The organism is Microbacterium gawkjiense (genome assembly GCF_031932225.1).
Lineage (GTDB): Bacteria > Actinomycetota > Actinomycetes > Actinomycetales > Microbacteriaceae > Microbacterium > Microbacterium gawkjiense.
The window spans coordinates 1-55,666 of the sequence record NZ_JAUZVV010000003.1 but is presented as its reverse complement, the minus strand read 5'-3'; the positions used below and the strand labels follow the sequence as shown (position 1 = coordinate 55,666).

The following is a 55,666-nucleotide window of genomic DNA, read 5'->3' as shown; positions in this document are numbered from 1 at the left end:
CCGCCTTCGCCGCGGCGGGAGTTGAACATGAAGAGGACGGCCACGAAGATCAGCGCGAGAACTGCGGCGATCAGACCCACCCACTTTGCCCACCCGAGGATCGTGCTCACGGCCTCGAATCCGGGAGGGGCGACAGGTTCAGGGTCAGGGAGCGCGAGCGCGTAGTAGACGACGTCGTGTCCGAGCTGCGAGAGCGACATGGGGTCCTTTCAGGTGTGAGCAGGGCTGCTCGAGGTCACGTGCAGTTCCGCGAACAGCTCGCGGAATGCCTTGGGCAGAGGCGTTGAGGGGTCTGCGGGGCCGAGCCGCCAGGCGTCGACCCACGGCAGCGTCCATACGTGGGGAAGGCCGCCGCTGACGACCTGCTGCAGGTCGCGCAAAGGCTTTGGGAGCCGGCCGGGAGCGTCCGCGATGAGCACCAGGCCGGCGAGGGTCACCGAGTTGCCGAGAGCGCCAGATGCCCATTCTGTCGCGGCACGCTGCGCAGCCGTCAGGCCCTGATAATTCGACCGCGCGACGAGGACGACGTTCGCGGCGATGTTGGGCGGGTCTGCGATCGGCCACCCGTGCTGAGCAGCGCGAGTGCCCTGCGCGAGCGCGGCCAGAGTCGACTCGCCAGCCCCGCCGTGCACACCTAGCCACCACACCTTCGCGGGCCACGGCTGAGACCACCGTGGAAGCCTGTCAGCCGTGTCGGGAACGGGGATGCCGGCCTGCGGTGTCTGAGGTCCCTTTGGGCGACGAGATAGCGGGGTATCGGGCACACCCGGCTGTTCGGATGCCGCGTGGTCAGGCCGCGTGATCCATGGATTGACGTTCGACATTCCCTCTCCCCCGTTGCGTCTCTTTCATCCTGAATCGCAGGTCGATCGCTGACCGGTTCAATCCAGCAGATGGGAAAACTCTAACGACGTAAACCTACCTAGAGCATCTTGAAATAGTCCATTTGACGTCATTACAGCCTTCTCATGAGTACGTTAGACAGGGTGACGGACAGACCGAGACGTTGGAATTCGCTCGTAGCGGGAACGGCGAGTCTGCTTCTCGCAGCGTTGCTTGCGGGCTGCAGCGGGAGCTCCACGCCCACTGAAGGCATGGCGTCGGGGACGCGGAACCCCACCAGCACAAGTCCCGTCAACCCCACTCCCCCGGCCGACACGGGCGCTACTGTCGCGCCCGTCCCGGAGGCTGAGAGCGACAGCCGGGCAGCTGCAATCGGCGCGGCCACGGCCGCTCTGACTGCCTACGCGCAACCCGAGCTCCCCTATCAGGAGTGGATTAACGGCCTGTACCCGTACCTCACCCAGACCGGTGCAGCCGCATATGAGGACACCGACCCCGCTCGCATTCCCGTCCGGAAAGTCACGGGGCCGGGCGTCATCCTCCCTGCCTCCACGGAGGTCTCGCTGATCGTTCAGCTTCCAACCGACGCGGGCGACTACAACGTGAGCCTCAGCCGCCCGAACGCCGACGCGGCGTGGCTGGCAGACCGGATCCGACCAGCAGACGACTGACATGGCACAAGGGACGAAGAACCTCACCGGCGCGCTGATCATCGGCACGCCGATCATCGTCGTGGTGAGCATCTTCGCTCTCGTCCTGCTGTTCATGACCGGCGGTAACGCGTCCGCCGCCTGCAGCGGCGTTGTCGGCACCGTCGACCCCGACAACGTGCCCGAGGAACCTGTCGCCGGCTACTCGGGCGAACAGCTGCAGAACGCCGCGCTCATCATGAACGCCGCCGTTCCGCTCGGCCTGGATCGTCAGGCTCAGGTGATCGCCGTGATGACGGCAATGGGCGAGAGCTCGCTGCGCAACATCGACTTCGGTGACGACGTCAACGGTGTCACCAACCCAGACGGTACCCCCACCTGCTCCCTCGGGCTGTTCCAGCAGCAGTGGTGCATCGGCAGCTGGGGAACCAAAGAGCAGGTGATGGACCCCACCTACGCCGCCACCCAGTTCCTCACCCGCCTCGCCGCCGTCGACGACTGGACGTCGCTCGAGCCGAGCATCGCCGCGCACAAAGTGCAGCGCAACGCAGACCCCTTCCACTACGAGAAGTTCTTCGACGCGGCCAACCAGGTCGTCACCGCCCTCGCCGGAGGCGGCGGATGCACAGGCACCGGAGCCATTCAGTTTCCCCTCTCCGAGGGCTACAACATGACGTCCGGCTTCGGCCCTCGCAGCATCAGTGTCCCCGGCGCACCTTCCTGGCACGCCGCCGTCGACCTGCAGCACTGGCCCAACCCCTGCGGCGACCAGATCTACTCCATCAGCGCCGGCACCGTCACCTACAAAGCCGGATACCAACTCACCGTCAAAGCGCCCGAAGGATGGAGCGTGTCCTACCTCCACATGAGGATGGATCAGGTCTCCGTCGACGTCGGGGACACCGTCACCGCAGGGCAGCCGATCGCCCTCGTCGGCAACGAGGGACCATCCAGCGGATGCCACCTCGACTTCCGCATCAACCAGATCGGCAGCACCGACCAAGCAGTGCTCTCCCTGCCCGACGCCGTTTCGCTCGGGTCGCCTGCCCGCTACGCCGGCTTCGTCCACCCTGAAGAGTTCTACGAGCTGTTCGGCATGGAGCTTTGCCCGCCCTCATCGTGTGAGAGGCAGTGATGACCGCAGTCCCGCCCTACCCCGTCATCCACGTCACCGTCGCCGCTGACGGAAGCGCCCACGCAAACGTCGCCGGTCGTCACGACGACTTCCCCTCCGCGGAGCTCACCGACACCCGCCAGGCGGTCATCAGCTACGCGACGACAATCGCCGCCGAGCTACGCCGGCCCGTCCGCATGAAGATCGTCGACCCCGACGGCGAGTGGAACGTCGCCGTCGAACCGACCGGCAACGTCATCGAGGATCCACACGCCGCCGCCGCCCGCCGCGCGCGCCCCAGGAAGGCGCCCACCACCGCGGCGACACCGACGCAGCAAATGCCGCGAGGACCGGTGCCACCAAACCCGCCTGCGGAGCCGGTGGCATCCGCGTGGGCGGCGCCGAAGGCACCGGACGAATACGACGAGCCGGACCCCTACACGCGACTGTCGGAGCGCAAGCGCCCCGCCGTGCCCACCGCGCGCATCCACGCCAGCACAGGCGAGTCCGGGGCCTTTACGACCACGGCGCTCATCGGCCGGCGGCCTTCCCCTGAGCCCGGCGAGGCAGTCGAGCTCCTACTCACCACCGACGACGGCACCCGCCAGGTCTCCCGCACCCATCTGCGCCTCGAATGGGACGAGCGCGAACTATGGGCGACAGACCAGGCAGCCGCGAACGGCACACTCATCGAACGCACCGGCGCCGTGACCGTGGAGCTCACACCGTGGAAGCCGTACCGGCTGCAAAACGGCGACGTCGCCGTTCTCGGTGACGTCCGGCTGACGATCACGCTCTCGTCCGCGAGCACATAGGGAAATCGCGTGAGACCTCTCGCTTGGATACTGTTCCCTGAACAGCACCACCTTCCGAACCCGATCGGAACAACTATGAGGACCACTCCCCGTTGAGCGAAGAGGATTACTGGGCGCAGTTCCCCGACACCCTCACCACTGCGGACGTCGCGAAGATCATCCGCACTGGCGCTCCTGCCGTGCGCTCGCGATTGCGCGACGGCATCATCCCCGGTCACCGCATCGCGGACTCGTGGATCATGTTCAAAGCAGAGATTCGTGCTTGGCTAGCCTCCACCAGCAACAGACCCAGCCGGCCAACGGAACCTGTCGACGTCCTCACCGACTACCCCGACGAACTCAGCTACCGCGACCTCATGCGGCTGTTCCGAGTCAAGTACAAGGGCACCATCTACATCTGGCTTGAGCAGGGACACATCCCGGGCTCGCTCGTAGGCAACCGCTGGGTCGTGCACAAATGGCAGCTGCGCGATCTCCTCGAAGAGACAAGCAACCAACGGCTCACGCCTCCGCCATTTACCCCAGCCGACCGACCTACGGCCTAGTTCGGTGCCTGCAGCGCGGCAAGGAAATTCGCGAATGCTTCCTGCACCTCACTTGCGTCCGTGAGCTCACCTAACGGGATGCGTTGCAGAGGCATCCCGTCTACCTTCACCTCCGCGGCCAGCACGATCCCTGTCTGCCCACGGTGCGTGATCGGCTGCACGCTCACGAGATGATCTGCGTTAATCCAGATCATCGGGTTCCCGTTGGCGTCAGGGATAGGCAGCAGGCGCATGCTCGCCACCATACTGGTGAGGCAAATCCGCACCGCGGACCCCGAAATTGGATTCCGGATTCGTCGACACGCCGATTCGTTTCGTAAACGAAAACGCAGTTTCCCGGATGCTTGGACCCATGGGACGACCAAGCAAGGGTGAGCGGGTAGCGGTAAACGCGAAGCCGGACACTGTCCTGGCCGGGATCATCAAACGTAATGCGGTGATGCTCGACATGAGCGCCGGCGACTACATGGTGGCGCTGGCCGCCTACGCTCTCGGCCTGCCGGACCACGCGCCTCAGCCGGGTCGGTCTACAGAAGCCCTTGAGGCTCTCGAACTAATCGGCGAACGGCCGATGCTCCCTTCCGTCGTCGGGCCGTTGTCTGCGGCACCGCGCATCATGACGAACTCAGAGGAGCTCACTGATCAGCTAGCGAGTTAACCCAGAAGGGCCCCGTCCGAAGACGGGGCCCCCACCAGGATTCAAGTCGGACCTCAGTCGGCAAACTCTCGGTCCGATCCACCACCCATACATCAGTTAGGGAGGTGTCTTCATAGTATCCGAAGACACGCGCAGGGAGACCGTTCTTCCGCGTATCGCGACCGTGTCGCCATCTCGTCCAGGGATGTCGATGGCACAAGAGACCCTCAGCACCCGGCGCGCGTGGCTCAGCCCCACCGGGTGGTCGAGAACATCCCGACGTCCGCCCACAGGACCGGCGACCTCGGTGCACGCTCCCGAACGCTCATCCCGTACCAGCCCCGTGCTCCAGACGCAGTCGAACGGAGGCGGCATGGTGCCGTAAACGAGAGCGGGCCCCTGCACTTTGGCGAGTGCGGGGCCCGACGAGCTCAACGCTCGAGCTGACCGAAGAGTTTGGCGACACGAGGTCAGGTCGAGAGGTACTTCCACCGAAGTCCGGTTGGCGCCGGAACTTCATCATCACCTCGGGAAGGAGGTAGTTAAGTCATGTCTACACGCGCAGATGCGAACCAGCAGGGATTGCTCGCGGACGGAACCTTCGGCGTGTCGCCCTACACACACGAGGAAGCGTGGGCAATTGCCAGCCGCCTCTCCCCCAGAGACACAATCCGTGTTGCCGCTCGAGACTCATCCGGGGAAATCCTCAACCAGTACGACCGCCTTTGGGACCTGGACGGCCCGGCGCCCACAACGACATGGGCGATGCTGCTGGCGGACGACGACCTGCGCTTCCGCTACCTCTGCTTCGACTTCGACAACTCGAACGGGCCGGCTGCGCGCGACGCCGACCGGCTGTCGTACTGGCTGGACGAGCTCAACGTCCCCCACCTCGTCTGCATCTCGGGGCCTTCCGGTGGACGACACATCTGGGTGCGCCTGGAAGCACCCGCGGACGCTGCGGCTGTCAAGGAGCTGGCCCACTACGCCCGCAGCATCCTCACCTCCCTCGATGTGCAACCACTGACCAATCCCGCATCAGGATGCGTTCGTCCCCCCTTCGCACCTCACCGCGCGGGGGGATACTCCAATCCCCTCGGCAACATCGGACTCCTCATCGACCGCGAAGCTGGCGAACACACCATCGAACAGCTCACCGCCCTGCTCGTCGACCTCGGCGCTGAACTGCCCCCCACCGAAACCACGCTCCCCCACGGAGCCATCCTCGACGGTGCAGGGAACCCCCGCATCCGCGGACCGAAACGCCCACTCAGCGCCGCCATGGACGCAGCGCTTCACGGTCCGGCCGGCGCCGACGCGTCCCACACCCTCGCACGCATCCTCATCGCCGCCGCCAACTCCCGATGGTCATACGACGACATCGTTGGCGCAGCCGCCACCGCGACAGGCCTCGAACACGCCCGCACCCGTCGCGTAGGCAACGACAGGGTCCGCCGCTCGCCGGCAAGCACCGAAAAAGTCCTGCGTTCGGCATGGCACTACGCCGTCCGATTCGTCGCTTCACACCCCCTTAACGCCACCGGTGATGACCCCGACTACCGCACACGAGTGATGAGCGTCACGACGACCGTGCAACGAGCACTCGAGCGCGCAGACTCCTTGCCCGGGCTCTGGGCCACCCGCAACGGCCGCGTCGAAGGGACCCGCAGCCAACGCGCCGTCCTGGACGCCCTCTGCCTCTACATGCTCCAAAGCGGCCGGCCGGTCGTCGAAGCCGACGTCAGGCGCCTCTCCGCCGACACCGGCTACGGACGCACGACAGTCAGCGTCGCACTCACCGCCCTCGCACGCCACTGGATCGAGAAGGTTGCTGAAGCCGAAGGCGTCCACGCCAACAAATACCGACTCCACAGTCGGTTCTCCACAGAGATTTCGGATCCAAACCGGACACAAGCGCGTATGCGCGCCGAACCCGCGGCCAGCCTCCCGCTGCAACAGACCCTCGCCCAAGAAATCGGGATCCGGCTGGGACTCCTCAACCACGATGTCTTCACCGCACCCCGCAGCTTGGGTCGCGCCCGCGGCCTGCTCTACATGCACATCCCGGAGTCCGGGTCCGTGGGCGTCTCTGATCTGAGCATGCAGCTCGGAGTGAGCACGTCAAGCGTCAGGCGTCGGCTTGCGCGGCTTGTGAGCAGCGGGCTCATCGAGCGCGCCGGGGGCGGTTGGCGGCGAATCGCGCTGAGTGCGCGAGACTTCGTCGCCCGTAGCCTGAATGTTGATGGGCATCTCGCGAGGCGAGCCCGACTTTACGAGCTCGAACGGGCGCGGTGGGCATGGTGGCAAGCGGAAGTCACGTGGATGGAACGTAGGTCCAAGCGTCGCCGCGGCCGGCGACCGAGCCACTTCACTGAATCAGATCGACCCGGATATGTTGCCTATCCGCGCGGACCCTCGCGCCGGTGCGACCACAGGGCTGCCATGGAGCTCGTGCGAGCTGGAATCCTTGACGGCGGTTTCGCACAGGTCGCCTGAGTTCAACGACGCGCGTGCGTCCACTTTCCGGAGGAATGAGGGATTAGGTCACTACGCAGTCTGGCGAGCGAGCTGGCTCAGTGGTCACGGATGTGAGCGGAAAGCGTGTCTGAGTGAGTCTGTAAGTCTGGTAGTTACAGACCCATGGATTTGCGGAGCTCCGCTTCGGTGGAACCCTGCAGCTCGGGCATGCGAGCAATGAGCATGTCGAGGGCAACACGGATCAGTGTGTTCTCGGTAATTCGTACACCCCCGGTCCCCTTGATCTTGTTCAGCCGGCGTGCGTTGATCGTCAAGGTCTCGTACTGATCTGGACGAAGACGTGCTTCTTTCCGCTCGAAGTCCTCATAGGTGCGGGGCGCCGGCGGCAAGGTGGGCTTCGACGTGGAGGCTGATTCGATTCGGGTAGGGGGTCTGGTTTTCGACGCAGTCAGGGCAGTACTGTCCTGACTGCTGGAGGACGGTTGTTCTACGGAGGTCGGATGCGTCACAGTTGCGATCGCGGCGACCTCGCTTGAGTTGGGGGCGGTGTCTTCGCGATCTATCGCTCCGAGCAGGTTGCTGAGATCTGCGCGAGCCATCAGGTATTCTCCTTCGTCGAACCCACCGTGATGCGCCTTGACTTGAACCCGGCATTTGGCGCTTGATCGCCGTTCAGAATGGATCGCAGTTCGTTCGCGACCATCATGTAGTCGAAGATTGCGTTAGCGTTGGCGCGGGTATCGGCGTATTGAGTGACCACGCGGCCGTCCAATGGCGCATCACTGTGCGCCGCGTAAAGGCGGATGCTGTCCTGGAATCGGGGAAGCTTCAGCCCTTGGTCGACGACGACTTGCCAATCCTCGAGCTGTCCCGAGCGGCGTCGATCGATCTTGCTCAGTAGAACGCGATGCGCGATCCCGCGGGGCTCGATATAGCGCTCGTACGTTCGCTTCAAGGCCGGTGTGTTCAAGGGCTCCGGGTTCAGGGGCAGGACCGCGAAGTCGGTTACATCAAGCACCGCATTCAAGATCGAGTCCGTCTCCAGATTGCCCGGTGTGTCCACGAAGATGAAGTCGTAAGGCAGCTCACGAAGGCGACGCAGGTTCGACGGGTTGATGTCCGGGGCAAAGTCGAACGGCAACCGGTCCCCCGCGTTCTCAGCCCACCAGGTTGTCGACCGTTGCGGGTCGACATCAACCACAAGGACCCTTGAATGCTTCGCGGTCACCGCGGCGAGATTCATGGTGGTCGTGGTTTTACCGACCCCACCTTTCTGGTTCACGATGGCGACGATGTGCATACCGCCATCTAACTGAAGGACAGCTCGTTTGGGTGGCTGCCGTCGCGGCGTGTCTGTAACTTACGAACTAGCGGAGTACGCGAGTTACAGAGGAACAGAGTGACTACGTCTGTAACTGACGTTATCTGTAAGACGCGAACAACCGAACTCTGTAAGTAACTAGAGATCGGAGGCTGAGTCGTTTGAACTCACAAACTGCCGGAGTTACGGACTCACGGACCTACAGACTTACAGGCCTCCATACATACCGACTCAGGAGCGCCCTGATGAAGCAGGTACACCGGTATGCTGGCCACCGTCGCGCGAACTCACGAGGAACCGTTGAGACCGCTGGTAGGTGAGTTTCTTAAGCGCCAGCAGTGGCGGCGCGAGCGCCGGGCCGGCTCGCGGCGATCGCGCCGCAGCTGACGGATCGGATGACACCCTGTAAGTTGCGGACACACAGAGTCTGTAACTCTGTCTATTTTTACACTGTCTCGCTACTGCGGGGGTGACGAGCCGTGGGTACCGCCCGAAGAGTCTGTAAGTTGGTAACTTACAGACTCACCCGGTCTGCGAGGCGGCAGTCTCCCTGCCCGGCGCAGGGGAGCGGCCGGAATATGCCCGGCCCCGAAGGGTAAGATTTTCGAGGGTCGCGCTTGCTCGCAGAAGTCGCAGAGCTCGAGGACCGCACCCAGCGGAAGACCGCGCTCCGCGCGCTGCAGCGCGGCCTCGAGGTCATGCGGGCAGAGCACAAAGGCTGACGCTCGCCGTGGCTCGCTTTCAGAGTGATATCACCGTGAAAGCACGCCGCCCTACGGGCTGTTCCCGCCGGCACGGAGACCGGCGCTCAAGAGGCGCCGCTACGCGGCCCGCACCATATCCCGCAGTCTTTGACCTGTCCGGCTGTCGAGGATACGTCGGCTCCGCGTCGGGCCAACGGCTTTCGCGGCATATCCTCCCTCGCTGCGCTCACTCCGGTATTCCACGTCCGTTGCTCCCTCCCGCTCCGCTCGCCGTGAATCCCTCGATTGCCGGCAGGCAAAGAAAAACGGTTGGTTGAGGGAAGGGGCAGAGCGATGGCTGAGCGGATCACGGTCTACACCACAGGCCCCAGCTGCGCGCGCTGCACGCTGACCAAGAACGTGCTCACCAGCAAGGGCATCGAGTACGACGAGGTGAACATCCGAGACAACGAGGATGCCCGCGCCTACGTCGTCGATGACCTCGGCTACACCGAAGCACCCGTGGTCGTCGTCACCGACGAGGATCACTGGTCCGGGTTCCGTCCCGACCACATCAACCGCATCGCAACCCACTGAGAAGGAGAACGACCATGTCCATCCGCACCATCACCGGAAACCTGGCAGCCGATCCCGAAGTTGTGCAGGCGGGAACCATCCAGATCACCAAGCTCCGCGTCATCGAGAACACGGGGGAGTACCGGCAGGGCAAGTACCAGCCCCACGACACCCCCACCACCCACTTCGTCGAAGCCCGGTTCGAGCTCGGCCAGAACGCCGCCGCCTCACTCCACCGAGGGGATGCCGTCATCGTCATCGGACGCGAGCACACCACCAGCTGGGGCGACGAGGGCAACAAGCAATACGGCCGCGTCATCGACGCCGACAGCATCGGCGCCGACCTCACCCGCGCCACCGCCGCGATCACCCGCAACGCGCGCAACGACCAGCAGCCCTAACCCGCTGCGCAGCACGCCCCCGGCCGACCTCTCTCCCCGGCCGGGGGCATCGCTGTGCCGGGAGAATGGACACACGCTCTGGGAACTCGCACACCGCCCCCGCGACGTCGACGAGGCCACGCGCGTCGAGCTCGAGGCGCCGTCCTCCGGCGTCGCGATCGAGCAGCTGCGGTCGAGAATCCCCGCAGAAGAAGTCATCCTCTTCGTGCGCCAGATCGGCTAGAACACGCGCACCAAGCCGCAATCCGGGCACCGCCACACCGGGGGAGTTGGCGGGTTCCACGACGGCTGCAGCTGCACCAGGCAGCGCTCACAGGTAGGGGAGAAGCCCGGCCACTTGTCGTCATCCACCAAGCTAGGCAACCAGGATGCCGGCGGCGCCGCAGAAACCGTCCACAGGGGCGCTCAGCGCCCGCCAGGAGAGGCCGGCGTGACCGCCGAGGCCCACACCCACGCCTTCATCTCCGTCTCGCCCACGCGAAACCTGATCGCGCAGGCGTCCGCTGTCCACCGGCAGACCTCCGCGTCGACGAGCGCCGGCGTCGCGCCGAAGCGCACCCACGCCTTCGCCGGCTTCGGCCGCGGGTCGATCGTCACCGGTTCCACGTCCAATCGCAGCTCAGCGCTCGAGAGCGACTGCAGGGGGCCGGCCTCCGCAGCGATCCGCTCGAGGATCCGCGTATCCATCCGGTGATCGACCGCCGCGGCGTACCTTTTGTTCGTCCCCACGGCGACCTCCTCCCGAAGGAGATAGGCTACCCAATATCGAACTTATGTTCTATTCTCGGATGCCATGACCCACACCGCCACAGCCACGGAAGTCACGCTCTGGCTCGTCGACGAGACGCCGGCGCGCATGTACTACGCGGGGCAGAGGTGGACGATCACAGACACCCCAACGCGGCTCCGGGGCTCAGTGTGGTCCATCGACCCCGACGACGTCGGCGGTCGCCGCGGGCTGTTCGGTTGGCGGTTCCAAGCCACGAACGAGACGCGCGAGTCCATCGTGTTCGACGTCTACGGCGGCGCGGGGGAGTGGCACGTTCACCGATCCTGGAACTGAGTGCCCGTCCCATCGGAACCTTCGCGCAGATGAGCCGGAACTGAGCTCTGGCGGACGTTTCCGGTGCGCCGTCGACGAGGGGAGAGCCCGACCCCGAAAGCTATCTGGTTAGCGGCGCCGATGGAGCGGTGTCGCCCTCAGCTGTCGTCGGTGACTGCGCAATCGTGGTCGCTGATCAGAGTTGGGACCGGTCTCGACGGGAGTCGCGACTGCCCGGATACGGCGCCAGACATCGTCGCTGGTGACCATCCAGACACCTCCGAGAACATCAGCGAAGTCCCGACGTGCGTGAGCGATCGCCTCGATTCGTTCGATTACAAGTTCTCCATGGCAGCGGATGATGTCCTCGGTCAGTCCCGCGGCGAGGATGCCGGTGTGCTGGCCAAGATTTCCACTCGGGTCGTCGCGGATCAGGTCGAGGATCCGGACCACGACGTCGAGCGCGCGCTGCGGATCGGAGCTTGCGAGCTGGCCGGCGAGAATCGCGTCCAGCGGTTCGTCCATCTCGTCATCAAAGTCGACTGAGCCGGACTGGAAGTCGAGCCAGTGGCGCGCATAGGCGTCAACCGACTCAGGCGGCAGTGAAAACCACGACGTCCCTGACACGTCCCCCATTCTGTGCCACCCGTTGCCTCCGCGCCTCCTCAAATCTCCTCAGTGGGATTGATCGCAACGGCTACTGGCCTAGCCGAAAACGATCGTTTTCGGCGCAGCAGGACTAGGCGCGCGCGATCGTTCAGCGCTGAGCACGGGCGCATATCGTAGCTGGCATGGCTACATGGTTCGCCTACGAGTACTGCACCGACATTTCCGCCACTCGGCATTTTTACGGAGAACTGGTGGGGTTGACCCAGATCTGGGACCAACCTGATGACATCGCGTTCCGGCACGGTTGCGTGCAGGTGTCGTTCCGCCGTGTCGACTCGCTGTGCCGACCAAAAGGCTGGGCCTTCCAGCCTGGTTGGAGCCACGGCCAGCTGTCTGAGGCGCCCACCACCGAACAGGTCAGGTCCATCTCCATCGCACTTGCACCCGCCGCTTTCCAGTCGGCCGTAGTAAGGCTCAAGACCGCCGGCGTGCACGCACTCAGAGCCGAGCCCTTCTGGGTCGGCTACTGGTCCTTCGTTGTCCGGGACCCGGACGGGCAGACGGTAGAGCTCACCGACCCAGAGTCTTCTGCAGCTGACCGCGACGCTGTGACTACGTGACCGCGCCCGAAAACGATCGTTTTCGGCGGCCGGCAGAAACTAGGTTTCATGTATGGCCCTGATCAAACGACCGCACCCCGACCGGTCACTCGACCGGTTTGATCGGGGGGCCGGCGTGCTCTCTTCGGAGCACGGTTTTGAGGGGCATGTCTTCACTGCTAGGTCGTCGTTCTGGAGCCCGTTCTCTCCGCTGCGACTTCAGTGGTGGATCTTCTACGTCGTCGTTTGGTCCGACAGTGTCTGGGAGCCGGTTACCGAGGACTATCCGCCATTCACCGCGGTCAACGAGATGAAGGACGGTTATCTGATCGTCGACAGCGAGGATCCGTCACGAGCCGGACGATACGAGGTTCGTTGGCTCACTACGGAGGAGGCCATAGCCGCGCGGACGGTGTGGTCGGTCGGCGACAACCTCATGTGAGTTCTACCCCGCCGCTGCAGGCTGCAACTGCGTCAGTGATCAGCCGCCTCATGAAGGGCGGCTAATCACCCACGGGGCGGTCGAGTCGGACCGTTCTGCTTCTTCACCGCGCTCCAAGGCTTCTATACCTCCGACTGCGGGATCCCATTTGAGTACGTGGTCCCAGCCAACGACAAACCAGGACTCAGTCGACTGTTCGTGGTCTTCACCGCCGCACGCGGCGATCCAGTCGCCGTCGCACTCCCGGATGACGAGAAGAACTGGTCGAGACCGATCCAGAACGTGCGAGCAGACGTAGGAGGCCGAGTCAGCCGCGTGTGCGCTAGAAGCTTCAGCACTCATTCCTGAATCCTCCTATAGCGATCGGGTCACGGGATGGATCGACTGGGCTCAGGCGTGGGAGAGTTCACCGCATGAGAGCCACTTACCTTGTCCTGTTCGTCGGCTCGCTCGTTACGTTCCTTGGAGGCACCGCTCTCGCCATATTCGCAATCGCCTCAGATCTCCCGGGGCCACCCGTGGGAATAGGAATGGCTGTGCTCGGCGCCCTCGGCACCATCGTGGGCGGGCAAGAGCTCAGAAAGCAGCGGCGGAAGAACGCTCCTTCAGATGACAGCTGAAGATGCCTCCCAGCGCGACCACGCCAGACTCCAACAGATTCGCGAGGAACTCATCGACCTCGCGTGGGTCGCTGGCTCACCCGACTACGGCCATATCGACCGCCGCGAAGCACTGGAGAAGGAAGCCGCGGAGATCAGGACACGGTTGGGGATCGACGACGATCGACCTCCCCTCAGCACCGGGTCGACCAGGAGAGGCTGGCTGAAATTGATCGCCACCGCGCTCGGCGTCGTCGGGACACTCGCGATCCTGTCACTACCGCGGTAACCGATCCACCAGAAACGTCTGCCAGAACCCAGTAGTGGGTGCCGTTTTTGGAGCGCCACATTCAACACCCGACGAGGTGCTGCCGAAAACGATCGTTTTTGGTGCGCTCGGCAGGGGGGTGCCCGACGACTGTGGACTTCGTCAGTCCGTGGCGGCGTTCTGTGATCGTTGTGCGACGTTCGATGGCCTACATCGCCGTCATCGGCGTCGGCCGAAACAACTTCACCTTGGGGGCGGCTCGACCTCGACGCAAACGTTTTGGTCTACAGTGGCACCACGATTTGTGGAGCGGAGACGGCCGATGTCACGAGGTGCTGCTGCGTCGAAGCCGGTGGGTATTGAGGACGTGGCGCGTGCGGCGGCTGTGTCGATTACGACGGTTTCGCATTCTCTGAGTGGGCGGGGTCAGGTTGCCCAGTCGACTCGGGAGCGTGTTCGGCGGGTTGCCGAAGACCTCGGCTACGTTCCGAACAGGTTCGCGAGCGCGTTGCGGGGGCAGCGTTCTCAGATTCTGGGTTTCGTGTCGGATGACATTGCGACGACGCCGTTCGCGACCCGGGTGGTGTTGGGTGCGCAGGACGCTGCGTCCGAGCGGGGTCAGTTGCTGGTGGTGGTCAATAGCAATAGCGACCGGGCGACCGAGTCCAAGCAGATCTCAGGGTTGCTGACTGCGCAGATTGATGCGGTCGTCTACGCGCGCATGTTTCACCAGGGAGCTTCGGTGTTGCCCCGGGAACTTGCCGGGATTCCGACGGCGCTGGTTGACACCACCGATGAGTTCGGTGTGATTCCGTCCGTCGCCCCGGATGAGGAGCAGATCGGCCGTCTGGCCACGGAGACCCTCTTGGCCGCGGGGCACACCCGCATCGCACATCTCACCGTGTCCGCGGCTGGCCGTGGCAGCGTGGGGCGGCTGGCCGGTTACACCGCGACGATGAGGGCAGCGGGTCTGGAACCGCGCGTGTTCACCGGTGGCGACCCGGGAACGTCAGCGGCCGGGCGGGAAGCGTTCGCGGCGATGCTGGCGGCCGGCGCGGACGACGTGACAGCGGTCTTTTCATTCAATGATCCGATGTCGATGGGCATCTATCAGGGTGCAATCCGGGCCGGGGTCTCGATCCCGGACGACCTTTCAGTGATCAGCGTTGATGACTTCGAGCCGGTCGCAGCGGCGCTACTCCCTGGATTGACCACAGTGTCCCTGCCGCATTACGAGATGGGTCGCTGGGGTGTGCGGACAGCGCTGGCGCTGCTCGAGTCGACCGAGCCCCCCGATCTTCCGGTCGAAACGCGCATGCCGGGGACGCTCGTTACCCGGCAGTCGGTGTCCCGACCACGTTCACGCGCCAGCATGCTGCCGTAGACGCCGAAGTCTGAGGCCGGATCCCACGAGTTCCCAGTTCTCTGCGAGTGGCGTGATCGGGCACGCGAAGACGCCGGCGAAAGACGATATCTCGAGGATCGGGCCATCCAGAACAACGCGAACCTCGCCTACCCACGGCACCTCGTGGGAGTGCCCGCCGACGCTAACGCGCAGCTGCTGCCCCTCGCGTGCGATCTCCAGCACCGAGGCGGCGCGGTGCACGATCTTCAGGGTGGTATCCGCGTGTTCGGGCCAGAGAATGTCTGCCGCACTTCCGATGGTGGCGGCGTCATCGTGGTAAAGGTCAAGGTCCGGGTGCGGGCTGAGGGACAGGCGGTTGCTGCTGGCGGCGATTCGGTAGGGGAGGGAGTGCGCACCCGCCCAGCCGTCGCCTTCGATGCCGCGAAGCCAGAACATCACGCACGGGTGGCCGTCTGAATCGCGGAAGGTTGTCGCAGCGTATGGGGAGGGGCCGTAGCTGAGGTGACCCCACGTGTCGGCGGTGAAGGTGCCGTTCACGTAGCTGCCGAGCGCGTAGAGCACGTCGTACAGCTCGTCCTGGTCCCATACCGAAACGATGAGGGCGTGTTGCCCGTCGATCTCGATGATCTGCGGGCACTCCCACATCGATCCGCTCCACGCCGGTTCCCGGTCCCCGCCGGGTCTCGATGCGACCAGTCCGCTGGCCCGCCAGGTCACCCCGTCCGTCGAGGTGAACCCGACGACGGCTGCCACCTTGTCCGTGAGCCCGGCGCCGACCAGCATGCGCCAGCCGTCCTCATCGGCGATGATCACCGGATCCCGGAACACCTCCGCGCCCCACTCCGGCGACGCCTCTGCGACCACCGGGCCCTTCTCCCAGGTGACCCAGTCCGGGTCCGTTGTCGTTGCGGTGCGAACGCGGCCGACAGCCGGGTTGTGCGCGGAGACTGAGGTGTAGAAGATGCGCGGGGATCCATCGGCGGTGACCAGCACCGACCCCGACCAGATGCCGGCATCCCCGTCGCCGGGCGCCAGGGCTGGCGGCAATTCGGTGAGAGAGAACAGATCGTTCCCGCTGGCATGCCCCCATGAGCATCCCAAGCTCCAGGATGTGGAGTCTGGCACGTACTGGAAGAAGGCGTGGTACCGGCCGCCCGTGTAGGTGATCCCGTGCGGATCGTTGATCCAGCCGCGTGCGGTGAAGTGGAACTGGGGTCTCATCTGCTTCTCCATCATGCTGTGCGGCTCTGAGAGCATCGTTACTGCGGCGTTACCAAAAACGTTTTGTGATCGCCAATGCACTCACTATAGTCACAATCACGAAAACGTTTTGGGGAAGTCTATCCCCCGACGAAAGGATGAAGTGAAGATGCTTCGATACCGAATGATCAGTGTGACGGCCGCGGCTGCTGCCGTGATCACACTGGCCGGGTGCACCGGGGGCGGCGGCGGGGAGAACGGCGGCGGGGGTGACGGGGAGGCCGTGACCATCATGGGCGCGTTCACCGACGCTCAGGCTGAGGCGTTCCAGGCCGACCTGGACGCGTGGTCGGAGGAGAGCGGGATCACCGTCACCTACGACGGCAATACCGACTTCCAGACCGCGGTGGTCGCCCGTGCGACGGCCGGCAACCCGCCCGACATCGCGATCTACCCCCAGCCCGGCGTCCTGAAGAGCCAGACTCAGTCCCTCTTCCCGCTCGAGGACCTCGGCATCGACGTCGATGCCATCACGGCCGACGAGGCGAACGGTCTCGGCGACATCGCCGTGGTCGACGGCCAGACGTTCGGTCTGCCGTACTCGATCAACGTCAAGTCGCTGGTCTGGTACAACCCGGCCGCGTTCGAAGCCGCAGGGCTCACGGTTCCCACCACGGATGCCGAGCTCACTGCTCTGCAGCAGCAGATCATCGACGAGGGCCTCGGTTACCCCTGGTGCGTCGGACTCGAATCCGGTGCGGGCACAGGGTGGCCGGCGACGGACTGGCTTGAGGAGTACGTGCTGCGCTATGGCGGGCTGGAGGAGTACAACGCCTGGATTGCCGGGGACGTGTTGTTCGACAGCCCGCTGGTGACCGAGGCGGGCGACAAGGTCGCCGAGGAGCTGCTGGCACCGGGCAAGGTTAACGGCGGCGGCGCGGGCGCTGCGACGACGGCGTTCCAGACGGCCGGTAACCAGCTATTCGTCGAGGGAGTCGACAATGGTCAGTGCTTCATGATGCGTCAGGGGTCGTTCATCGCGGACTTCTTCCCGGACGACATCAAGGCGCAGATCGCCGACGGTGACCTGGCGAACATCGACTTCTTCCAGCTGCCTTCGCCCGAGGGCACGGACACGGCGATGCTCGGTGGTGGCGACCTGGTGGGCGCCTTCACCGACTCCGACGCGACCAAGCAGGTCGTGGAGTACATCACCGGACCCGAGTTCGGTACGAACGGGTACGCCAGCCAGGCGATCTTCCTCTCTCCGCACAACGACTTCGACACGTCGTTCTACACGACGGAGTTCCAGCGCAAGGCGCAGGAGCTGCTCGCGGCATCGACGCTGTTCGGCTTCGATGCATCCGACCAGATGCCGGGTGAGGTCGGCGCCGGTACCGAGTGGACCGAGCTGACCAACTGGTTCACGGGTCAGAAGACGATGCAGCAGGCGTTCCAGGACATCGACGCCTCCTGGCCCCGGTAGTCCACCACACAGCTTGTCGGGCGGCCTCACCGGCCGCCCGACAGGTGAACCACTCACCCTCACAATGACGTCAGGCGGTTTCGATGGCCATCCTCAGTGCAGTCATCTCCGTGGTCTTAGGACTTGGAGTGTCCTTCTTGATCTTCTTGAGCCTGAACTGGCTCGTCGAGAAGACCAATGACAAGACGAAGGCGCGGCTGCTGCCGTATGTCTTCCTTCTTCCCGTGATTCTTCTGGTCGCGCTGTTCCTGCTGTATCCGGCGATCCGCACCTTTGTGGAAAGCTTCATGGAGCAGAGCCAGCGTCGCGGTGAAGCGGCGACCTTCGTCGGGCTCGACAACTACATCTCCCTGTTCACCGACCCGAACTTCCTCGGCGTCCTGTTGAACAACCTGCTGTGGGTGCTGGTCGTGCCGGCCGCGACCGTACTCATCGGCCTGCTCGTCGCGATCCTCACCGACCGGCTCGGCAAGAAGCGCGAAACCACGTTCAAATCGATGATCTTCCTGCCGATGGCCATCAGCGGCATCGCCGCCGCGGTCACCTGGCGCTTCATCTACTTCTACGCCCCGCCGGGCAACCCCCAGATCTATCTGCTCAACGCCATCTGGACGGGCGTGACCGGAAACGATCCGATCCCGTGGCTCACGCTCGATGCCGGGCGCCTGAACAGCTTCCTGCTGATGTTCATCGTCATCTGGCTGCAGGTCGGCTTCGCTATGGTGCTGCTGTCGGCGGCGATCAAGGGCGTTCCGGAAGAGACGATCGAAGCGGCGCGCCTGGACGGTGCGAGCGAGCGGAAGACGTTCTTCCTCGTGATCGTGCCGCAGATCCGCGGCACCGTGCTCGCCGTGTTCGTGACGGTCACGATCTTCGTGATGAAGAGCTTCGACATCATCTACGCGATGACCGGCGGGCAGTACAACACGAGCGTTCTCGTGGTCGATTTCTACGCGCAGCTGTTCAGCTTCCAGAACCCGGGCAAGGCCGCCGCGGTCGTCATCGTGCTGATGATCGCCGTCGTACCGCTGATCGTCTACCAAATCCGCAGCTACAAGTTGCAGGAGGAACTCCGATGACTATCATTCCGACCCCGATCGTCGATGAAGACTCGGGCAAGCGCGAGATCGTCGATGTCGACAAGAAGTCGAAACGGCGCAACAAGGACGGCACCGAGAAGCAGAAGCCGCGCGTCCTGATCACGATCCTCATGGGGATCATCGCCGTCGCCTGGCTGTTCCCCCTTCTCGGCCTGCTGATCACGAGCCTCCGCCCCCGTGCGGACGTGGAGGCGACGGGCTGGTGGACGGCGATCCTCAACCCGTTCCAGCAGGCCTGGACTCTCGAGCCGTTCGCCCAGGCATGGACCGCCCTCGATGCGGGGGCGACGTTCTGGAACTCGGTCGCGGTCACCGTCCCGGCGACGGTGCTGCCGGTGATGTTCGCGGCGATGGCCGCGTACGCGTTCACGTTCTTCCAGTTCCGCGGCAAGGAGATCTACTTCGCGGTGATCCTCGGGCTCATGGTCGTGCCCGTCCAGATCGCGGTGATCCCGATCCTCCAGCTGTTCGTCTGGTTCGGCAACACCACCGGCATCCAGATCATCGGGCAGTACCCGGCGGCGTGGATCGTGCACGCGACGTTCGCGATGCCGCTGGCGATCTACATCCTCCGCAACTACATGCAGACGCTGCCGAACTCGCTCATCGAGGCGGCACGCGTCGACGGGGCGAGCCACTTCCAGATCTTCTGGCGGCTGATCGTTCCGATGTCGGTGCCCGCGCTGGCGTCGTTCGCGATCTTCCAGTTCCTGTGGGTGTGGAACGACTTCTTCGTCGCGTACCTGTTCATCCAGAGCGGGCCCAACCAGGTGCTCACGCAGGGGCTGTACACCCTGCTGGGTCAGTACGGACAGGGCTGGCAGCGGGTGGCGGCCGGATCGTTCATCACGCTCGTCGTTCCGCTCGTCATCTTCTTCGGACTCCAGCGGTTCTTCGTGCGTGGACTCACGGCGGGTTCGGTGAAGTAGGCCGTCGAGGAGGAGGGTGGGTGTTGATGAGCCGGGTGAGCAAGCCGACGATCATGGACGTGGCGCGGCTTGCCGATGTGTCCAAGACAACCGTCAGTTATGTGATCACCGGTAATGGATACGTGTCGGAGGAAAGACGCGCCCGCATCGAGCTCGCGATTGCCCGGCTCGGCTACCGACCCAACGCGTTCGCGCGAGGCCTCAGCTCCAGCCGGGTCTCCACCATAGGGGTGGTCAGCGCCGATGCTGCCGATCCATTCGTTGCACGGGTGACCAGCGGAATCCTCACGGAGGCGGCCGCTCGCGACATAGTGGTGACAGTCTCCGTCTACGGCGCGTTGTCTCGTGCGACGGATGTCCGTCGCACCGCCGCACGGCAAGCTGGGGAGGCGTTGATCTACGTCGCCGGCAGCGATTTTTCCCGGGACGTGTACGCCACCCTGGCTGAGCAGCATCTTGTCGTGCTCGCCGGTGAGGCTGACCCGGGAGTGGGTGTCGCCGCCGTGATGGTCGACCCGCGCCCCGCGGCACGAGAACTGGCCGCCCTCGTGGCATCGTGCGGGCACCAGCGTGTGGCCGTGCTGGCCCCGGCGCGGCGGCGTTGGAGTTTGTACGAGCGGGTCGCCGGACTGCGGGAGGGGCTCGCAGGGGCCGGGATCGCATCGGACAACATCACGACGGTCGCGGTGGAGGTCTCGGCGCTCGGCGGGCGGATGGCAGTCGACCAGCTCTTCCTGAATACTTCGGATCATCCGGATCGGCCCACAGCGGTCTTGTGTGTGGATGACAGCGTGGCGCTCGGTGTCCTGCAACGCAGCCGCCAGATCGGCCTGGTCGTCCCCGAACACCTCAGTGTCACCGGCTTCGGCGATAGCCCCGCCTCCCAGGCGACGACCCCGTCATTGACCACAGCCCGGGTACCGGCTGAGACGGTCGGTCGGGCGGCGCTGGAGATGCTCCTTCGACGAACAGAAATGAGCGCAGACGCGATCTCCGCACGGATGATCGCCGCGTCAGTTGTCGCCGGCGAAACCGTGCACCCCCCGCAGCGAATCCCTAATCCACAGATGGAGATTGCGCAATGACAGCACAGACGACCACAGCAACGTTCTTAGTCATCGGCGAGAGCCTGATCGATGTGGTGAAGCACGCTGGTGAGCGGACCGAGATGGTCGGTGGATCACCCGCCAACGTCGCACTCGGATTGGCGCGGCTCGGCCACACCGTCCGCTTCCACACAGCGCTGGCCCACGACCGCCATGGCAACCACATCGCTGCCCATCTCCAGGACGCAGGAGTCCAGACAGACGAGCAATCCTGGTGCCTGTCCACCACCTCGACCGCCGCCGCCACGATCCAACCTGACGGGGCCGCCGACTACCTGTTCGAGATCGAAGCAACCATGCGCGCCCCGCAACTACAGGGGGAACGCTACGTGCACGTCGGGTCGATCTCAGCATTCATGCCCCCAAGCGCGGGCCTCATCCAAGGCTTCACCGCTCAGCTTCCTGACGACGTGGTTCTCTCCTTCGACCCGAACATCCGGTCGGCGCTGATCGGCGCCCATCATGACGCGCTCACCCGCTTCGAGGGAATCGCCCGAAAGGCCACCATCGTCAAGCTCAGCGACAGCGACGCGCAGTGGCTGTACCCGGATTGGGACCTCGGGCAGGTCGTCGACCACCTGCTGTTCCTGGACATTCCCTTGGTTGCCGTCACGTCCGGCGCGGGTGGTTCGATCGTCGCTTCGCCCCGCGCGATCGTGCGGATGGACACACCGGTCGTCACGGTGCGTGACACCATCGGAGCGGGCGACACCTTTATGGCGGCATTGATTCACACCGCCCAGCAGAGCACCGATCTCGTCCGCGGCGCCGATGAAGCCGGCCTCACCCGAGCTGCCGCATACTGCAACACGGCCGCAGCGCTCACGGTGCAACGCCCCGGCGCCGACCTCCCAACCCGAGACGAAGTCGACCGCGCCCTAGCGACCCGTTTCGCCAACGCCACCGACGGTACGCAACATGCATCTGCGCAACGGTGAGGAGGGTTGTGGTGAAGGTGCGGCCGCGGGTCACCGTCACGACGACCGGTTGTCGTTCAGCGGGGCTGCTCGGTTAGCAGACGCACCACAGGCAAGGGCGGCGGATCGTGAGTAGGGTCGCGCCACCGGCCTGGGTGGAGCACGTCATGTGGTGGCACATCTACCCGCTGGGATTTTTCGGCGCCGATGCCACCGGGAAGGATAGGAAACCGGGACGCACCCTCTCGGATCTCGAACCGTGGCTGGACTATGTGATCGACCTCGGGCTAAACGGGATCGTTCTCGCCCCAATCTTCCAATCGAAACCCACGGGTACGACACCATCGACTATTTCCGGATCGACTCCCGGCTCGGAACCGAAACCGACTTTGCCCTCCTTCTCACTGCCGCCCGCCAGCGCGGCATCCGGGTGCTACTAGACGGCGTCTTCAATCACGTCGGACGAACGTTCCAAGCTTCCCAGTCCCGCGCACTGCAACCCAGCGAGCTCGTGCGGCGGACCGGTAACGGCGATTCCGTGACCTTTGGAGGACACGACAAGCTGGTCACCCTCGACCACGAGGACGAACGCGTCGTCGATCTGGTGGTGGATGTGATGAGTCACTGGCTGAAGCGCGGCATCGATGGCTGGCGCCTCGACGCCGCCTACGCCGTGCCTGCACAATTCTGGCGTCGAGTGATCGCACGAGTTCGAGAAACCTACCCCGACGCATACTTCATTGGCGAGTACATCCACGCGGACTACCCGGCGGTGGTGCGCGACGCACACCTCGACAGCGTCACACAGTACGAGCTGTGGCAAGGGATCTGGCACTCCATCGAGGACCACAACCTCCGCGAACTGGACTGGGCGCTCAGTCGCCACAACCAATTCCTTCACACCTTCGTCCCCTTCACCTTCATCGGCAACCACGACGTCACCCGCATCGCTTCACAGATCACCGACCCCCGCCATCGCGCGCATGCCGTGGTCCTGCTGATGACACTCGGCGGCACACCTGCGATCTACTACGGCGATGAGCGCGGCGAAACAGGCCGCAAAGAAGCCAGAGTCGGTGGAGACGATGAGATCCGCCCCGCCTACCCCGCGGCGCCAACCGACTTCACAGACCCCCCAAACGCGGTGTACTCGTTGCACCGCGAACTGATCGGACTTCGTCGGCGACATTCGTGGCTCGAGCAAGCCAGCAGTCGCACGCTCACCCTGACCGAAACCCAATACGTCCTCGAAATCAGATCGAACGCGTTTCGCCTGTATGTTGCACTAAACATCGGCGATGGTCCATGCGACGTGCACGTGAGGCCGAAGCAGTGCTCGCCGGCAGCGCGTGCAGCGAGAACGGTCGCTACAGGGTGGACGGCCACGGATGGGCCGTCTTCGGATAGGAAGACCCACGCGGCCGCACGGCGACTCTCCGCTCGCTCGACCGCGCGGGGTCCCGCTCCCCACGCGCCGAACACACTCGCCGCCTTGCCGGCCGACCAGTCGTCTACGCTCATCACAATCGTGGTCGGGTGGAGAGACGGGTCAGATCGCGGTGCGACCGAACGGTCATTCAGTGTTTCGACAAACTACAGGTTTTCAAGACATCGACGCCTCATTCGGAGCGGCTGCCAGCGTCCGCATGATTCCGTGGAGCGATGTGTCTCGGAAAGGTGTCTTCCCGTAATCTGTCTTACCTGCGTGCAGGCGAGGGCTTTCTGAGGCACACTGGCGGTATGAGGCTTCTTGGGTACACGAGAGTGAGCACGTCGAGCCAGGATGCGCAGCTGCAGCTCGATGCGCTCGTCGCGGCCGGCGTGCAGAAGCGTGATGTGTTCGCGGACGTCACGTCCGGGAGCCGGGCTGCGATCGAACGCCCTGGAATGAAGAAGCTTCTCGAGCATGCCGCCGAGGGCGACACGGTGGTCGTGTGGCGGGTTGACCGTCTCGGCCGATCTCTGATCGACGTGCTGAACACGGTTCATCTACTGCGCGAGCGCGGCGTGCACGTCCGCTCCATCTCGGACGGGATTGACCCTGCAACCTCCACGGGGCGGCTGATGCTGAACATGCTCGCCACCCTCGCGGAGTACGAGCGGGAACTGATTGTCGAGCGGGTTACGGCCGGCATCGCGGCGGCCCGGCAGAACGGGACGCGGTTCGGCCGCCCCGTGTCGGACCCCGCGGTGATAGCGGACAAGCTCCAGCTGGCGAGGGAGGCGCGTGCGAAGGGACGCACCGCCGAGGACGCTGCCCGCCTGGTCGGGTGGAGCCGCGCCACCCTCTACCGTCATCAGCAGGCCGACGCTGCGCGCGGAAGCGCCGCGATGTAGGTGAGAGTGGGCGCCGAGGAGCGGTGGCGGGTCCTTCGACTCCATGTCGAAGACAGGATCCCGCTCGCGGCCCTTGCCCGGGACACCGGAATCAGCGTCCGCACGCTGCAACGCTGGCACCGCCGGTACTGCGACGGTGGAATCTCAGGACTGGACCTTCATCCTCGCGCCGACACAGGCCACCGGCGCACCGCTGCCGAGACTGTCGCATTCATCGAACGGCTCGCGCTGACCAGACCACGTCCGAGCCTTGCGACGCTGCAGCGTCTGACCGCGGCAGAAGCGACCCGGCAGGGTAGACCGGTTCCCAGCTACGCGACGGTACGGGAAATCGTGCGCGCGCTCGATCCAGCTCTCGTGACGCTGGCGTTGGAAGGTCCAGCGTCATATCGCGACCGGCACGAACTCGTCCTCCGTCGCCGAGCTGACCGGCCCAATCAGACCTGGCAGTCCGATCACACCGAGCTGGACATCCTCATCGTCGGCCCCGACGGGAAGCCGGATCGACCGTGGCTGACGACGGTGATGGACGACTACTCGCGCGCGATCTGCGGGTACACCGTCTTCACGGGGGCACCATCGGCCCTGAACACGGCACTTGCCCTTCGGCAGGCAATCTGGCGAAAGACCGACCCCGCCTGGGCCATGTGCGGTCTCCCGGAAATCTTGCACGTTGATCACGGCTCGGATTTCACGAGCCACCATCTCGAGCTCACCGCGATCGCACTGCACATCCGCGTCATCCACTCGACCGTCGGCCGTCCCCAAGGTCGCGGCAAGATCGAGCGATTCTTCGGCACCCTCAACACCGAACTCCTCGCCACACTCCCCGGCCACCTCGGACCTGGCAGCCGCACCCCCACACCGTCAATGGACCTTCCCGCACTGGATCAAGCGATCGGCGACTTCATCACCGTCTACAACGACCGACCGCACTCCGAACTTGGCATCTCACCGAGGGACGCGTGGGTCGCCGACGGCTGGCTCCCACGGATGCCCAACAGCCTCGAGGACCTCGACACACTCCTCCTTACTGTGCCGAAGAACCGGATCGTGCAACGAGACGGAATTCATTTCCAGGGCCAGCGCTACCTGGCGCCCACCCTCGCGCCATTCGTGGGACACCCGATCACGATTCGGTACGACCCGCGCGACATCTCCGAAATCCGCGTCTACGACCACGACACCTTCATCTGCGTCGCCATCGACGAAGCCCACCCGAACCTCCGACTCAGCCTCCGCGACATCGAAACCGCGAGGCGTGCCCGCCGACGCGAACTGCGCAAGACCATCAACGAGCGCATCCCGACTACCGCCGCCCGGCAAGAACCCCGCCACACGCCGCTTCCGGCGCGGCGGAACCAGCTACGCACATACGAAGAGGACGAGTGATGGGCCAGGCATTCATCGTGACCAAGGAGCACCGGCGCTTCACTGAGTTCGCGAACGCCGTCCGGAAAGAGAAGACAATCGGCATCTGCCACGGCGATGCCGGCGTCGGCAAAACCCAATCCGCCCGCAGGTACGCCAACTGGGACACCCTCGAGCCCTACATGAACGAATGGGGACCACGTAGCGATGCCGACGCCGCGTTCTACGCCCTGGCCAACCGATCCCGCACCGTCTTCTACACCCCAGACGTCCTACCTCGACCCAAGGAATTGGTCCGCGAGATCGGCTACTGGCACAACAAGGTGGACAGCTGCATTGAGGAACATCAACGCGCGATCGGCAAAGTCACCGGCCAGCGCGCACACACTCACTCCTTCCTCGAGCTGCTCATCATCGATGAAGCCGAACGGCTCACCCCCATGGCCCTCGAACTACTCCGCGACCAGCACGACCGCACACACCTCGCGATCATCCTGATCGGCATGCCCGGCATCGACCAACGCTTCCGGCACTACCCGCAGCTCTACAGCCGGCTCGGGTTCTCCCACCACTATCGAGCACTCGGCCGAGACGAACTCCTCTTCGTCCTGGACAGACACTGGAAACGAATCGGACAAGCCCTCGACCCGGAAGACTTCACCGACGCTCAAGCCATCGCCGCCATTGAACGCATCACCCGCGGCAACTTCCGACTCCTCGAGCGACTGTTCCCCCAAATCGCCCGCGTGCTCAAGATCAATCAGCTGGAGACCATCACCGACGACGTGGTCGAAGCCGCCGCCAGCATCCTCGTCATCGGCGACTAGGAGCTACTTCGTCACGAAGGCGCAGCCATGAGACTCATCGGGTATGTGCGGGCGTCGACACCACAACCCTCCGCAGACCGTCAGCGACGCGACCTCTTGAAGGCGGGCGTCGCCGCCTCCGACATCTACACCGATCACGAAGCGTACCGCGCCAGACCTTTCTTGGCCCCAACTGGACCGGGCGCTCAACGCCCTCCGCCCGGGAGACACACTCACAATCGACACGCTGGAACGACTCGGACGATCTCCGAACACCGTGCTCGCGGTCGCGGCGCAGCTGCAAACCCGCCGAGCTGAACTAAGGGTGTTGGACTTCGCGGGCAACACCGTCGACACCTCGACGGCGGCAGGCTCGATGCTCTACACCACCCTTGCCGCGCTGACCCAAATGGAGCGCGAGCTGAAACGCGAACGCGCCCGCGACTCGGTCGAACGACGTCGTCATGCCGGCAATGGTCTCGGCGGCCGCCCCCTCGTCTTCACAGATGATCAAATCCGGAGAGCCGTACGTCTCGTCGAGGAAGGACAGCCAGCCGCCAAGGTCGCTTTCGATCTAGGAGTGTCACGCGCCACGTTCTACAGGAGGTCACGCGCCCTCGACGACTGAAGCCCAGACGGACGACACCAAGCGATCACAGAACGCCGCCAAGGACGGCTGAAGTTCACACCCCACCGAAACCCAAACGCACCGAAACGGGTGCGCTACCGTTTTCGGTGAAGCCCGTTGACGAGCGACGGCGGATACCGGGGGAGTGGCTTGTTAACATCGTCGGCTATGCCCGTGTTTCGACGAGGGATCAGAACCCCGCCGCCCAGGAGGCCGAGCTGCGCGCAGCCGGCGCTGGTCGGGTGTTCGTCGACCACGGCGAATCGAGTCGCGTGAGCGATCGCCCGCAGTGGATGGCTTGCCTCGACTATCTCCGACCGGGGGACACTCTTGTCGTTCGCGCTCTTGACCGTGTCGCCGGCAGCGAGGTCATGGCGATCGAGCTCATCCGGGATCTTGCTCGTCGCGGCATCCGGCTGCGTAGCCTCACCGAGCCATTCCTCGACGTCGACACTTCGACGCCGATGGGGGAGGCGATCGTGGGCATCATGGCCGTTCTTGCGCAGTTGCGAGTTTCGACGATCCGAGACAACACTCGCCGCGGCCTCGAGCACGCGCGCAGCCAAGGGCGGGTTGGGGGCCGGCCCTCGGTGATGTCCGACGAGCGCACCGCGGCCGCGGTGCAGATGCGGGCCAACGGTGACAGCGTCGCGAAGATCGGGCGCACGCTGGGTGTCGGCGCATCGAGCGTCGCTCGCGCGCTCGACCGGTACGACTACGAACAGCTTCAACAGACGGCGACGAACGAGAGTGAGACCACACGATGAACCGTGATGCAGCAGACCAGGTGGTGCAGGCCACCGGCGCCCTTGCGATGGCCTACTACCCGGAGGTTCACGCGGACGATGCGGACTATTCGATCGGTGACGACGTCGACTTTGTGTTGTCGGATGCCGGCGAGCTCGAGCCCGCCGACGTCGCGGCGCTGCGCGACCTGGTCGCGCGGACGATCATCGACCCCACGAATCACCGTGAGGCGCTAGTCGAGTACGTGTTCGGCCTGGTGCCGGATGGAGGCGAGGACTCCTGAGCTCTGGGGAGAGTCCCGACGCCGACTCCGCGGCCGCCCGGCGGCGTGCTGCGGCCAAGCGTTGGCGCGCGGAAAACCGGGAGCTTGTGGCGGCCCACAACAAGGCGTGGAAGGAGAAGAACCCCGAACGCGCACGCGAGCTCAAGAGGCTTTCTGCCCAGCGGCACGAGAAGCGGAAGCGCGCGGCAGCGGCTCGCCGTGAGCGCGGTCGGCGTTGGTATGCCGAACACCGAGAACAGGAGCGAGCGCGTCACCGAAAGTTCCGGCAGGAGCATCCCGAGAAGGTCCGTGAGTATCAGGCGCGCTACAAGCAGCGGCATCCCGAGCGGGCAGCCGAAGGCGCCCGTCGTCGTTCAGAGGCGCACCGTGACCGGTATGCCGAGCAGACCCGCGAACGTCAGCGCAGCGACGCCGCGCGACGCCGTGAGGCGGACCCTGACCAGTTCCGGCGTTGGTATCAACAGAACCTCGAGCGTGAACGAACGCGAGGCCGCGAAGCGGCGCAGCTACGGCGCCGTCTGACAAAGCTCGGACTCCCGCCACGGACGATCCACAAGACCTACGCTGCCGATCGTCGAAAGAACGCGGCCGAGGCCGATGCGTTCTTCTCGCGGCCTCGCAAGAAACCCGAACAAGCCCGGCTTCGCAGCGAGTCGTTCGAGGTGCTGCCCGGCCATCGAGCAGCCGTTGAGTTTCGCGCGCGCTACCTGGCAGCCGGCGCTATCGAGAAGGCCGACGCACGGGACCGTGAGGCGCGCGCCCGCGCAATCGTGGATGCCGCCCGGCGGAGGCTTCCCGCTAAACAGCTCGAGCAGATCACCGAGGACGTCCGCATGGACTCGGTCGCGCGTCAGCTGCGCGGTGCCGCTGCCTTCGACGTCGACGCGGAGGTGCAGCGACGAGTACACGAGCTGGTGGTCGAACGGGCGTTGAGTACGCCGATCGACGCACACGAGCGTGACGAGATGCACCGACTTATCCAAGCCAGCTTTCCCGTCCCGGCGCAGAGTCGGACCGAACGCCCGGCAGTGCAGTCCCGTCCGTGTCGAGCGCGCGAGGGATCACAGGACCGCGGGCACGAGCTCTAAGCGGCAGCGCGCTCAGCGAACGCTTCGACGCTCTCTCGCACGTACCGAATGAGCCCACGGCCCACGTCGTGGAAGTCCGGGCCCGAGCCCGTGGCGCGCATCGTCCGAAGTTCGGACACGTCGACTCGCAGCGCCTCCGCGGCCTCCGCCGGCGTCAGCAGCAGCGGCACGTCGACGACCGCTCCCGCGCTCATCGCGCCGCTCGCTTCTTGGCGACGTCGTCGATCATGTCGGGACGGAACCCCGACCACGACTGATCGGCCGTTTCCACGACGGGCGCCTGCAGGAACCCGGCTGTCTTCAGCCTTGCCAGCGCTTCGGGATCGGTCGACAGGTCGATGACCTCGAACTCGATCCCGGCGGCTTCGAGTGCGCGCAGCGTGGCCGTGCACTGCACGCACCCCTCGTTTGAGTACACGGTGAGCGGTTCATTCTTCATTGCAGTTCTTCCTTTCACACCTCATTGCCTTTCGGCGAAAGTCGAAACACTGCGGTGGGGGAGTGCAGGCAGGGGTCCGTGGAATACCGGACTGAGCGCAGCGAGGGAGGATATGCCGCGAAAGCCCTTGCCGGAGCGACTACAGCGCGTACCATCCAACGGCCGAAAGGCAACGAAGTTGCCCCACGCAAACGGTCCCCGTCGCGCAGAGCGCGGAGGGGACCGTTTGAAAGTGCTGCGGCCGAAGGCTGCTACTCAGAGGAACCGAAGTCAGCGACGACCGTGCGCCGCTTTGAGCGCGGTTTGCGTGATGCCTGACCGGGCGCGCGCGCACCCGTGGCGCGCAGATCCTTCTCGCTCCATCCGGCGGCGAGAGCCGCTTTCCAGGCGCGGTCATGGGCGGCTGTCGCGTCGTTCAGGCGCGCCTCCGCGGCATCTGCCTCGTTCACCGCAGCGACCAGCTCGCGCACGGCGTCAACCTTCGCGTTGACGTCTGCTTCGATCAGCTCGCGTGCGCGTTGTGCGGCTTCATCTGGGTTCAAGTTCACGTCGCTCATGCGACCGACTCTATCGAGCAGATCAAGAGTCGACCTACGGGCAGTTTCCCCTCTAGCGGGATCATCGACGCTCCACTACGTTCTGCGCGGGGCGGAGCCGCTGGCAGAGCAAGCTATAGAGTTAGGTAACCTAACTTTGGACTCCCGGCGGCGCGGTCGGCATACTGGTCGTATGGTCCCCGCTATCTGGCGGGTTCGCTGCGCTGGGCCGAGAGGACGTGATCATGCCGGAGCAGAACGAGCGGAAGCTGTTCGGCCGGCAGCGTCGTGCGAACTCGGCGACGCCGCGTGACGCGGGTCGCTACGTGGTCAAGACCAACGCCGACGAGGACGCGAAGCTGCGCGCTCGCGCCGTAGTTGCGGGGGTCACCGTGCCGCGGTTTCTGGTCGAGGCGGGCATGAATGCGAACGTTCAGACCAGCACCGATCAGAAGCAGCTCATCGCGGAGTTGTTCGCGTTGTCGCGGACGATGGGAACCGTCGCGAACAACGTCAATCAGCTCGCACGGTACGCCAACACCGAGGGTCGGTTTCCTGCCGAGGCGGAGAGTGTCGTGGCGGAGTACCGGGCGCTGAGCGCCCGGATCGACGACACCATCCGGAAGCTCGCGGGCGCATGATCCCGAACATCACTCGCGGATCCCGCATCGTCGGTCTGATGACCTACCTTGCGGGGGAGGGGCGTGCCAACGAGCACACGGAGCAGCACCTTGTCGCGGGCGATCACGCGATCATGGCGCGTCACGGGTACGCGGTTCTCGACGCCGCTGCGGCGCGCGAGATCGGTGTCGCTCTCGACACACCACGCGTCGCTTACGGCGTCGAAGTGACCCGTCAGGTGCGCGTCGCTGACCCGGAGACGGGCGAGCTTCACAGCGAGCGTGTGGCCGCAGATGTGTGGCACTGCTCACTGTCGCTACGCGCCGAAGAAGGTCAGCTCAGCGACGAGCAGTGGGGCACGATCGCGCAGCAGTTCGTGGACCGCATGGGCTTCACGGAGTCATCCGGGAAGGCCCCGTGCCGGTGGGTTGCGGTTCGTCACGGCCTCTCCAAGAACGGCAACGACCACGTTCACATCGCCGTCTCACTTGTACGTGAGGACGGCACGAAAGCGACGACGCACAACGACTACAAGCGCGCTCAGGAGTTGTGTCGGACGCTCGAGGTCGAGCACGGTCTGATGCCCGTTGACTCCCGCGAGCGGGGCATGGGAGAGCGTGGCGTGAAGCCCGCCGAAACCGCGCGAGCGGCACGCAGCGGCGCGGCAGAAGTCGACGCGCACCGGCTCGAGCGGACCGTCAGGGCCGCAGCGACGGCATCCGTCGACGAAGGCGAGTTCGTGCGTCGGATGCGCCGTGCCGGTGTCCTCATCCGGCCGCGGTTTGCGGCCGGCCGCGACGACGTCGTTGCCGGCTACTCCGTCGCTTTGCGACCTGTCGGAGACGAGCGGCCGGTCTGGTTCGGTGGCGGGCGGCTTGCCCGCGACCTCACTCTCCCGCGTCTGCGGGAGGGCTGGCCGGATAGCCCACAGACGGCGCAGGGCGCGGTCGATGAGTGGCGTGCCACGAGCAAGAACCCGTGGCAGTACCGTCCGGTCGCTCCTGGCCGTGAAGAGCACGCTCCCGACCCGAAGCTGTGGGAACAGTACGGTCGGGAGTTGCGCGAGCTCAGGGCGCAGCTGCGAGAGGTGCCGGCGACGGATCGTGCCACGTGGGCGCACGTCGCGCGAGAGACCGCCGGCGCATTCGCCGCGTGGTCGCAGCGCGTCGAGGCAACGCCGGGGCCGCTCGCGGAGACGGCCCGAGAGTTGTCGCGCAGCGCTCACATCCGCGCCCACCAGTCCAAGCCGAAGCCCGTCCGTATGGGCTCAGCGTCGGGCGCCGCAATGGTACTGATGCAAGCCGCAGTCGGCGGCGAAGGCCCCGCCGCCGAAGCGATCTTGTTCCGTCAACTCGGCCGTCTGTCGGTCGCGCTGATCGACGCACACAAGGCGGCGGGCGATGCCCGACGCGCAGAGCAGATGAGTGAGTCCCTGCGACGCACCCTCGAAGCGATCGGTGAGCGGATGCCCGCCGACGCACGCGCAGCCGCGGCGCCCGCGGCCACGGCGACGCTCTCCCCAGAGGAAGAAGCGGTGCGTCGCGCTCAGCGCGGACTCGCCGCGCCAGGCACCCGTTCACCGCTGCCGAACACACTCACCCCCCGGCCTCGAAGCACGTCCGACACGTCGCGTCAGCGCGACGGCCACAACGGAAGAGAAGGAGACCAGGATCATGGTCGATGACACAGACGGCGTAGGCGAGACGTTCGACAACTCTCTGCGGATCGCGCTCACGGTCGCCTCGCAATTTGGGGAGCGGTTCGTTCGGCTGCGCGAGGAGTGGAACCGTCAGCGGGAGGCCGCAGCCACGCAGGAAGCGCGGGAGCTGCAGAGCAGGCTCGACGCCGAGCGGGCGGCCGTGCGCGGACAGCTCGCCGTCGTTGACCAGCCGTCCTGGTGGGACCGTGCGGACGTTCGCGACATTGCCGACGCGCGAGAAGCCGCCGTCGCGTGGCGCGACCACGATGTCGTCGCCGCACGCGCCAACGAGACCATCCGCCGTGAAGTGCAGGACCGGTACGGCATCGACGTCGACGCCGCCGGCGTCGACCCCGCAGCGGCGGCGGACGCTCTGCGGCGCGCTGAGGCCGACCGCGCGCAGGCGCGCGAGGAGCAGCGCCGATCCGGTGAAGAGCTCACCGCCAGCCAGATCCTCCTCTCATCCGCCGAGGCGCGTGACCGCAACGCGGACGCAGCCGCCGAACACGGTCACGGGACTGAGGACCCGACCGCCGCGTTCGAGTCGGCCAGTCACGACCGAGAGGCGGCAGCGGAACGGTCGCAGGTGGTGGCCTTCTACGACAGCGCCGAGCGCCGCGCCGAGTTTGCGCGTTCGCTAGAGGGAACCGCGTCGGCCGAGGAGGTACGGGGCCGCGTGCTCGCGGACGCTGGAAACGCCAGGAGCCCTCGGGAGGCGGTCGCAGCGAAATCAGCATCGACCCCGAAGGCTCGGAAGATCCGAGCGGCGAGCCAGGAACGCAGCCGCGGTTTGGCGCGGTGATATCGAGTCGATAGCTGCTTGAGCTGCAGCCGCGGCGTCACAAGGTGAGACGGCGTAAGGCTATTAGGTGACGATCACCGAGAGCAGGGCGAGCTCTCGCGCCTTCTTAAGCGGGATCAGAACCTGATCCACGTGGGGTGACGGGGGACTACACCGTCACGACGAGTGCACGGCACCGTCCTCAGTCCGCTGCCAGCCGCTGTCCCTGGATGGGTTTGAGATAGTCCTTCCGCAGCTTTCTGGCTGATTCGAAGAAGAAGAGGTCGGACCTTGACAGCGCGTTGTCGTTGTCCTTGGCCTCCAGGAGGCCGAGCGTGCAGACAAGATCTGCTGCCTGAAAGAGGCGGTAGTCGGCCGGCTGCATTCGCCGAAACTCGACCTGGAGAAAGTAGGCGTTCATGACGGCATTGAGTATCCGGGTGAGTTCCGCCTGGCCGTTGTCGTAATAGACGATGACCTGGTCGAAGCCGCGGAAGTAGCTCGTTCGAGCCTGAAGGAAGCCGCCGAGCTCTCGTGCGATCGCGCCTTCGAGCTTCAGTCGATCAGCGTGCTCGCGCCGTCGCAGGCTGATGGCGTGATGTTGAATGCGGGTTCGTCGTAGGAACGCATGCATGAAAGTGAAGGCACGCTTGCGAGTTGTGTAGGGCATGTCCCTGTACTCGGCTTCGCCGCGGATCGCAGCTCCACTATGGACTGTGTGATTTTCGAGCCCGATCTCGCGGAGGCGTTCACCTAGGTGTCGTAGGTCGCCTTCGATGTCTTTCTGTTGCTCATGAAGAACCAGACCGATGACGTAGTAACCATCGGAGCTTTCACCGAAGTCGCCCGACTCATCAACGAAGATGCTCAGCGTTGGCATCGAGCCCTCCGGAAAACAAAATGGCGGGGGACTTCCCCCGCCATGATGTGGGCCCGGGTCTTTCGACCAGCCCAATGGAAAAATCATAGCATGGGCGCCAGCTGCAGCGACCGACGCAGCTGATCGCACTGACTGGATGGCCACACCACTCACATGAATCGTGTGATGGTGGCCCCACGCCCGAATGGGGCCACCGTCATGGCATCAATCGACGAGAACAGTGTCAGCGAGCCTCGCTGCAACTTCCTCCAGGGAGGCGTAGCTGGCCGTATCGAGGCCAGAACGGGCAGCAAGCAGCGGGCTGACCCGGCGCAATTCGTCGAATGTGGTGCCGTGCACGATGGGAATCACTCGATCAGTGGCGAGCAGAGCCGACAACTCCTGAGCTGCGATGCCTTCGCTTCGCAGGCTGTCGAACAGGGAAGGCGTGACCAAAACGATTCCCGCACGAGAGTTCGCAAGACCCTGGTCGATCTTCCTGATGAGTGACGTCCCCAGGGGGATGTCCATCTCGCTAAACCAGACCTTCACGTCGAGGCTTGCGAGGAGATCATTGAGCTCGAGTGCCGCACCGGCTCGGTCTGCCCAAGCGTGGCACAGAAACAGGTCGCGAGTGGTCGTTTCCTCGTGCGCGACACGCACGACTTGCTCGCGGACCGGGTTGAGTGTCTGATACTCGGCCGTCGAGTAGGTGACGACAGATCGCCGCCGCTGGCTCGAGGTTGACTGACCGCCCCCGCTGCCGGACGACCGACTCGCGTAGCTCGGATAACGTCGGGCAACAGGCGGGGTGTCTGATGGCGGAGTGTATGACGGCGTGTATCGCGGCCGGGAGTAGTAGTCGTACGACCCCCGTCCTCCGTGAACCGGACAATCCGCTCCGCCGCCCCGAATGTGACCGCGAACTGGTGCGGTACACGCGCCGTATCCGCGCGCCATCAGCGCTTCCCCTTGAGCTTGATGTTCATTTCTTCGTCCAATCGTTGTGTAGTCCGGGGTCTGAAGGCGCCGGATCCGCCGTTACGATTGGGCTGCTAGACACAATCGTTTGTTCGGCCCGAGGCAGTTGACGCTGCCTCGGGCCGCTTTTGTCCGCGGGGACAAGATGTTGCTCACCTGAACATAACGGCCCTTCGCCTTGTCGTCAAGAGCAATGGATGCTCTAATCGACACATGACTAGTGACCGAACTCCGGAAGAAGCGTTCGGACGGGCAGTCGCCGGTTGGCGATCTATTCGACGGATGAGCCAGAAGCAACTGGCAGATCGATTGACAGAGCGCGGGATGCGCGTAGATGCCCCAGCGATATCACGTATTGAGTCGGGTGGCCGTTCGGTAAGGCTCACGGAGGCGCTGCTCATTGCAGACGCACTGGACACTGAACTCGAGGCGCTAGCGACCTACGCTCGTACGCCAGCGCAACGATTGAGCCGGATGCGGCGCCTGGCTGACATTGCTATGAACGAGCTCGAGGAACCAACAGCCGATTTTCTCAACCGACTCCTCGATGTCAGAGCGATGCTCCAGCGTCACCCGGAGCTCCTTTCGTCGTTACCCGACGAAAGGGGGACCGTCCAGCCCGACGAGCCTGACGATTACCTAGATTGGGTGCGGAAACGGATCGACGGCCCCCTCAGAGTGCAGGGCCAGATGAACCAGGACGCGCTAGGGGTCCTCGTGGACAGCGGCCAAGCCGTCGTGGTGCCGGATCTGCGGTCGAAGAATGAACTAGTGGAGCTGATCGCTCAGTTTGCTGCAGTCCATATCCTTATTGACCAAGCGGCGTACGAGGACCGGTTCAACCTCGGCCAGGAGGATCCATACTGACATAACGGTGGTTATCGGTGGTCTACGAGAGGCGATCTTTTTAAGGCGCGCTGAGGTCCTGCGAGGCGACCATGTTGCCAATGGGAACGGTCTGACAGGTGTGAGCTCGAAGTATCCGGGTAGGTGGGTAGGAAGAAGCGCGAGGCTTTCTCCAGTACAAAGACCCTCCTCGTTCACTCGCTTGCCAGAAAGAGGCGACCGCTGCCCTCGATGTGTATGTCCGTGGAATCTGTCACGACGGCTGCCTGACCTCTTTCAAGGTGCATATGTCGGTTGCTGACCGTCAGGGAGAAGGCCCCGCTCGTCACCAGACCAATCGATGGCGACGTTGTCGGGAGCGTCACCGATCCGATGATGTCGTAGAGCTGGAAGCCTTCGTGTTCCCCTGTCGGTGAAACGGGCGGGCGATAGGTTCTGACGTGTTCGGTCAGATGTCGAGGAATAAGGATCGGCGGTGCGCCATCCGAGAAGTCGAGGATCTTCTGCAGTTCTGTCTGGTCAACGTGTTTGGTAGTCAGTCCGCCGCGGAGGACATTGTCGCTGGGGCCCATGAGCTCGACACCCACTCCTCGCAGGTAGGCGTGGATGTTCCCAGCCGGTAGCCATAGTGCTTGGCCTGCGGCGAGGGTGACGTGATTGAGCATGAGTGCGATTGCCACTCCGGGGTCTCCCGGGTATTTCTCGGAGAGGCTCCGCCCGAGTAGCCACGGTCGCCCGATCGCTGCGCTCATTGTCGAGATCTCTTCAACGATTGATCTGGGGCCAGCGCCGTACGCCAGGAGCCACTCAAACGCGTCGCGCAGCCCCCCGGGATTGCCGAGGAGCTCGTCCCATTCACGGAAGGGTGCGGCATCTCGCGCCGATATGGCCAGCTCGTGGATTGCCGCCCGGGTGTCAGCGATCGGCCGGAAGCCGCACAACGCCTCGAAGCCGTCTTCGAGGGCGACGATGAGTTCTGGCTTCGCGAAGGGGTCCTTGTAGTTGCGCTCGCGAGCCGCCAACGGGATTCCGAGTGCGTTCTCGCGGTCGAACCCTTCGAGCGCCTGCGTCGGGGTGGGGTGAGCCTGAAGCGAGAGTGGAGAAGCTGCGGCCAACAACTTGAGGAGGAAGGGCATCGGGCCGTGGCCGTCGCTCTCCCACGCAGCCAGGTCGGTGTGACCAGCATCAGTTGAAATGATCCTGCTAGGGGATGACGGGTGGGAGCCGAGCCAGAGTTCGGCTTCGATGGCCTCGGTTGGCGCGTGACCTAGGGCTCTCGATATCCCCCCGCTGCTCCCCCATGCGTAGTCGCGGATGTCTCCAGCGATTTGCAGCAGTTGTGCCGTCATGTCCTTCTTTCGGGGTCAGAGGTTGGTTCCACATATGGCGCTGGTGATGCATCACCAGCGGATGGCGTGGTGGCTGTTGCCGTAACGCCGCCGCGGCATGCGGCTTGCCGGCGCCAGTGCTGGGCGGAGAGAGAACCCTGTCTCCTGCGTCAGGGGTATGCGAAACCAGACTTTCCGTCATCTGTTGCGTACGAGTACGACGTGTTCTCGGGCGGGGAGGTTCACTCCGTCTACGGTCACGTGGATGATCAGGCTGTGTTCGCCGGTCATTTCCTTCTTTGAGCGCCACAGAGCCTGATAGTGCTGGCCTGCCTTGCGGAAGAGTGTGTTCCCTTCGACATCGGATGCTTTGAGGACGGCGGTGACTTCTCCGGCTCGACCTGGCGCCTCGATCCCGAAACGTACCGGCAGTGTGGCGCCAGCCTTCACGGTGTCTTTCGTGGGGGGGTCGGCCAGGAAACGCAGAGATCGGTATCTCACTGTCTGTTTCGTGGTGTTGCCGGCGCGATCGGTCGCTGTGACGAGATATTCGTGGTTCCCGTAGCTTGTGTCGAGTGGCAGGGTGCCCGTCGTGGGAACCGGGATCTCTGTACCGTCCGCGATTACGGTGATCGCGGTGTCGCCTCCATCGTCAGCCGCCACGACCTGCATCGTGCTGTCTCGGTCGGTCCACACAGCCTCGGGTGCCGTGACGGTCAGCTCCGGCGCTTTCACGTCATATGCGAAACGAGCGTGGAATGTTTCGCCGTGAGCATCTGCCACGTCGACGCGAATCTTCAGCGGGTTCAATGACACCACTTCCACCCTCGGGTCCTGCTCCAGCGTCGCGAGAGCGGTACGGGCAATCTCGACGTCGACGAAGGCACCCTCGGGGGCCCCGCTCTCGATCTGTACCCGACGGATCTGGGGCGACCAGATCTTCGGATCGGTGTCGAGCGCTTCGATACGGACGTACTGGGTATCGGCGGGCAGATCTCCGATCGGTTCGACATCTGCAGTGTTCGTGAGGCCTCCCCCATCCGTTGGCGTGTGTGGCTTGGTCAGTTGGACCTTGACTGGCGACCACGTTTTGTTGTCCGGCGAGGTGGAGAACCGGACCCGGTCAAGAATCGGGGAAGTGTTGCTGCCGGAGAGCTGGTGGTTCCATCGCAGAGTGACGAGGAAATCCTGGGCCTGGTCCACCCGATAGGTGAGGTACTCCTGGGTAGCGGTCGTTCGCTTGAAACCGCCCCCAGGCTCGAGTCCCCAGTTAGTCGAGCGTTCGAAGATCTGTGAGAACCCGTTGGCGGAGTCATCTACAGGGCCGGCCTTATCGGCTCCTTGGGTCGGGTCGCTGATCGCGAGCCGCATTTCTCCGTTAGATTCCTGTGTCATAACGGCCGCTCGCCCGGTCACCGTCATGAAGGGGTCTTCGTTCACGTTGATCGTGGTTGACGCTTTCGTCCAGGTGGTGGCGCCGACAATGCCTTGGTCGGCGGCCCTCACAGCGTGCGCCTCAGGAGCCTGCGCGAGCACTTCGATGTCAGGATTCTCTGCGTATGCCGCAGTCTGCCCCGCGTCTGCTCCTGGCAGTAGGACGTACGAGTACGTGCCGTCGGTCGGTTTCGCGCCGTGTTCCAGGATGAGACTGGCGAAGCGGTTGGAGGCGGCGAGAGTGCTGTTTCCGATCTCGGACCAGTTGGCAGAGCGAGTTTCGCGGACAGCGCGCAGGTCTGTCGTGCTGGGGAAGACATACCCGAGGTCGGAACCATCTACCCCACCGCCAAGATTGGCCCAACTCACGTCTGCCAGTCTCTGGTCGCCGTCAGCTGCGCCGAGATTCTCGCCGTCCACTGTCAGATTCCCAGGGAAGTCCCGAGTCAGTCGCCGGTTTTCAACAACGGTTTCCACTTCGCGATCCTTTGTGCCGGAGATGTCGCTCCCCACAGCGACGATCTCGTCGTCGAGGACGAACCAGGATTTGCGTGCGGAGAGACCACTCTCAGGCTGAATCAGCTCCATGCCGGACGCACCGTACTTCCCTTCAAGAGAAGTGCCGCCCGCCCAGACGGAGTCTCCGCTGCTTTGGGGAACACTGGGCGCCAGCTGAATTCGAATAAATCTCGTGTTTGTCGGCAGCGCACCGGTAGGCCGCAGAACCGAGGTCGTCCACCCGCCTGCCTGCGCCACGACAGTCGGCGTCACCTTGACCGGACTGTACGTGCTGTCGTTGGTGGAGGCGAGAACTGTGACCCGATCGAGCCCGCTTTGGGACGTGTGGTGCACCTCGATGGCGAAAGATGTCGCAGCAGCTGCCGATGTCCAGGTCAGCTGCTCCTGTGAATTCTCGGTGCGGCGGACCCTTGAGGTGTCTCCGTTTGCAGCTTCTGGATTCTTATCCACAGTCCACCGGGGAGAACGGTAATGCACCCGGGAGAAGTCGCTCAGGTCATCGATGACTGGCTTCGATCCCATGATCTCCAGCCGTCCAACCTGGGGTGCCAGCACATCATCTTCTTCGTGCTGGACGACAGTCGTTCCCGGGATTCTCGTGGCATCGATGGTGGGCCAATAGTCCTCTCCGTACTGGTCGATGTCGCTGGTGAACAAGGTCGTGCGCCCGTCGGCTGTGTGCCAGCCTCGAACGTTCTCGTTGTTGATCGACTCGTAGTTCTGTGTGCGGCTGGAATGCATCGCCACACCGAAAGACCAGCCGTCTCGACGAGCGACGCTGCGATCCATTGCAGGGAACTGCTTGTAGAAGTCCCCGGGCTCCAGTTCGGGCACCGTCGGATCGTTGAGAAGGCGACGGGCTTCGACGATGTTGGGGATGGACCCGTTCTTCCAAAAGCTGGACTGGGGGTCAGAACGAAGGAGATGTTTGACCAGGCTGTCGAGGTGAGCTGATTCTGCCGGTGATCCGATGGAACGCAGGTCCAGCGCCAGGTTGACTAGTCCGCTCGCGCGGTCTTGGCTTCGCGGACGCGCGATGTTGCGTCCTGCGAGTGAGTCGTGGATTCGGTTGCCGAACAGGAACGGTTCAAAGGAGTCACGCGCCCAGCTCACGAGGTTTGCTTTGTCGGGATCGGTGATCTCCCAAGGCGAGCCCTCGTAGAGCATGACGGCAAGGGTGGGTTCGATGACGTTAGACCAGCCGTAGCCGGTTGTGTAGGGGAACCCCTCGTGGAACAGCACTGATCCATCGCGGTGGAATCCGTTTGCGCCGTCGGCTGCATAGTCGAACAGGGGCGAAAGAGCAGTGGTTGCTTCTGCAACGACGTCACCGTCTTCACCCAGAATGCCGCGCTTTCCCAGGACAGTGACGGCCCAGGCCAAATTTGCACCCTCGGAGCCGAGGGTCCAGTTCACGCTGTGCCCGAGCTGATCTGGGCGGGGCAGGAAATGATCGATCGCGGCGACGTAGTCGTCGAGCAGACCGCTGGGAAGATCGTCATGCATCAAAGCGAGGACGTCCACAAGTGCAAGCGGAGCGCCCAGCTCCCATGCGAACCAGTTGTTGTCAGGGCTCTGAGGGGCGAAGGGGACTTCCGCGTTGTACCAGTTAGCTTCCAACCAGACGAGCCCGCCGATGATGTCGTCTCGCAGACCCACGTCCCCCTCGAGCGCACTGCCGTCGGTTCGATACGCGACAGCCATTTCCCGCAGCCCGATGAAGCTATTCGTGATGTTCTGATTAGGCATACGGGTGGTCAGATCTGTGAAGACAGATGTGCGCACGGCGGATCGATCTACTCGTGAGCGACGAGTCTCCGCGAGCTGCGTCACCGACGCGACCTTCGCGGCCACATCTGGGTCAGCCAGGTCGAGGTTCCCGTCACCGACGATGGACGCCACCCACTTTTCCCGAACAGCCGAGAATTCGTCTTGTTCAGACGCGACTGCTGGCGGTCCTGCCAGCAGACTGACACTGATGACAACGGACAGGGAGAGGATCGCACCTCGCCAGGTGCTCTTGGATGTGAAGCTGCGCACAGCGTCTCCTTCGACGGGGGTCGCGGATGACGTTATGCAGGGTGGGGGCATCCCGGAAGGTTTTTCCGTTCATGAATGATTGGTCATGAACGGAGAGGCCTTTGTCATTCAGGGAGCGCGAGTCTCTTCAGCCAAGCGAGTGCTGCTCTTGACTGATGCGCTTGTCCGCCCTCGTGGCCGTTGAAGGGATAGACCTCGATACGCGCGGGACCGCCGTACGCGTTGTACGCCGCGAAGACCGTTGAGGGCGGGCAGACGGTGTCTTGAAGTGCGACGGAAAACAGTGCTGGCGTCGTAGACATCGCACCCAGGTGGACCCCGTCAACGTAGGAGAGTGTCTCAAAGACTCGGTCCACGTGGTCACGATGGACGGACAGGTATCGCGCGATCTCCTGGTACGGCTCGCTGTCGCTGGTCTCTACTCCCCGCCGAATGTGGCAGAGGAATGGGACGTCAATGACTGCACCAATCAATCCGCCAACTAGCCCCGTTACGGCCAGGGCTAAACCTCCTCCTTGGCTAGCCCCCAGGACGGCAACTCGGTTGGGATCCGCGCCGGGAAGCAGGCGAGCGGCCTCCACCGCTCGGACAGCGTCTGTGATCAGGCGGCGGTAGTAGAAGGTGTCGAAGGTGAGTACTCCTCGGGTCATGAACCCCGGGTATGCCGGATCGCCGGCTGGCGCCGGATCGGGCGTGTCTCCGCCACTGCCCCACGCTGATCCTTGTCCACGTGAGTCCACAACGAGGTGCGCGAAGCCTGCGCTCGCCCACAGCAGCCGCTCGTGAGGCAACCCACGTCCGCCGCCATACCCGAGGTATTCGACAATCACCGGTAGACCCCCTTTAGCCTCGGCAGGTCTTACCCACCATGCGCGGACAGGTTGGCCGTCAAACCCCGCGAACGTCACATCCGTCACCTCGACCCGAGGCAAATCCGTGTGGACGTCCCGCAGGTCAACGAGCACGGGGTGGCGCCGAGCATCGTCGATGGTGTGTTGCCACCGACTCACAAGATCGGAGGGCGGCGCGAGCGGCGGTCGGTAATGCTGCAGCTGGTCCAGAGGCATATCAACGAGAGGCACGCCCTGAAGTGTTCCACTGCGCCGAACGTGACGAGTAGTCGCGTCGTTCATGAACGTTCATCACCGATGAACGTTCATCGTTCGATGGCCGCCCCCACTAAGGCGTCTGGGAACAAATACCAGATAGTCGAAAGTTTTATGGCTCTCGTTGTGTCGCAAGACTGGGGCAACAGCGCGGATCGGGATGTTGACGAGAGGGCATCGCTCGGCGAATGCTTCATGAAACATTCATGACGACGTGAACGAAGGGAGCGGCACTCGTGAACAGAACATCCGTGACCGTGCGAGACATCGCCCGACGCGCGAACGTGTCGAACGGCACCGTCTCCCGCGTCCTGAACAACCATGTCAATGTCGCAGCCGATCTCCGTTCCCGAGTCATCGAAGCTGTCAACGAATTGGGCTACTCACCTGCCCGCGCCCGGCAACGGGCCACCGACCTCCCGCAGCTGAGAACCATCGGCTTCTTGCTCACGCTGCCGCACCTCGAAGCCGCACAAGACCTCATGGCACCGTTCTGGGCACACCTTCTCCAAGGTGCCGAGGCGGAGGCTGCGCGGCTCGGTGCACAAGTGACCTACTGCTCACTCCCCGGCCGTCACACCGTTGCCGCCGACGTTCTCGAACGAGTCAGCGATCTCGGTCTTGACGCCACTCTCCTCGTCGGAGCCCCCTCCCCCGCTGTCGTTGCGGCCGCAGAAGAACTCGGCATGCCGGTCGTCGTCGTGGACACACTGTTGGATCCTGACGAACTGGGCGGCATCCCCCACGACGCCGTACTGCCCGACTACTTCCACGGGACATACCTCGTTACGCAGGAACTCCTAAAAGCCGGGCACCAGAAGCTCGCTTTCGTGGGCGGTCCACTTGCAGAGGGCGTCGTCATCAACACTGTCCCCGCAGTGGAGATGCGCGCCCGCGGATTCCGAGAAGCGCTCGTCCATGCGGGAATCCCCCACAACCGAGACCACTTCGCAGAGTCAGATCTCACCCAACAAGGTGGGTACGAAGCCGCGCTCGCTCTTCTCGCCCACGACCCAGACATCTCCGGCCTGGTGTGCGCCAACGACGCACTAGCATCCGGCGCTATCCGCGCTCTTCGAGACGTTGGGCGCAGAGTCCCCGAAGACGTGTCAGTGGTAGGCGGAAGCGATGAACTCGGTGAGCACATTTTTCCGCCGCTCACGTCCTACCGATTTGACCAGCCCGCGCTGGGCGCGCTCGCGGTTCAGCGGCTCGCTCGCCGCGCGAAGAACCCGACCGCTCCCGCGGTGACCACACTCCTGCCCGTCGAGATCGTGCGCAGGCAGTCAGTCCACCCCGCTCTTTAACCCTCGTCACCACCAACGGAACCGCACCCGAACGTCGGTTCCACTCACCCTCACGGAGAACAACGATGTCTACCAAGCACTACACCCCTGCCCGGAAGACGGCATTTGGCGTCCTCGCCACAGGATCGGCCATGCTCATGCTCACCGCCTGCAGCGGCGGTGTCACCGGCGGCGCGAACGCCGCACCGGCCGATACCGGAGGTGAATGCGAGGGCACGATTAACGTCCTCATGCACGCTCACGAGCCGATGGAAGCCGGCTTCCAGGCGGTTGCGGCCGCGTTCGAAGAAGAACACCCAGGGGCAAAGGTCGAGCTCACGTTCATCCCGAACGAGAACTTCGCAAACGTGCGGAACGCGCGAATCACCGCGGGTGACGTTGACATCACCGAAGGAAACTCCTCAGGTGCAACACGCGAACTCCCGGACTACGTGTCCGGAGCTGACGAAAGCGATTGGGTTCGAGGACTCAAAGCAGGTCAGTGGACCGAGCTCTCCGGCGACTGGCTGAACACGTGGTCGCCCGGCGTCCGAGAAGCGCTCCAGTGGGAGGGCAAGGACTACTCCGTCCCGACCGGAATCAGCTACGTCACAGGCGTGTACTACAACAAGGACCTGTTCGACGCGAACGGCATCGAGCTGCCCACCACCTTCGACGAGTTCGTCGCCGCCGCGGAGAAACTCAAGAACGCCGGCATCACTCCCCTCATCATGGGCGGCGCGGAAAAGTGGCCCGTAGGGCTCCTGATGGAAGGCGTCGCCTCCACAAGCCTGGACGACATGGAAGCCTTCGATGAAGGGCTCTGGACAGGAAGCGAGAAGTTCACCGACCCGGAGGCCGTGCGCGTCCTCGAGAAGATCCAGACGCTCTACTCCTTCGCCGAGCCCACCTTCCCGGGGATCAGTGCCGCTACCGTCACCGGCCGGTTCACCGCAGGAGAGGCCGCTATGCTCCCCGACGGGTCCTGGGGCGCAGCTGGCATCCAGGAGCAGAACCCCGACTTCGAATGGGGGTACTTCCCCCTCCCCGGTAGCGACAACGCCGAAGACAACCAGGTACTGCGCGGCAAGCTCGAAACAAACATGGCGATCCCCGCAAACGCGAAAGACCCCGGTTGCGCCAAGGACTTCCTCGAGTTCTACAGCCAGCCCGAGCAGTACCAGACCTTCATCACGGACGCAGGCTTCCTGCCGGCCATGCCGGACATTAAGAGCACCGACTTCCTCGAGAGCATCGCGCCGTACTTCGGTGACGAAGGATACGCACCCTCCTGGGGCGGCGTCTTCCACCCGAACCCCGCGGCCGGCCAGAACGTGCGTGTCGGCTTCGCCTACGACCAGATCGCTCCCATGGGCACCGAGTCCAACATGGAAAAGCTCGCCGAGGAATCCCAGAAGTCCTGGGAAGCCGCTTTGCCCAAGAACTGAGCGACCCGCTCAACACGACGCATCTCATGGCTACTGCAATAAGTCCCTTCGGCACCCAGCGCGCCTCGCGCTGGATGCCGTGGGCAGGCTTCACCCCCGCCATCCTGCTCTTCGCCCTCTTCGGACTCGTGCCGGCACTCGGAGTCGTCGTCCTGTCATTCACGGACATCTCCGGGATCCCGGGCGTCCCCTGGCAATGGGTGGGATTGGAGAACTACCAGTTCTTCTTCACCGGGCCGCAAGCTGAAGAAAACTGGGCGATCCTCGGTCGCACAGCGATCTTCAGCGCCTCCATCGTCATCATCCAAAACGCTGCTGCACTCGGGCTGGCGGTGCTGTTCACGCAGAAGCTGCGCGGGGTCACCGTCATGCGCTCCATCGTGTTCATGCCCACGGTGCTCGGAGTGACAGTCATCGGACTGATCTGGCTCCTGATCTTCAACCCCACAGGAGGGCCTGCTGCATCAGCATGGGAGCTCTTCGGCCAACAATCCGCCTTCCTCGGAGACCCTCACCTCGCGTTCCCGCTTGTGATCCTCATACAGATCTGGTCAGGGCTGGGGTACGGGATGATCATCTTCATCGCCGCCCTCCAAGCGGTTCCCTCAGATCTCTACGAAGCCGCGAAGGTTGACGGCGCCAACGCATGGCAGCGGTTCCGTAACGTCACGGTCCCGATGATCGCGCCGGGTGTCACAGCGAACGTGCTGATCTCCATCATCGGCACCTTGCAAACGTTCCAGTTGATCTTCGTCCTGACCGGAGACAACCCGTACACCTCCGTGCTGGCGCTGAAGATCTTCACCATCGGGTTCACGGCCAATGCGACGGGTTCGGCCATCCAACAGCAGGGGCTCGCCTCAGCGATCTCGATCATCCAGTTCATCATGGTCGGCATCATCGCGCTCACCGCGCTCTGGTACCTCCGCCGACGGGAAACGCAACTATGACAACCCTCGATTCGCCCGCCCAGACCACCCCTCCCGTCGTACCCAAATCCCGGTCCCGCCGATCGCGACGTGCTGAACAGAGCTTCAGCGGCCGCCGGAGCGCAAGCGGTCAACGGGCTCTCCTGTACGCGATCGCGATCGCGGCCGTCGGAGCGTACGTGTTCCCATTGCTGTTCCTCCTGAACACAGCGCTGAAGACGTCCGAAGAATTCGTAGCGGACCCGATCGGGCCAACCCAGTCGTTCGCGATCGGCAACTTCGTCGAAGCGTGGGAGGCCGGCAACTTCGGGGCATACTTCTTCAATTCGCTGCTCTACACCCTCGTCGCAGGAGTTATCAGCACCGTGGCCGCGCTGCTGCTCGCCTTCCCCGTTGCGAGAGGGTACATCGCAGGGTCAAAAGCGTTTTGGCCGGCGTTCTTCGTAGTGTCGCTCTTCCTGCCGAACGCTCTGACCGCTCAGTTCCAGCTCATGCTGGAGCTCGGGCTGTACGGGTCTCAGCTCGGGTACATCCTGTTGCAAGGAGCGAGCCTGGGCGTCGGTCCCCTGCTCATCATGGGATACCTCCGGTCGATCCCACGTGACCTCGACGAAGCTGCGGCCATCGATGGTTGCGGGTACTTCCGCTACCTTCTGACATTCATCGTTCCGCTCGCGCGCCCTGTCATCATCACTGTCTTCGTTTTGCAGTGCATCGGCACGTGGAACGACATCATCCTCGCGACCATCTATCTCGCTGACCCCGCCAAGTACCCGGTCACCGTTGGGTTGTTCGCCTTCAAAGGGCAATACAGCAACGACTGGGCGCTGCTGGCTGCAGCCGTGCTCCTGGTGGCGATCCCGCTCATCTTGCTCTACGCCTTCGTGCAGAAATACATCATCGCCGGCGTCACCGACGGGGCGCTGAAGACCTGATCCCTGGGCGATCAGCATCACGGTGCCGCGATCCCCCGAACCACCCCCTACTTGGAGTCCCTGTGCCTCACCTCACCCCTGTGTCCACTTCCTGGACGCTCACCATGCTCGACGGTGCCCACGACGCGCCGAAGCGTCTCCAGCGTCGCGCCATCCCGGCGACGGTACCGGGATGCGTCCACACCGACCTGATGGCTGCCGAGGAACTGAGCGATCCCTACCTCGACGACAACGAGGAGAGGCAGCACTGGATTGGGCGGTCCACGTGGGAATACACAACAACGCTGACAGCCCCCACCGCGGACGCCGAACGCATTGACCTGGTGGCTGAGGGACTGGACACCATCGCCACCGTATTCGTCAACGGCGCCCCGGTCGGCGTGTCCCGGAACATGCACCGCAGCTCACGATTCGACGTTCGCGATGCTTGGCGTTCCCAGGATGTCAACGCCGTCGCCGTGCGATTCGACTCGGTGTGGGATGAGGCAGACCGGATCGCCGAACTCGTCGGTGGTCACCGCGGAGGGCCCTACGGGATGCCCTACAACATGGTCCGCAAGATGGCATGCAACTTCGGGTGGGACTGGGGCCCGACACTCGTCACGGCGGGTATCTGGAAGCCCCTGTATATCCACGCCTGGAGTACAGCGCGCCTCCAGCGCGTTCGGCCACTCGTCACAATCGACGCTGAAGACGGGATCGTGCAGGTCCGAGCTGATGTCGAGCGGGCGGGCGTGAATGCGCCGACCGAGCTGCTCCTCCGCGTCCGCATTGGCGGCCAGGAGACGATCGTCAACGTCGGCCTCGAACACGAGAGCATCGACGCAACGGTGCGCGTCCCGGACGTGCAACGATGGTACCCGCGTGGGTACGGCGAGCAGACGCTCTACGACTGCGAGGTCGTGCTTGAAAAACTCGACGGCAGTGTTCTCGACTCCTGGGAACGACGCCTCGGCTTCCGCGAAGTGGACGTCGACACGTCCACTGACAGCGACGGTCGAACGCAGTTCACCTTCGTCGTCAACGGGGAACGAGTTTTCGCGCGCGGCGTCAACTGGATCCCTGACGACTGCTTCCCCACTCGGGTGACCCCCGAGCGATACCGCGATCGACTGCAACAAGCGGTCGACGCGAACGTCGATCTCATCCGCGTTTGGGGTGGCGGCTTGTACGAAAGCGACACCTTCTACAACATCTGCGACGAGCTCGGCATCCTCGTGTGGCAAGACTTCCTCTTCGCGTGTGCGGCGTACCCCGAGGAGGAACCATTCCGCTCCGAGGTGGAAGCGGAGGCACGCGAGGTGGTGGCTCGGCTCATGCCGCACCCCAGCCTGGTGCTGTGGAACGGCAACAACGAGAACAACTGGGGGCTCTTCTTGTGGGAGCTGGACATTCCCATCGGGGACCTCAGCTGGGGTGAGAAGCTCTACTCTGAGCTACTGCCCGCCGTCGTTGCAGAGGTGGACCCGACGCGGGCCTACTGGGTGAGTAGCCCATGGTCCGGCAGCAGTGACCTGCCTCCGAACGATCCCAACCACGGCAACGTGCACATCTGGGACGTGTGGAACGGCCGCGACTACACCGCGTACCGCGAGTACACGCCTCCGTTCGTTTCCGAGTTCGGCTGGCAGGCGCCGCCGAACTGGTCAACCCTGCGCCGCGCGGTCAGCGACTACCCGCTGACCCCGGAGAGCCCGGGTGTTGCCCACCACCAGAAGGCCAAGGGGGGCAACGGCAACCTCATGCGGGGGTTGGCGTTCCATTTCCCCGAACCAGCATCCACTGAGGACTGGCATCACCTCACCCAGATCAACCAAGCACGAGCCCTCACTGTCGGTATCGAACATTGGAGAGCCAACTGGCCTCGCACCGCCGGGACGATCGTGTGGCAGCTCAACGACTGCTGGCCAGTGGCCTCGTGGGCAGTTATTGATGGGGATGGGAAGAAGAAGCCGGCCTGGCATGCGCTTCGCCGTGCCTATGAGGACCGGCTCGTGACTATTCAGGACACCCCTGAGGGTCTCGAAATCGTCGTGATCAATCAGGACTCAACCGCCTGGGATGTCACGCTCACCCAGCGGGCGAGTTCCTTCGACGGCCAGTCGGGTGAGACATTCTCCGACGTCATCACCGTCCCTCGGCGTTCGGTCGTGCGCCTTCCTGCAAAGGTCGAACTCGACGATCCCCGTTCGCAGGTGCTCATCGCCGAGGCAGGGGAGCACCGCGCGCTGTGGTTCGCGGAGGAAGACACAGAACTGCAGTACCAGCCCAACCCGATCTCCGCCTCCTTTGCGCCGGTGGCAGATGGATATGAGGTGGTCATCACCGCCCGCAGCCTCGCCCGAGATGTGGTCTTCCACGCCGACCGGATCGATCCCCACGCCGAAGTCGACGACGCCGGCTTCACCATGTTGGCCGGTGAAACGAAAAAACTGCACGTCCGGTCTCCGGCGATGTGGCCCCAGAATGCGTTGACCGCGGCCGGGGTCTTGGCGACTGTGAACGACGCAGTGATCGTGGCTCGAGGCGCATCAGCCGACCTCGAGCCGGTCATCAGTTAGCGGATGACCGATCTCGGAAGCGCAGAAGACGAGGGTCTGCTCGGGGTGGCACACCCTGTGCTCCGACCGGGTCTTTGTTCGGTCACCTACAGGAACCTCAACACCGCGGCCGTAGGTGAGCTGGCCAGACAAGCTCACCTACACGCGGTTGAGTGGGGCACTGACATTCACGTCCCGCTGGGGGACGTGGCCGCACAAGAACGCATCAAAGCGATCGCGGCGGCCGATGGGCCCGCGGTGGCGGCTCTCGGGACCTACTTTCGTGCCGACCCGTCATCGCCTCCCGAGGAGATCCCTGCGATCGTCGCCGCGGCGCACCGCACTGGTGCGCCGCGGGTCCGGGTATGGGCGGGTGACCGTTCTCCTGCAGACGCGACCGACCGCTACCGAAGCCACGTAGCCGACAAGGTTCGGGAGCTTGCTGACCTCGCGTCGATCACCAATCCCGAACTCACCGTGGGGCTGGAGCTGCATGACGGCACTCTGACCGATACGGAACAGGCTGCCCTGCGATTCCTGGATGAGGTCGATCGTCCCAATGTGGGTTCGTACTGGCAACCGCGTATCGGCGTCGACGCAACCGAGGCCGTAGCCGGCCTACGACTTATTGACGACCAAGTCGTCGCCGTGCACGCGTTCTCGTGGTGGCCCAGCTATGAGAGACATACGCTCAGCGCGCGGCCGACACTCTGGCGTCAAGCCTTCGAGCACCTCAGCAGCCAGGGACGCCCGCTCGATGTGCTAATCGAGTTCGTGCCGGACGACAACCCAACCATCCTTGCGCGAGAAGCGACAGCTTTGCGCACCCTTCTGCGAGACTCATCATGAACCATCCCCGGGCAGCCCTCCTCATGCGACCCGACCTTCCATCGGATCTTTTCAACGCGACGTCGTGGGAGCGGCTGAACCGTGTCGCACACATCGTGGACCCAACACCGATATCGACGTGGGCGAAGGCGCGCGACGGCGGATGGCAAACGGACGTTGAGATACTTCTCACCGGTTGGGGTGCCCCACGCATTGATGAAGAGGCGCTAGAGAACATGCCCAAGTTGCGGGCTATCGTTCACGCTGCCGGCAGCGTGAAGGACCTTATTTCGCCCGCAGCTTGGAAGCGAGGCGTGGTCGTATCCACAGCAGCCGAAGCGAACAGCATTCCGGTGGCTGAGTTCACTCTTGGATGCATCCTCCTCGCCTTGAAGCGATCGTGGATCGCCGCGGCACGCCTCAGCGGAATCATCCAAGGAAACGTCCCGACCGCCTCTTCAGGCCCAGAGAAGGTCGGTGCGTACAACCGCACCATTGGGATCATCGGTGCATCCCGCATCGGAAGACGCCTCGTAGATCTTCTGCAACCGTACGATGTCGCCGTTCTCGTCTTCGACCCCTACCTGACCGGTGACGACGCACAACGGCTGGGAGCGGAAGCAACAGATCTTGAAAACTTACTCATGCGCTCCGATATCGTCACGCTGCACGCCCCCTCCCTGCCAGAGACGAAACACATCATCAACTCGCACCGGCTCGCATCTATGCGAGATGGCGCGACGCTCATCAACACCTCACGAGGTGCGCTCGTCGACCACGCGGCCCTGACGCAGGAGGTTCTTGCCGGGAGGTTGTACGCCGTCTTGGACGTGACCGACCCTGAGCCGCTTCCATCGGAGCATCCGCTACTGAACGCCCCCGGTGCATTCGTCACGCCTCACATAGGGGGCGCGCTTGGAACGGAAGTGCGCCGACTCGGAGACTGGGCCGTCGACGAGGTCGAGCGCTACACCAACGGGGTCCCTTTCGCTGGACCGGTCACCCTGGATGACCTCTCACGGATCGCATGACGGACTGTGAAACGAGTTCCACCATTCTCGCTACCTATCGCCCTGCGCTGCGATCTACATCTATGAGAGACCATCTACGAACAGGAACGGTGTCCTGGCCATCGACGCGGGTCAGAGTGGGATCAAAGTCAGAGTCGACGCTCGTGACGGCCGCGGGGAACTCACCTCTCCTGGCATCCTGACCGCACAACCTCTTCTTCCTCAGCTCGCACAGGTGGTAACCAGTTCGATCTCTCGTACGGGTGCCGTTGTTCACACCGTCACCGCAGGAGTGTCCGGGCTCACCAGCCGGAACGCTGACGCGGACACGCTCCTTCGTCTGGTCGAAGGGGACGGCATATCCTCGGTGTCGCTCGCGCACGACTCCGTGACCTCCTTTCTTGGCGCGCTCGGCGACCAACGTGGCGCTGTGATCGCCGCCGGGACTGGCGCCGTGACGCTCGCCGTAGGTGATCGGGACACCGCCAGAGTCGACGGCTGGGGATGGACCATGGGTGACGCTGGAAGTGGCTTTTGGATCGGGCGTGAAGCCCTAACCGCCGTCATGCGCGCACACGATCATCGGGGCCCGGGGCCCCGTGACCACCCTCACCGACGCCGTCCAAGATCGCTGGCCTGACCTCGCCGAGGCATACATTCATCTGCAAGCCGACCAAGATCGTGTACGCATGGTCGCCTCATTTGCCCACGATGTCGCGATCGCAGCGGAGGCCGGCGATGTTGTCGCGCAGAGCATTACGGAGCACGCCGCAGAGCAACTCGCGCATAGCGTCCGCACCGCAGCCAAACGAGTCACTGACAATGACACCACCTTTTCCGTGTGCGCTATCGGTGGTGTGTTCGCATCGGTTCGGCTCCGAGACTCATTTGAACGCTCGCTTGCAAAAGACTCGATGTTCCAGCTGCAAGCACCTCTTGGGGCCGGAATCGATGGTTCAGGTGCGCTAGGGCGTGTTGATTTAGTGCCGGGGTCGCTGGAGTCCAGTTAGTGCGCGTTGCCGAGTCCGCCGGTGAGGCGGCCGTGGAATCGGGCGGTGGCGTCGTTCATGCCGGTGAAGGTCACTGTCTTGCCGAGGTGTTCGTATTTGGTGTGGATGGCGTCGAGCGCGGCGACGGTGGAGGCATCCCAGACGTGCGACCGGGTCAGGTCGACGACAACGCGGTCGGGGTCGTGGGTGTATTCGAACTGCGTGGTGAGGTCGTTGCTGGAGGCGAAGAACAGTTCTCCGTCGACGGTGTAACGGGCGGTGGGCTGCCCGTCCAGGTCGGTGATCTCGCGGGTGACGCTGGTGAAGTGCGCGACGCGGCGGGCGAAGAGGATCATCGCGGCGATGACGCCGACGCCGACGCCGATGGCGAGGTTGTGGGTCCACACGGTGATGCCGACGGTGACGACCATGACGAGGGTTTCGCTGAGCGGCATGCGCTTGAGGGTGGTGGGGCGGATGCTGTGCCAGTCGAACGTGGCGACGGAGACGACGATCATCACGGCGACGAGGGCGGCCATGGGGATGACGGCGACGATGTCGCCGAGCACAAGCACCAAGACGAGGAGGAAGACGCCGGCGAGGAAGGTGGAGATGCGGGTGCGGGCTCCGGATGCCTTCACGTTGATCATCGTCTGCCCGATCATCGCGCAGCCGCCCATGCCACCGAACGCGCCGGAGAGGATGTTCGCCGCCCCCTGAGCCCACGCTTCGCGGGTCTTTCGGGAGTGGGTGTCGGTGATGTCATCGACCAGTTTCGCGGTCATGAGGGATTCGAGGACCCCGACGATGGCCATCGCGGCGGCGAACGGGAAGATGATGCCGAGGGTGTCCAGGGTGAGCGGAACGTTCGGGATGAACAGTTCGGGCAGGCTCTGCGGGAGTTGGCCCTGATCGCCGACGGTGGGGACGTTGATACCGAACACGACAGCGGCGGCAGTGAGCAGGACGATCGCGACCAGCGGTGCCGGGACGACACGGGTCAGCAGCGGCATCAGGTACATGATGAGCAAGCCCGCGACCACGAGCGGGTAGACCATCCAGGGCACCCCGAGCAGCTGCGGGATCTGTGAGACGAAGATGAGGATGGCGAGGGCGTTGACGAACCCGACCATGACGCTACGCGGGATGAACCGCATCAGCTTCGCCACCCCGAGGAGTGCGAGCACGATCTGGATGAGCCCACCGAGGATCACGGTGGCGATGAAGTAGTCCATCCCGTACTCGCGGGCAACAGGGGCGATGACCAGCGCGATGGCGCCGGTTGCGGCGGTGATCATCGCGGGCCGGCCGCCGAGGAATGCGATGGCGACCGCCATCACGAACGACGAGAACAGCCCCACCCGGGGGTCGACCCCGGCGATGATCGAGAACGCGATCGCTTCGGGGATCAGCGCGATCGCGACGACGAGTCCGGCGAGGACTTCGCGGGTGAGAATGCGGGGGCTGCGCAGCGCTTGCAGAACGGTCGGTTCGATCCGGTAGCGGGCGGCGGGATCTTGCGTGGGCACGACGGCGGTCACGGTGCTCCTTCGTGGTCGGCGGGGATGTAAGCCCGCAGGAAGGCGCTCCGTTGCGCCGGGAAGTCTCAGAGATTCGGGAGAGGATGGGTGCTGCACGACAGGGTGCGAGCGAACAACGAGACTCTAACGTAACGTGAGGGTTGAAGGAAATCGGGGATCATGACTGACGCGGCGATGCACATCGGTGAACTGGCCGAGCGCACCGGGCTGTCACTGCGGACCCTCCGCCATTACGACGAGATCGGGCTCGTCACCCCGTCCGGACGCACCGATGGCGGGTTCCGCCTCTACACCGCCGACGACGAGGCACGGGTGATGCTGATCCGCCGGATGAAACCCCTCGGCTACAGCCTCGACCAGATGCGTGAGCTGCTCGACCTCATCAATCTGGTCAACGCCAACCCGCGCGATCCAGAACTTGATGCTCGGTTTGAGAGTGTCCGGCAGGAGGCGCTCGAGCGACGCGACCGTCTCAGAATCCAACTCGCCGCCGCCGAGGAGTTCGTCGCTCAACTCCACGCCCGCTCCACGAAGGTGTAAGCGGCTCACCCAAGTCCACTCAGCGCGCGCCGGTCTTGACCCAGATCAGAGTTCCGGCGAGACAGATCGCGGCGCGGTAGTTGCGGGCGAGTTTGTCGGAGCGCATCGCGATCCCGCGCCACTGCTTGAGCCGGTTGAAGCACCGCTCAACCACGTTGCGACCCTTGTAGCGAGCTTGCTGCTGGTCGCCGAAGTCGATCGGCCGACCCGGCCGCTTCCGGCGGTGCGCGATCTGGTCGTCACGCTCCGGGATGGTCGCAGCGATCCCGCGGCTACGAAGCCAGGCGCGGTTCGCCTTCGAAGGGTAGCCCTTGTCGGCAAGTACCCGGTCCGGGCGGGTTCGGGGCCTACCCTTACCGGCGCGGGGCACGCGAATGTCTTCGAGGACCGCGGTCATCATCGTGGTGTCGTTGACGTTGCCGCCGGTGATCAACATGCCCAACGGCCGGCCACGGCCATCGCAGACCATGTGCAGCTTGGTTGTCAGCCCGCCGCGAGAGCGTCCGATCCCGTGATCCGGCGGCTCGACCCACGGATTCCTGTCATTCGGTAGAGCCCCCTGTGTCCCGCTTCAGGGTCGCGCCGTGCTGATGCACACGCGCGATCGTGGAGTCGATCGAGACCACCCAGTCAATCTTCCCGGCGGCATCTGCCTGCCTCTGGACCTCCGCGAGCAGCTTCTCCCAGGTGCCGTCCGCGGCCCATCGGCTGAACCGCTTGTAAATGGAGTTCCACTTCCCATACTGCTCCGGCACGTCCCGCCAGGGAGCGCCGGTGCGGTACTTCCACGCCATTCCCTCGACAGCGAGCCGATGATTCGTCCACGGCCTCGACCGGCCCGTAACCGTCGGCATCAACGGCTCCATCACGGCCCACGCCTCGTCAGAGATCTCGTGTCGCATCACCGTTCAAGGCTCACCGAGACAAGGGCAGATGACTTGATCAACACGCCCTAGCCCACCTCTCCCCGACCCACCCGCTTGCGGGACACGTGCAACGGGCTATCCGACCCACCTTGGCCGTCCGAACGCTGCAGCATGCGGAGCACAACCTCCCACGCACATCCCGTCTCTATCCGGAGCAGACATCCATCACGTTCTAACGGATTCCTTAGCGGTCCTCATTTCAAACGGTTCGGCACATCATCAGGACCACCACGACTGGTCGTGGAGGATTTTCGTAGTTCCCGTATGAAAAGTCAGCGGAGCTTCGCCGTTCACTACGTCAGTCTCACATCGGGGAACCACTTCTCGGGAGGCTCCGTGTAGGGCAAAGGTTCGCCGGGTTCGCACGCGTCCTTCGATTTCGCGAAGGGGCCGTCAGGGCTGAGCAGCAGGTTCATGTGGTGGTCGGCGTGGTCGCGCCACCAGACGCTCGCGCCGGTAGCCGGGTCGAGTCGCAGGTGCTCCCAGGACCGCCACAGGCCTTCGAGGCGGGCGACGGCT

General features: G+C 64.1%; 60 protein-coding genes and 1 pseudogene (1 of these 61 cut by a window edge). 42 read left to right on the top strand and 19 right to left on the bottom strand.

The window, feature by feature from the left end; translation table 11 throughout:
• Together Q9S71_RS14965 and Q9S71_RS14960 are read right to left on the bottom strand one after the other, a co-directional pair.
• Positions 1–200: the 5' portion of a TrbC/VirB2 family protein gene (locus Q9S71_RS14965; protein WP_121061328.1), read on the bottom strand. It extends 91 nt beyond the left edge of the window; only the first 200 of its 291 coding nucleotides appear in the window; it begins with the start codon at positions 198–200; the stop codon falls past the left edge of the window.
• A gap of 9 nt (positions 201–209) precedes the next feature.
• A complete protein-coding gene (locus Q9S71_RS14960) occupies positions 210–824 on the bottom strand; it encodes a DUF6668 family protein (protein WP_311863459.1) in 615 nt (204 codons plus the stop codon).
• A 270-nt stretch (positions 825–1,094) separates the two neighbouring features.
• Between Q9S71_RS14960 and Q9S71_RS14955 the strand changes: the two genes are divergently transcribed.
• From Q9S71_RS14955 to Q9S71_RS14940, 4 genes are all read left to right on the top strand, one after another.
• Positions 1,095–1,514, top strand: coding sequence for a hypothetical protein (locus Q9S71_RS14955; RefSeq protein WP_311863457.1), 420 nt, complete (start codon positions 1,095–1,097; stop codon positions 1,512–1,514).
• Between the two features lies 1 nt (position 1,515).
• Entirely contained in the window at positions 1,516–2,628 is a 1,113-nt protein-coding gene (locus Q9S71_RS14950) for a M23 family metallopeptidase (protein WP_311863455.1), read from the top strand.
• Positions 2,628–3,422 carry an FHA domain-containing protein gene (locus tag Q9S71_RS14945; RefSeq protein ID WP_311863453.1) on the top strand — a complete coding sequence of 265 codons (795 nt, stop codon included), beginning with the start codon at positions 2,628–2,630 and terminating at the stop codon, positions 3,420–3,422. Before Q9S71_RS14950 ends, Q9S71_RS14945 begins: the two co-directional genes overlap by 1 nt.
• A gap of 92 nt (positions 3,423–3,514) precedes the next feature.
• A complete protein-coding gene (locus tag Q9S71_RS14940) occupies positions 3,515–3,967 on the top strand; it encodes a helix-turn-helix domain-containing protein (RefSeq protein WP_311863451.1) in 453 nt (150 codons plus the stop codon).
• Here the strand turns inward: Q9S71_RS14940 and Q9S71_RS14935 are convergent.
• Entirely contained in the window at positions 3,964–4,200 is a 237-nt protein-coding gene (locus Q9S71_RS14935; protein ID WP_311863449.1) for a hypothetical protein, read from the bottom strand. The genes Q9S71_RS14940 and Q9S71_RS14935 overlap by 4 nt on opposite strands.
• Positions 4,201–5,153: 953 nt before the next feature.
• On the opposite strand from Q9S71_RS14935, the gene Q9S71_RS14930 reads away from it, so the two are divergent.
• Positions 5,154–7,100: a DeoR family transcriptional regulator gene (locus tag Q9S71_RS14930; protein WP_311863447.1), complete on the top strand. Its 1,947-nt coding sequence runs from the start codon at positions 5,154–5,156 to the stop codon at positions 7,098–7,100.
• A gap of 134 nt (positions 7,101–7,234) precedes the next feature.
• Here Q9S71_RS14930 and Q9S71_RS14925 read toward each other — a convergent pair whose 3' ends face one another.
• A complete protein-coding gene (locus Q9S71_RS14925; RefSeq protein ID WP_311863446.1) occupies positions 7,235–7,681 on the bottom strand; it encodes a hypothetical protein in 447 nt (148 codons plus the stop codon).
• Complete coding sequence (locus tag Q9S71_RS14920) at positions 7,681–8,382, bottom strand: ParA family protein (protein ID WP_311863444.1); 702 nt, start codon at positions 8,380–8,382, stop codon at positions 7,681–7,683. Before Q9S71_RS14920 ends, Q9S71_RS14925 begins: the two co-directional genes overlap by 1 nt.
• Before the next feature lie 1,058 nt (positions 8,383–9,440).
• On the opposite strand from Q9S71_RS14920, the gene Q9S71_RS14915 reads away from it, so the two are divergent.
• Both Q9S71_RS14915 and Q9S71_RS14910 read left to right on the top strand, forming a co-directional pair.
• Positions 9,441–9,683: a glutaredoxin domain-containing protein gene (locus Q9S71_RS14915; protein WP_121061268.1), complete on the top strand. Its 243-nt coding sequence runs from the start codon at positions 9,441–9,443 to the stop codon at positions 9,681–9,683.
• A 14-nt stretch (positions 9,684–9,697) separates the two neighbouring features.
• Positions 9,698–10,063 (top strand): single-stranded DNA-binding protein, encoded by a 366-nt coding sequence (locus tag Q9S71_RS14910; RefSeq protein WP_121061270.1) that lies wholly within the window; start codon positions 9,698–9,700, stop codon positions 10,061–10,063.
• Between the two features lie 405 nt (positions 10,064–10,468).
• Here Q9S71_RS14910 and Q9S71_RS14905 read toward each other — a convergent pair whose 3' ends face one another.
• Positions 10,469–10,750 (bottom strand): hypothetical protein, encoded by a 282-nt coding sequence (locus tag Q9S71_RS14905; protein WP_311863434.1) that lies wholly within the window; start codon positions 10,748–10,750, stop codon positions 10,469–10,471.
• Between the two features lie 106 nt (positions 10,751–10,856).
• Between Q9S71_RS14905 and Q9S71_RS14900 the strand changes: the two genes are divergently transcribed.
• Positions 10,857–11,126: a hypothetical protein gene (locus tag Q9S71_RS14900; RefSeq protein WP_311863432.1), complete on the top strand. Its 270-nt coding sequence runs from the start codon at positions 10,857–10,859 to the stop codon at positions 11,124–11,126.
• 108 nt (positions 11,127–11,234) lie between these two features.
• Here the strand turns inward: Q9S71_RS14900 and Q9S71_RS15125 are convergent, their stop codons facing one another.
• Entirely contained in the window at positions 11,235–11,537 is a 303-nt protein-coding gene (locus tag Q9S71_RS15125; RefSeq protein ID WP_366214677.1) for a DUF6869 domain-containing protein, read from the bottom strand.
• Here Q9S71_RS15125 and Q9S71_RS14895 point away from each other — a divergent pair.
• From Q9S71_RS14895 to Q9S71_RS14870, 6 genes are all read left to right on the top strand, one after another.
• Complete coding sequence (locus Q9S71_RS14895; RefSeq protein ID WP_311863431.1) at positions 11,454–11,651, top strand: hypothetical protein; 198 nt, start codon at positions 11,454–11,456, stop codon at positions 11,649–11,651. The two genes, Q9S71_RS15125 and Q9S71_RS14895, sit on opposite strands and share 84 nt — an antisense overlap.
• 245 nt (positions 11,652–11,896) lie before the next feature.
• On the top strand, positions 11,897–12,334 hold the full coding sequence (locus Q9S71_RS14890; protein ID WP_311863429.1) for a VOC family protein: 438 nt from the start codon (positions 11,897–11,899) through the stop codon (positions 12,332–12,334).
• Between the two features lie 52 nt (positions 12,335–12,386).
• A complete protein-coding gene (locus Q9S71_RS14885; protein WP_311863427.1) occupies positions 12,387–12,755 on the top strand; it encodes a hypothetical protein in 369 nt (122 codons plus the stop codon).
• Positions 12,756–13,168: 413 nt separating this feature from the next.
• Positions 13,169–13,375 (top strand): hypothetical protein, encoded by a 207-nt coding sequence (locus tag Q9S71_RS14880; RefSeq protein WP_311863424.1) that lies wholly within the window; start codon positions 13,169–13,171, stop codon positions 13,373–13,375.
• Positions 13,365–13,643, top strand: a complete 279-nt coding sequence (locus tag Q9S71_RS14875) for a hypothetical protein (protein ID WP_311863422.1) — start codon at positions 13,365–13,367, stop codon at positions 13,641–13,643. Before Q9S71_RS14880 ends, Q9S71_RS14875 begins: the two co-directional genes overlap by 11 nt.
• 301 nt (positions 13,644–13,944) lie before the next feature.
• Positions 13,945–15,006 (top strand): LacI family DNA-binding transcriptional regulator, encoded by a 1,062-nt coding sequence (locus tag Q9S71_RS14870; protein ID WP_422880369.1) that lies wholly within the window; start codon positions 13,945–13,947, stop codon positions 15,004–15,006.
• On the opposite strand, the gene Q9S71_RS14865 is transcribed toward Q9S71_RS14870, so the two are convergent.
• A complete protein-coding gene (locus Q9S71_RS14865) occupies positions 14,983–16,224 on the bottom strand; it encodes a glycoside hydrolase family 32 protein (protein ID WP_311863417.1) in 1,242 nt (413 codons plus the stop codon). The genes Q9S71_RS14870 and Q9S71_RS14865 overlap by 24 nt on opposite strands.
• A gap of 133 nt (positions 16,225–16,357) precedes the next feature.
• On the opposite strand from Q9S71_RS14865, the gene Q9S71_RS14860 reads away from it, so the two are divergent.
• The 13 genes from Q9S71_RS14860 to Q9S71_RS14800 all read left to right on the top strand — a co-directional run bounded on the left by Q9S71_RS14860 (position 16,358) and on the right by Q9S71_RS14800 (position 28,986).
• Complete coding sequence (locus Q9S71_RS14860; RefSeq protein ID WP_311863414.1) at positions 16,358–17,674, top strand: ABC transporter substrate-binding protein; 1,317 nt, start codon at positions 16,358–16,360, stop codon at positions 17,672–17,674.
• A gap of 83 nt (positions 17,675–17,757) precedes the next feature.
• Positions 17,758–18,753 (top strand): carbohydrate ABC transporter permease, encoded by a 996-nt coding sequence (locus Q9S71_RS14855; RefSeq protein ID WP_311863410.1) that lies wholly within the window; start codon positions 17,758–17,760, stop codon positions 18,751–18,753.
• Positions 18,750–19,703: a carbohydrate ABC transporter permease gene (locus Q9S71_RS14850; protein WP_311863408.1), complete on the top strand. Its 954-nt coding sequence runs from the start codon at positions 18,750–18,752 to the stop codon at positions 19,701–19,703. Before Q9S71_RS14855 ends, Q9S71_RS14850 begins: the two co-directional genes overlap by 4 nt.
• A gap of 35 nt (positions 19,704–19,738) precedes the next feature.
• A complete protein-coding gene (locus Q9S71_RS14845; RefSeq protein WP_311863406.1) occupies positions 19,739–20,788 on the top strand; it encodes a LacI family DNA-binding transcriptional regulator in 1,050 nt (349 codons plus the stop codon).
• Positions 20,785–21,747 carry a PfkB family carbohydrate kinase gene (locus Q9S71_RS14840; protein WP_311863405.1) on the top strand — a complete coding sequence of 321 codons (963 nt, stop codon included), beginning with the start codon at positions 20,785–20,787 and terminating at the stop codon, positions 21,745–21,747. The genes Q9S71_RS14845 and Q9S71_RS14840 overlap by 4 nt, the downstream gene beginning before the upstream one ends.
• Positions 21,748–21,985: 238 nt before the next feature.
• Positions 21,986–23,452: an alpha-amylase family glycosyl hydrolase gene (locus tag Q9S71_RS14835; RefSeq protein ID WP_311863402.1), complete on the top strand. Its 1,467-nt coding sequence runs from the start codon at positions 21,986–21,988 to the stop codon at positions 23,450–23,452.
• A gap of 14 nt (positions 23,453–23,466) precedes the next feature.
• Positions 23,467–24,063 (top strand): recombinase family protein, encoded by a 597-nt coding sequence (locus tag Q9S71_RS14830; RefSeq protein WP_311863400.1) that lies wholly within the window; start codon positions 23,467–23,469, stop codon positions 24,061–24,063.
• Positions 24,064–24,069: 6 nt separating this feature from the next.
• Entirely contained in the window at positions 24,070–25,455 is a 1,386-nt protein-coding gene (locus Q9S71_RS14825; RefSeq protein ID WP_311863398.1) for a Mu transposase C-terminal domain-containing protein, read from the top strand.
• Positions 25,455–26,261, top strand: a complete 807-nt coding sequence (locus Q9S71_RS14820) for an AAA family ATPase (protein ID WP_311863396.1) — start codon at positions 25,455–25,457, stop codon at positions 26,259–26,261. Before Q9S71_RS14825 ends, Q9S71_RS14820 begins: the two co-directional genes overlap by 1 nt.
• A gap of 133 nt (positions 26,262–26,394) precedes the next feature.
• Positions 26,395–26,868 (top strand): recombinase family protein, encoded by a 474-nt coding sequence (locus tag Q9S71_RS14815; RefSeq protein ID WP_311863501.1) that lies wholly within the window; start codon positions 26,395–26,397, stop codon positions 26,866–26,868.
• Positions 26,869–26,975: 107 nt separating this feature from the next.
• On the top strand, positions 26,976–27,635 hold the full coding sequence (locus Q9S71_RS14810) for a recombinase family protein (RefSeq protein WP_311863394.1): 660 nt from the start codon (positions 26,976–26,978) through the stop codon (positions 27,633–27,635).
• 20 nt (positions 27,636–27,655) lie between these two features.
• Entirely contained in the window at positions 27,656–27,898 is a 243-nt protein-coding gene (locus Q9S71_RS14805) for a hypothetical protein (RefSeq protein WP_311863391.1), read from the top strand.
• A gap of 86 nt (positions 27,899–27,984) precedes the next feature.
• Entirely contained in the window at positions 27,985–28,986 is a 1,002-nt protein-coding gene (locus Q9S71_RS14800; protein ID WP_311863389.1) for a splicing factor U2AF large subunit, read from the top strand.
• On the opposite strand, the gene Q9S71_RS14795 is transcribed toward Q9S71_RS14800, so the two are convergent.
• From Q9S71_RS14795 to Q9S71_RS14785, 3 genes are all read right to left on the bottom strand, one after another.
• A complete protein-coding gene (locus Q9S71_RS14795; RefSeq protein ID WP_311863387.1) occupies positions 28,983–29,180 on the bottom strand; it encodes a helix-turn-helix domain-containing protein in 198 nt (65 codons plus the stop codon). The two genes, Q9S71_RS14800 and Q9S71_RS14795, sit on opposite strands and share 4 nt — an antisense overlap.
• The gene (gene nrdH, locus Q9S71_RS14790; protein WP_311863383.1) at positions 29,177–29,425 is read right to left on the bottom strand and encodes a glutaredoxin-like protein NrdH; all 249 of its coding nucleotides are present in this window, start codon (positions 29,423–29,425) and stop codon (positions 29,177–29,179) included. The genes Q9S71_RS14795 and nrdH overlap by 4 nt, the downstream gene beginning before the upstream one ends.
• A gap of 251 nt (positions 29,426–29,676) precedes the next feature.
• A complete protein-coding gene (locus Q9S71_RS14785; RefSeq protein WP_311863381.1) occupies positions 29,677–29,982 on the bottom strand; it encodes a hypothetical protein in 306 nt (101 codons plus the stop codon).
• A 224-nt stretch (positions 29,983–30,206) separates the two neighbouring features.
• On the opposite strand from Q9S71_RS14785, the gene Q9S71_RS14780 reads away from it, so the two are divergent.
• The 3 genes from Q9S71_RS14780 to Q9S71_RS14770 are packed head-to-tail and all read left to right on the top strand — an operon-like array spanning position 30,207 to position 33,083.
• Positions 30,207–30,602, top strand: coding sequence for a plasmid mobilization protein (locus tag Q9S71_RS14780; protein WP_311863378.1), 396 nt, complete (start codon positions 30,207–30,209; stop codon positions 30,600–30,602).
• The gene (locus tag Q9S71_RS14775; RefSeq protein WP_311863376.1) at positions 30,599–32,266 is read left to right on the top strand and encodes a relaxase/mobilization nuclease domain-containing protein; all 1,668 of its coding nucleotides are present in this window, start codon (positions 30,599–30,601) and stop codon (positions 32,264–32,266) included. Before Q9S71_RS14780 ends, Q9S71_RS14775 begins: the two co-directional genes overlap by 4 nt.
• The gene (locus tag Q9S71_RS14770; RefSeq protein ID WP_311863375.1) at positions 32,256–33,083 is read left to right on the top strand and encodes a hypothetical protein; all 828 of its coding nucleotides are present in this window, start codon (positions 32,256–32,258) and stop codon (positions 33,081–33,083) included. Before Q9S71_RS14775 ends, Q9S71_RS14770 begins: the two co-directional genes overlap by 11 nt.
• Positions 33,084–33,264: 181 nt before the next feature.
• Here the strand turns inward: Q9S71_RS14770 and Q9S71_RS14765 are convergent, their stop codons facing one another.
• Both Q9S71_RS14765 and Q9S71_RS14760 read right to left on the bottom strand, forming a co-directional pair.
• Positions 33,265–33,942 (bottom strand): DUF3800 domain-containing protein, encoded by a 678-nt coding sequence (locus tag Q9S71_RS14765; protein WP_311863374.1) that lies wholly within the window; start codon positions 33,940–33,942, stop codon positions 33,265–33,267.
• Between the two features lie 204 nt (positions 33,943–34,146).
• Positions 34,147–34,584, bottom strand: coding sequence for a toll/interleukin-1 receptor domain-containing protein (locus Q9S71_RS14760; RefSeq protein ID WP_311863372.1), 438 nt, complete (start codon positions 34,582–34,584; stop codon positions 34,147–34,149).
• A 531-nt stretch (positions 34,585–35,115) separates the two neighbouring features.
• Between Q9S71_RS14760 and Q9S71_RS15120 the strand changes: the two are divergent.
• Positions 35,116–35,322: pseudogene (locus tag Q9S71_RS15120) on the top strand (helix-turn-helix transcriptional regulator); the annotation flags it as partial.
• A gap of 78 nt (positions 35,323–35,400) precedes the next feature.
• A complete protein-coding gene (locus Q9S71_RS14755; protein WP_311863370.1) occupies positions 35,401–35,769 on the top strand; it encodes a hypothetical protein in 369 nt (122 codons plus the stop codon).
• A 173-nt stretch (positions 35,770–35,942) separates the two neighbouring features.
• Here Q9S71_RS14755 and manA read toward each other — a convergent pair whose 3' ends face one another.
• From manA to Q9S71_RS14740, 3 genes are all read right to left on the bottom strand, one after another.
• Positions 35,943–37,097, bottom strand: coding sequence for a mannose-6-phosphate isomerase, class I (manA, locus tag Q9S71_RS14750; RefSeq protein WP_311863369.1), 1,155 nt, complete (start codon positions 37,095–37,097; stop codon positions 35,943–35,945).
• Between the two features lie 177 nt (positions 37,098–37,274).
• Entirely contained in the window at positions 37,275–41,069 is a 3,795-nt protein-coding gene (locus tag Q9S71_RS14745) for a polysaccharide lyase family 8 super-sandwich domain-containing protein (protein ID WP_311863366.1), read from the bottom strand.
• A gap of 104 nt (positions 41,070–41,173) precedes the next feature.
• Positions 41,174–42,136, bottom strand: a complete 963-nt coding sequence (locus tag Q9S71_RS14740; protein WP_311863499.1) for an acetylxylan esterase — start codon at positions 42,134–42,136, stop codon at positions 41,174–41,176.
• Positions 42,137–42,426: 290 nt separating this feature from the next.
• Between Q9S71_RS14740 and Q9S71_RS14735 the strand changes: the two genes are divergently transcribed.
• The 9 genes from Q9S71_RS14735 to Q9S71_RS14695 all read left to right on the top strand — a co-directional run bounded on the left by Q9S71_RS14735 (position 42,427) and on the right by Q9S71_RS14695 (position 52,161).
• Positions 42,427–43,482 carry a LacI family DNA-binding transcriptional regulator gene (locus Q9S71_RS14735; RefSeq protein ID WP_311863364.1) on the top strand — a complete coding sequence of 352 codons (1,056 nt, stop codon included), beginning with the start codon at positions 42,427–42,429 and terminating at the stop codon, positions 43,480–43,482.
• Between the two features lie 131 nt (positions 43,483–43,613).
• A complete protein-coding gene (locus Q9S71_RS14730; RefSeq protein ID WP_311863362.1) occupies positions 43,614–44,909 on the top strand; it encodes an ABC transporter substrate-binding protein in 1,296 nt (431 codons plus the stop codon).
• A gap of 26 nt (positions 44,910–44,935) precedes the next feature.
• Positions 44,936–45,859, top strand: a complete 924-nt coding sequence (locus Q9S71_RS14725; protein WP_311863360.1) for a carbohydrate ABC transporter permease — start codon at positions 44,936–44,938, stop codon at positions 45,857–45,859.
• Positions 45,856–46,773, top strand: coding sequence for a carbohydrate ABC transporter permease (locus tag Q9S71_RS14720; RefSeq protein ID WP_311863358.1), 918 nt, complete (start codon positions 45,856–45,858; stop codon positions 46,771–46,773). Before Q9S71_RS14725 ends, Q9S71_RS14720 begins: the two co-directional genes overlap by 4 nt.
• A gap of 104 nt (positions 46,774–46,877) precedes the next feature.
• Positions 46,878–49,334 (top strand): glycoside hydrolase family 2 protein, encoded by a 2,457-nt coding sequence (locus Q9S71_RS14715; RefSeq protein ID WP_311863356.1) that lies wholly within the window; start codon positions 46,878–46,880, stop codon positions 49,332–49,334.
• 3 nt (positions 49,335–49,337) lie between these two features.
• Positions 49,338–50,162 (top strand): sugar phosphate isomerase/epimerase family protein, encoded by an 825-nt coding sequence (locus Q9S71_RS14710; protein ID WP_311863354.1) that lies wholly within the window; start codon positions 49,338–49,340, stop codon positions 50,160–50,162.
• Complete coding sequence (locus Q9S71_RS14705) at positions 50,159–51,172, top strand: hydroxyacid dehydrogenase (protein ID WP_311863352.1); 1,014 nt, start codon at positions 50,159–50,161, stop codon at positions 51,170–51,172. Before Q9S71_RS14710 ends, Q9S71_RS14705 begins: the two co-directional genes overlap by 4 nt.
• Positions 51,173–51,386: 214 nt before the next feature.
• Positions 51,387–51,791 (top strand): BadF/BadG/BcrA/BcrD ATPase family protein, encoded by a 405-nt coding sequence (locus tag Q9S71_RS14700; protein ID WP_311863350.1) that lies wholly within the window; start codon positions 51,387–51,389, stop codon positions 51,789–51,791.
• Complete coding sequence (locus tag Q9S71_RS14695) at positions 51,751–52,161, top strand: hypothetical protein (RefSeq protein WP_311863349.1); 411 nt, start codon at positions 51,751–51,753, stop codon at positions 52,159–52,161. Before Q9S71_RS14700 ends, Q9S71_RS14695 begins: the two co-directional genes overlap by 41 nt.
• On the opposite strand, the gene Q9S71_RS14690 is transcribed toward Q9S71_RS14695, so the two are convergent.
• On the bottom strand, positions 52,158–53,681 hold the full coding sequence (locus Q9S71_RS14690) for a SulP family inorganic anion transporter (RefSeq protein ID WP_311863347.1): 1,524 nt from the start codon (positions 53,679–53,681) through the stop codon (positions 52,158–52,160). The genes Q9S71_RS14695 and Q9S71_RS14690 overlap by 4 nt on opposite strands.
• Positions 53,682–53,840: 159 nt before the next feature.
• Here Q9S71_RS14690 and Q9S71_RS14685 point away from each other — a divergent pair, with 159 nt between their 5' ends.
• The gene (locus Q9S71_RS14685) at positions 53,841–54,221 is read left to right on the top strand and encodes a MerR family transcriptional regulator (RefSeq protein WP_061682430.1); all 381 of its coding nucleotides are present in this window, start codon (positions 53,841–53,843) and stop codon (positions 54,219–54,221) included.
• A gap of 19 nt (positions 54,222–54,240) precedes the next feature.
• Here Q9S71_RS14685 and Q9S71_RS14680 read toward each other — a convergent pair.
• A protein-coding gene (locus tag Q9S71_RS14680) for an IS5 family transposase (RefSeq protein ID WP_246367098.1) occupies positions 54,241–55,123 on the bottom strand; the annotation gives its coding sequence in 2 pieces (ribosomal slippage) (positions 54,241–54,768 and positions 54,770–55,123; 882 coding nt in all).
• Positions 55,124–55,440: 317 nt separating this feature from the next.
• Positions 55,441–55,666 (bottom strand): DUF4913 domain-containing protein (locus Q9S71_RS14675; RefSeq protein WP_311863339.1); only part of this gene is annotated, 226 nt, incomplete at its 5' end.

Coding starts and splice junctions, on each gene's coding strand:
- Q9S71_RS14945 (WP_311863453.1), top strand. CDS start 2,628: ATGACCGCAGTCCCGCCCTACCCCGTCATCCACGTCACCGTCGCCGCT.
- Q9S71_RS14740 (WP_311863499.1), bottom strand. CDS start 42,136: ATGCCTCTGGACCAGCTGCAGCATTACCGACCGCCGCTCGCGCCGCCC.
- Q9S71_RS14755 (WP_311863370.1), top strand. CDS start 35,401: ATGAACGAGCTCGAGGAACCAACAGCCGATTTTCTCAACCGACTCCTC.
- Q9S71_RS14950 (WP_311863455.1), top strand. CDS start 1,516: ATGGCACAAGGGACGAAGAACCTCACCGGCGCGCTGATCATCGGCACG.
- Q9S71_RS14960 (WP_311863459.1), bottom strand. CDS start 824: ATGTCGAACGTCAATCCATGGATCACGCGGCCTGACCACGCGGCATCC.
- manA (WP_311863369.1), bottom strand. CDS start 37,097: ATGACGGCACAACTGCTGCAAATCGCTGGAGACATCCGCGACTACGCA.
- nrdH (WP_311863383.1), bottom strand. CDS start 29,425: ATGAAGAATGAACCGCTCACCGTGTACTCAAACGAGGGGTGCGTGCAG.
- Q9S71_RS14705 (WP_311863352.1), top strand. CDS start 50,159: ATGAACCATCCCCGGGCAGCCCTCCTCATGCGACCCGACCTTCCATCG.
- Q9S71_RS14920 (WP_311863444.1), bottom strand. CDS start 8,382: ATGCACATCGTCGCCATCGTGAACCAGAAAGGTGGGGTCGGTAAAACC.
- Q9S71_RS14895 (WP_311863431.1), top strand. CDS start 11,454: ATGGCAGCGGATGATGTCCTCGGTCAGTCCCGCGGCGAGGATGCCGGT.
- Q9S71_RS14715 (WP_311863356.1), top strand. CDS start 46,878: ATGCTCGACGGTGCCCACGACGCGCCGAAGCGTCTCCAGCGTCGCGCC.
- Q9S71_RS14885 (WP_311863427.1), top strand. CDS start 12,387: ATGGCCCTGATCAAACGACCGCACCCCGACCGGTCACTCGACCGGTTT.
- Q9S71_RS14930 (WP_311863447.1), top strand. CDS start 5,154: ATGTCTACACGCGCAGATGCGAACCAGCAGGGATTGCTCGCGGACGGA.
- Q9S71_RS14900 (WP_311863432.1), top strand. CDS start 10,857: ATGACCCACACCGCCACAGCCACGGAAGTCACGCTCTGGCTCGTCGAC.
- Q9S71_RS14850 (WP_311863408.1), top strand. CDS start 18,750: ATGACTATCATTCCGACCCCGATCGTCGATGAAGACTCGGGCAAGCGC.
- Q9S71_RS14820 (WP_311863396.1), top strand. CDS start 25,455: ATGGGCCAGGCATTCATCGTGACCAAGGAGCACCGGCGCTTCACTGAG.
- Q9S71_RS14870 (WP_422880369.1), top strand. CDS start 13,945: ATGTCACGAGGTGCTGCTGCGTCGAAGCCGGTGGGTATTGAGGACGTG.
- Q9S71_RS14780 (WP_311863378.1), top strand. CDS start 30,207: ATGCCGGAGCAGAACGAGCGGAAGCTGTTCGGCCGGCAGCGTCGTGCG.
- Q9S71_RS14785 (WP_311863381.1), bottom strand. CDS start 29,982: ATGAGCGACGTGAACTTGAACCCAGATGAAGCCGCACAACGCGCACGC.
- Q9S71_RS14865 (WP_311863417.1), bottom strand. CDS start 16,224: ATGATGGAGAAGCAGATGAGACCCCAGTTCCACTTCACCGCACGCGGC.
- Q9S71_RS14840 (WP_311863405.1), top strand. CDS start 20,785: ATGACAGCACAGACGACCACAGCAACGTTCTTAGTCATCGGCGAGAGC.
- Q9S71_RS14915 (WP_121061268.1), top strand. CDS start 9,441: ATGGCTGAGCGGATCACGGTCTACACCACAGGCCCCAGCTGCGCGCGC.
- Q9S71_RS14860 (WP_311863414.1), top strand. CDS start 16,358: ATGCTTCGATACCGAATGATCAGTGTGACGGCCGCGGCTGCTGCCGTG.
- Q9S71_RS14770 (WP_311863375.1), top strand. CDS start 32,256: ATGGTCGATGACACAGACGGCGTAGGCGAGACGTTCGACAACTCTCTG.
- Q9S71_RS14955 (WP_311863457.1), top strand. CDS start 1,095: ATGGCGTCGGGGACGCGGAACCCCACCAGCACAAGTCCCGTCAACCCC.
- Q9S71_RS14830 (WP_311863400.1), top strand. CDS start 23,467: ATGAGGCTTCTTGGGTACACGAGAGTGAGCACGTCGAGCCAGGATGCG.
- Q9S71_RS14935 (WP_311863449.1), bottom strand. CDS start 4,200: ATGCGCCTGCTGCCTATCCCTGACGCCAACGGGAACCCGATGATCTGG.
- Q9S71_RS14880 (WP_311863424.1), top strand. CDS start 13,169: ATGAGAGCCACTTACCTTGTCCTGTTCGTCGGCTCGCTCGTTACGTTC.
- Q9S71_RS14720 (WP_311863358.1), top strand. CDS start 45,856: ATGACAACCCTCGATTCGCCCGCCCAGACCACCCCTCCCGTCGTACCC.
- Q9S71_RS14725 (WP_311863360.1), top strand. CDS start 44,936: ATGGCTACTGCAATAAGTCCCTTCGGCACCCAGCGCGCCTCGCGCTGG.
- Q9S71_RS14925 (WP_311863446.1), bottom strand. CDS start 7,681: ATGGCTCGCGCAGATCTCAGCAACCTGCTCGGAGCGATAGATCGCGAA.
- Q9S71_RS14775 (WP_311863376.1), top strand. CDS start 30,599: ATGATCCCGAACATCACTCGCGGATCCCGCATCGTCGGTCTGATGACC.
- Q9S71_RS14685 (WP_061682430.1), top strand. CDS start 53,841: ATGACTGACGCGGCGATGCACATCGGTGAACTGGCCGAGCGCACCGGG.
- Q9S71_RS14905 (WP_311863434.1), bottom strand. CDS start 10,750: ATGGATACGCGGATCCTCGAGCGGATCGCTGCGGAGGCCGGCCCCCTG.
- Q9S71_RS14765 (WP_311863374.1), bottom strand. CDS start 33,942: ATGCCAACGCTGAGCATCTTCGTTGATGAGTCGGGCGACTTCGGTGAA.
- Q9S71_RS14730 (WP_311863362.1), top strand. CDS start 43,614: ATGCTCATGCTCACCGCCTGCAGCGGCGGTGTCACCGGCGGCGCGAAC.
- Q9S71_RS14710 (WP_311863354.1), top strand. CDS start 49,338: ATGACCGATCTCGGAAGCGCAGAAGACGAGGGTCTGCTCGGGGTGGCA.
- Q9S71_RS14890 (WP_311863429.1), top strand. CDS start 11,897: ATGGCTACATGGTTCGCCTACGAGTACTGCACCGACATTTCCGCCACT.
- Q9S71_RS14795 (WP_311863387.1), bottom strand. CDS start 29,180: ATGAGCGCGGGAGCGGTCGTCGACGTGCCGCTGCTGCTGACGCCGGCG.
- Q9S71_RS14875 (WP_311863422.1), top strand. CDS start 13,365: ATGACAGCTGAAGATGCCTCCCAGCGCGACCACGCCAGACTCCAACAG.
- Q9S71_RS14910 (WP_121061270.1), top strand. CDS start 9,698: ATGTCCATCCGCACCATCACCGGAAACCTGGCAGCCGATCCCGAAGTT.
- Q9S71_RS14855 (WP_311863410.1), top strand. CDS start 17,758: ATGGCCATCCTCAGTGCAGTCATCTCCGTGGTCTTAGGACTTGGAGTG.